The organism is Pseudaestuariivita sp., from assembly GCF_052825805.1.
On sequence record NZ_JBRBVB010000009.1, the window covers coordinates 55,875 to 113,545 of the forward strand.

Annotated in this window: 40 protein-coding genes and 3 tRNA genes (2 of these 43 cut by a window edge); 21 read left to right on the top strand and 22 right to left on the bottom strand. The window is 64.9% G+C overall.

Annotated elements, in window-relative coordinates; translation table 11 throughout:
- Nucleotides 1-777, top strand: partial view of a hypothetical protein gene (locus ACU0B3_RS10795; protein WP_446260863.1) — the 3' portion only. Its footprint begins 774 nt before the window's first position; 777 of the gene's 1,551 nt are visible here — the last part of the coding sequence; its start codon lies beyond the left edge, outside the window; it ends in the stop codon at nucleotides 775-777.
- 100 nt (nucleotides 778-877) lie between these two features.
- Nucleotides 878-1,768 (top strand): fructose bisphosphate aldolase, encoded by an 891-nt coding sequence (locus ACU0B3_RS10800; protein ID WP_446260864.1) that lies wholly within the window; start codon nucleotides 878-880, stop codon nucleotides 1,766-1,768.
- 21 nt (nucleotides 1,769-1,789) lie between these two features.
- Here the strand turns inward: ACU0B3_RS10800 and ACU0B3_RS10805 are convergent, their stop codons facing one another.
- Genes ACU0B3_RS10805 through ACU0B3_RS10815 form a run of 3 tightly spaced genes read right to left on the bottom strand, consistent with a single transcriptional unit; the run spans nucleotide 1,790 to nucleotide 4,868 of the window.
- Entirely contained in the window at nucleotides 1,790-3,592 is a 1,803-nt protein-coding gene (locus ACU0B3_RS10805; protein WP_446260865.1) for an ABC-F family ATP-binding cassette domain-containing protein, read from the bottom strand.
- Nucleotides 3,593-3,631: 39 nt separating this feature from the next.
- A complete protein-coding gene (locus ACU0B3_RS10810; RefSeq protein ID WP_446260866.1) occupies nucleotides 3,632-4,384 on the bottom strand; it encodes a GNAT family N-acetyltransferase in 753 nt (250 codons plus the stop codon).
- 22 nt (nucleotides 4,385-4,406) lie between these two features.
- A complete protein-coding gene (locus ACU0B3_RS10815) occupies nucleotides 4,407-4,868 on the bottom strand; it encodes an outer membrane protein assembly factor BamE (RefSeq protein WP_446260867.1) in 462 nt (153 codons plus the stop codon).
- Nucleotides 4,869-4,952: 84 nt separating this feature from the next.
- On the opposite strand from ACU0B3_RS10815, the gene ACU0B3_RS10820 reads away from it, so the two are divergent.
- The 7 genes from ACU0B3_RS10820 to ACU0B3_RS10850 all read left to right on the top strand — a co-directional run bounded on the left by ACU0B3_RS10820 (nucleotide 4,953) and on the right by ACU0B3_RS10850 (nucleotide 9,441).
- Complete coding sequence (locus tag ACU0B3_RS10820) at nucleotides 4,953-5,510, top strand: YceD family protein (protein ID WP_446260868.1); 558 nt, start codon at nucleotides 4,953-4,955, stop codon at nucleotides 5,508-5,510.
- A gap of 184 nt (nucleotides 5,511-5,694) precedes the next feature.
- Nucleotides 5,695-5,901, top strand: a complete 207-nt coding sequence (gene rpmF, locus ACU0B3_RS10825) for a 50S ribosomal protein L32 (protein ID WP_446260869.1) — start codon at nucleotides 5,695-5,697, stop codon at nucleotides 5,899-5,901.
- 25 nt (nucleotides 5,902-5,926) lie between these two features.
- A complete protein-coding gene (gene plsX / locus ACU0B3_RS10830) occupies nucleotides 5,927-7,036 on the top strand; it encodes a phosphate acyltransferase PlsX (protein ID WP_446260870.1) in 1,110 nt (369 codons plus the stop codon).
- Nucleotides 7,033-8,004, top strand: coding sequence for a beta-ketoacyl-ACP synthase III (locus ACU0B3_RS10835; protein ID WP_446260871.1), 972 nt, complete (start codon nucleotides 7,033-7,035; stop codon nucleotides 8,002-8,004). The genes plsX and ACU0B3_RS10835 overlap by 4 nt, the downstream gene beginning before the upstream one ends.
- A gap of 124 nt (nucleotides 8,005-8,128) precedes the next feature.
- Nucleotides 8,129-8,431, top strand: a complete 303-nt coding sequence (gene ihfA / locus ACU0B3_RS10840) for an integration host factor subunit alpha (RefSeq protein WP_446260872.1) — start codon at nucleotides 8,129-8,131, stop codon at nucleotides 8,429-8,431.
- Nucleotides 8,432-8,435: 4 nt separating this feature from the next.
- Complete coding sequence (locus ACU0B3_RS10845) at nucleotides 8,436-9,272, top strand: MerR family transcriptional regulator (protein WP_446260873.1); 837 nt, start codon at nucleotides 8,436-8,438, stop codon at nucleotides 9,270-9,272.
- 92 nt (nucleotides 9,273-9,364) lie between these two features.
- Nucleotides 9,365-9,441: transfer RNA gene (locus tag ACU0B3_RS10850), tRNA-Pro, on the top strand.
- 164 nt (nucleotides 9,442-9,605) lie between these two features.
- Here ACU0B3_RS10850 and ACU0B3_RS10855 read toward each other — a convergent pair.
- The 4 genes from ACU0B3_RS10855 to ACU0B3_RS10870 all read right to left on the bottom strand — a co-directional run bounded on the left by ACU0B3_RS10855 (nucleotide 9,606) and on the right by ACU0B3_RS10870 (nucleotide 23,618).
- Nucleotides 9,606-17,474 carry a Hint domain-containing protein gene (locus ACU0B3_RS10855; protein ID WP_446260874.1) on the bottom strand — a complete coding sequence of 2,623 codons (7,869 nt, stop codon included), beginning with the start codon at nucleotides 17,472-17,474 and terminating at the stop codon, nucleotides 9,606-9,608.
- 694 nt (nucleotides 17,475-18,168) lie between these two features.
- Nucleotides 18,169-21,069 carry a Hint domain-containing protein gene (locus ACU0B3_RS10860; RefSeq protein WP_446260875.1) on the bottom strand — a complete coding sequence of 967 codons (2,901 nt, stop codon included), beginning with the start codon at nucleotides 21,067-21,069 and terminating at the stop codon, nucleotides 18,169-18,171.
- A gap of 930 nt (nucleotides 21,070-21,999) precedes the next feature.
- A tRNA-Leu gene (locus ACU0B3_RS10865) sits at nucleotides 22,000-22,085 on the bottom strand.
- Between the two features lie 93 nt (nucleotides 22,086-22,178).
- The gene (locus ACU0B3_RS10870) at nucleotides 22,179-23,618 is read right to left on the bottom strand and encodes an aldehyde dehydrogenase family protein (protein ID WP_446260876.1); all 1,440 of its coding nucleotides are present in this window, start codon (nucleotides 23,616-23,618) and stop codon (nucleotides 22,179-22,181) included.
- Nucleotides 23,619-23,880: 262 nt separating this feature from the next.
- Between ACU0B3_RS10870 and ACU0B3_RS10875 the strand changes: the two genes are divergently transcribed.
- Nucleotides 23,881-26,205: a DUF1989 domain-containing protein gene (locus ACU0B3_RS10875; protein ID WP_446260877.1), complete on the top strand. Its 2,325-nt coding sequence runs from the start codon at nucleotides 23,881-23,883 to the stop codon at nucleotides 26,203-26,205.
- Nucleotides 26,206-26,401: 196 nt separating this feature from the next.
- Here ACU0B3_RS10875 and ACU0B3_RS10880 read toward each other — a convergent pair whose 3' ends face one another.
- Complete coding sequence (locus ACU0B3_RS10880) at nucleotides 26,402-27,430, bottom strand: AbrB family transcriptional regulator (RefSeq protein WP_446260878.1); 1,029 nt, start codon at nucleotides 27,428-27,430, stop codon at nucleotides 26,402-26,404.
- A gap of 350 nt (nucleotides 27,431-27,780) precedes the next feature.
- Between ACU0B3_RS10880 and ACU0B3_RS10885 the strand changes: the two genes are divergently transcribed.
- The gene (locus ACU0B3_RS10885; protein WP_446260879.1) at nucleotides 27,781-28,986 is read left to right on the top strand and encodes a calcium-binding protein; all 1,206 of its coding nucleotides are present in this window, start codon (nucleotides 27,781-27,783) and stop codon (nucleotides 28,984-28,986) included.
- A 64-nt stretch (nucleotides 28,987-29,050) separates the two neighbouring features.
- Here the strand turns inward: ACU0B3_RS10885 and gph are convergent, their stop codons facing one another.
- Nucleotides 29,051-29,692, bottom strand: coding sequence for a phosphoglycolate phosphatase (gene gph, locus ACU0B3_RS10890; protein WP_446260880.1), 642 nt, complete (start codon nucleotides 29,690-29,692; stop codon nucleotides 29,051-29,053).
- Between the two features lie 108 nt (nucleotides 29,693-29,800).
- Here gph and ACU0B3_RS10895 point away from each other — a divergent pair, with 108 nt between their 5' ends.
- Nucleotides 29,801-30,796, top strand: coding sequence for a sterol desaturase family protein (locus ACU0B3_RS10895; RefSeq protein WP_446260881.1), 996 nt, complete (start codon nucleotides 29,801-29,803; stop codon nucleotides 30,794-30,796).
- A gap of 89 nt (nucleotides 30,797-30,885) precedes the next feature.
- Here ACU0B3_RS10895 and ACU0B3_RS10900 read toward each other — a convergent pair whose 3' ends face one another.
- Both ACU0B3_RS10900 and ACU0B3_RS10905 read right to left on the bottom strand, forming a co-directional pair.
- Nucleotides 30,886-31,533 carry an aquaporin gene (locus ACU0B3_RS10900; protein ID WP_446260882.1) on the bottom strand — a complete coding sequence of 216 codons (648 nt, stop codon included), beginning with the start codon at nucleotides 31,531-31,533 and terminating at the stop codon, nucleotides 30,886-30,888.
- Nucleotides 31,534-31,603: 70 nt separating this feature from the next.
- A complete protein-coding gene (locus ACU0B3_RS10905) occupies nucleotides 31,604-33,109 on the bottom strand; it encodes a trimethylamine methyltransferase family protein (RefSeq protein ID WP_446260883.1) in 1,506 nt (501 codons plus the stop codon).
- 103 nt (nucleotides 33,110-33,212) lie between these two features.
- On the opposite strand from ACU0B3_RS10905, the gene ACU0B3_RS10910 reads away from it, so the two are divergent.
- A complete protein-coding gene (locus ACU0B3_RS10910) occupies nucleotides 33,213-35,645 on the top strand; it encodes a GcvT family protein (protein WP_446260884.1) in 2,433 nt (810 codons plus the stop codon).
- A gap of 47 nt (nucleotides 35,646-35,692) precedes the next feature.
- A tRNA-Gly gene (locus tag ACU0B3_RS10915) sits at nucleotides 35,693-35,766 on the top strand.
- A 120-nt stretch (nucleotides 35,767-35,886) separates the two neighbouring features.
- Here ACU0B3_RS10915 and ACU0B3_RS10920 read toward each other — a convergent pair.
- The 4 genes from ACU0B3_RS10920 to ACU0B3_RS10935 form a co-directional block, all read right to left on the bottom strand.
- Nucleotides 35,887-36,117 carry an acyl carrier protein gene (locus tag ACU0B3_RS10920; RefSeq protein ID WP_446260885.1) on the bottom strand — a complete coding sequence of 77 codons (231 nt, stop codon included), beginning with the start codon at nucleotides 36,115-36,117 and terminating at the stop codon, nucleotides 35,887-35,889.
- Between the two features lie 176 nt (nucleotides 36,118-36,293).
- A complete protein-coding gene (gene fabG, locus ACU0B3_RS10925; protein WP_446260886.1) occupies nucleotides 36,294-37,031 on the bottom strand; it encodes a 3-oxoacyl-[acyl-carrier-protein] reductase in 738 nt (245 codons plus the stop codon).
- 94 nt (nucleotides 37,032-37,125) lie between these two features.
- A complete protein-coding gene (gene fabD / locus ACU0B3_RS10930; RefSeq protein WP_446260887.1) occupies nucleotides 37,126-38,052 on the bottom strand; it encodes an ACP S-malonyltransferase in 927 nt (308 codons plus the stop codon).
- A 284-nt stretch (nucleotides 38,053-38,336) separates the two neighbouring features.
- Nucleotides 38,337-38,672: a hypothetical protein gene (locus tag ACU0B3_RS10935; RefSeq protein ID WP_446260888.1), complete on the bottom strand. Its 336-nt coding sequence runs from the start codon at nucleotides 38,670-38,672 to the stop codon at nucleotides 38,337-38,339.
- Nucleotides 38,673-38,981: 309 nt separating this feature from the next.
- On the opposite strand from ACU0B3_RS10935, the gene rpsF reads away from it, so the two are divergent.
- From rpsF to rplI, 3 genes are read left to right on the top strand one after another with little or no spacing between them, the layout of a single operon-like run.
- Entirely contained in the window at nucleotides 38,982-39,335 is a 354-nt protein-coding gene (rpsF, locus tag ACU0B3_RS10940) for a 30S ribosomal protein S6 (protein WP_446260889.1), read from the top strand.
- 15 nt (nucleotides 39,336-39,350) lie between these two features.
- Entirely contained in the window at nucleotides 39,351-39,578 is a 228-nt protein-coding gene (rpsR, locus tag ACU0B3_RS10945) for a 30S ribosomal protein S18 (RefSeq protein ID WP_005982441.1), read from the top strand.
- Between the two features lie 12 nt (nucleotides 39,579-39,590).
- Nucleotides 39,591-40,220 (top strand): 50S ribosomal protein L9, encoded by a 630-nt coding sequence (gene rplI / locus ACU0B3_RS10950; RefSeq protein ID WP_446260890.1) that lies wholly within the window; start codon nucleotides 39,591-39,593, stop codon nucleotides 40,218-40,220.
- Nucleotides 40,221-40,690: 470 nt separating this feature from the next.
- Here rplI and ACU0B3_RS10955 read toward each other — a convergent pair whose 3' ends face one another.
- Nucleotides 40,691-42,661, bottom strand: a complete 1,971-nt coding sequence (locus ACU0B3_RS10955) for a calcium-binding protein (RefSeq protein WP_446260891.1) — start codon at nucleotides 42,659-42,661, stop codon at nucleotides 40,691-40,693.
- A 277-nt stretch (nucleotides 42,662-42,938) separates the two neighbouring features.
- Here ACU0B3_RS10955 and ACU0B3_RS10960 point away from each other — a divergent pair, with 277 nt between their 5' ends.
- Nucleotides 42,939-45,221, top strand: a complete 2,283-nt coding sequence (locus ACU0B3_RS10960; protein WP_446260892.1) for a hypothetical protein — start codon at nucleotides 42,939-42,941, stop codon at nucleotides 45,219-45,221.
- A gap of 542 nt (nucleotides 45,222-45,763) precedes the next feature.
- Here the strand turns inward: ACU0B3_RS10960 and ACU0B3_RS10965 are convergent.
- The 3 genes from ACU0B3_RS10965 to ACU0B3_RS10975 all read right to left on the bottom strand — a co-directional run bounded on the left by ACU0B3_RS10965 (nucleotide 45,764) and on the right by ACU0B3_RS10975 (nucleotide 50,288).
- Entirely contained in the window at nucleotides 45,764-48,118 is a 2,355-nt protein-coding gene (locus ACU0B3_RS10965; RefSeq protein ID WP_446260893.1) for a TRAP transporter large permease, read from the bottom strand.
- A gap of 17 nt (nucleotides 48,119-48,135) precedes the next feature.
- Nucleotides 48,136-49,050 (bottom strand): TRAP transporter small permease subunit, encoded by a 915-nt coding sequence (locus ACU0B3_RS10970; protein WP_446260894.1) that lies wholly within the window; start codon nucleotides 49,048-49,050, stop codon nucleotides 48,136-48,138.
- 155 nt (nucleotides 49,051-49,205) lie between these two features.
- Entirely contained in the window at nucleotides 49,206-50,288 is a 1,083-nt protein-coding gene (locus ACU0B3_RS10975; protein ID WP_446260895.1) for a TRAP transporter substrate-binding protein, read from the bottom strand.
- A 421-nt stretch (nucleotides 50,289-50,709) separates the two neighbouring features.
- On the opposite strand from ACU0B3_RS10975, the gene ACU0B3_RS10980 reads away from it, so the two are divergent.
- Together ACU0B3_RS10980 and ACU0B3_RS10985 are read left to right on the top strand one after the other, a co-directional pair.
- A complete protein-coding gene (locus ACU0B3_RS10980) occupies nucleotides 50,710-52,203 on the top strand; it encodes a cache domain-containing protein (RefSeq protein WP_446260896.1) in 1,494 nt (497 codons plus the stop codon).
- Nucleotides 52,200-52,850, top strand: coding sequence for a response regulator transcription factor (locus ACU0B3_RS10985; RefSeq protein WP_446260897.1), 651 nt, complete (start codon nucleotides 52,200-52,202; stop codon nucleotides 52,848-52,850). The genes ACU0B3_RS10980 and ACU0B3_RS10985 overlap by 4 nt, the downstream gene beginning before the upstream one ends.
- A 3-nt stretch (nucleotides 52,851-52,853) precedes the next feature.
- Here the strand turns inward: ACU0B3_RS10985 and ACU0B3_RS10990 are convergent, their stop codons facing one another.
- Nucleotides 52,854-53,243: a hypothetical protein gene (locus ACU0B3_RS10990; protein WP_446260898.1), complete on the bottom strand. Its 390-nt coding sequence runs from the start codon at nucleotides 53,241-53,243 to the stop codon at nucleotides 52,854-52,856.
- Between the two features lie 360 nt (nucleotides 53,244-53,603).
- Between ACU0B3_RS10990 and ACU0B3_RS10995 the strand changes: the two genes are divergently transcribed.
- Complete coding sequence (locus tag ACU0B3_RS10995; RefSeq protein WP_446260899.1) at nucleotides 53,604-55,361, top strand: acetolactate synthase 3 large subunit; 1,758 nt, start codon at nucleotides 53,604-53,606, stop codon at nucleotides 55,359-55,361.
- 92 nt (nucleotides 55,362-55,453) lie between these two features.
- Here the strand turns inward: ACU0B3_RS10995 and ACU0B3_RS11000 are convergent, their stop codons facing one another.
- Both ACU0B3_RS11000 and ACU0B3_RS11005 read right to left on the bottom strand, forming a co-directional pair.
- Nucleotides 55,454-57,505 carry an ATP-binding protein gene (locus tag ACU0B3_RS11000; protein WP_446260900.1) on the bottom strand — a complete coding sequence of 684 codons (2,052 nt, stop codon included), beginning with the start codon at nucleotides 57,503-57,505 and terminating at the stop codon, nucleotides 55,454-55,456.
- Nucleotides 57,506-57,658: 153 nt separating this feature from the next.
- Nucleotides 57,659-57,671 carry the 3' portion of a hypothetical protein gene (locus ACU0B3_RS11005; RefSeq protein WP_446260901.1) on the bottom strand. The gene runs 482 nt beyond the window's last position, so 13 of the gene's 495 nt are visible here — the last part of the coding sequence; its start codon lies beyond the right edge, outside the window; its stop codon occupies nucleotides 57,659-57,661.

Below are 57,671 nucleotides of genomic sequence, written 5' to 3' on the forward strand. Positions count from 1 at the left end.
TTCCTCAATGGCGACACAAGCCTCTCGCTCACGCTTTCCCCGCCCGACCCGACGTTCGTCGACTTCGAGGAGATCGAGCAGTCGCCCCTCGACATGATCGAGGCGTACCACCCGCTTTTGACGACCGAGCCGATCCCGGCGATCCGGCTCGTCAGCCAGAACGTGCTCGCGCAAGTGGTCAGCAGCGATCTCTCGCAGCTCTCGGACGGGCAACTCGCCGGCCTGGCGCGCGCGCTGCTCAGCGGCCTCGGGGTGCCGCGCAACCTCGCGCGGGCCACCGAAACCACCGTCGAGCTCTTGCGGCGTGACCCGACGGCCGCGCCCGGCATCGTCGCGGACCTAGCAAACGCCTGGATCACCCAGGACCCGAATTCGGCGCTGACCTTTGCCCGCCATGCGGCAGCCCAGGGCTCGACCGCCGCGGTGGGCGTGCTCGACCGGCTGGAATCGGGGCTGGCGCTCGACGCGATCCTCGTCCAGCAGGGCGGCAGCGGCACCCCCGTGGTCCCCGAAAGCCTCGCCCAGCTGCGCGACATGGCGCTGGCACACCACACCGGCCTCGGCGCCGACCGCAGCTACGAGCTTGCGCTTGTCTACGCGCTTGTCCTCAATGCCGCGCATGACAGCACCGGCGGCGCGCTGATGCGGAGCCTCTATGACCGGTTCGGACGCGATCCGGCCTGGCCAGCCTTCCGCGCGCGCGCCGAAAACACCGCGCTCGACCTCTGGACGTCCAACGCCCTCGGCTCCGCCCTTGGTGCAGCAAAGCAGCGCTAGGCCCACGATCTGCGCGCGTTAGCGCAATCAACATTGAATGCCCGGGCCGCCATGGCCTAGGCACTTCCCAGGGGCGCAAAACGAGCAAAGGACAGGACACATGTCGCAAGCAGACATGGCCAAACAGGCCGAATTCGGACAGGGCTTCATCGCCGCACTCGACCAATCGGGCGGCTCGACGCCCAAGGCGCTCAAACTCTACGGCATCGACGAAGACGCCTACAGCTCCGAAGCCGAAATGTTCGACCTGATCCACGCCATGCGCGCCCGGATCGTGAAATCCCCCGCCTTCACCGGCGACAAGGTCATGGGCGCGATTCTCTTCGAGATGACCATGGACCGCGAAATCGACGGCACGCCGTCCGCGCAATACCTTTGGGAAAAGCGCGGCGTGGTCCCGTTCCTCAAGGTCGACAAGGGCCTCGAAGACGCGGTGGACGGCGTACAGCTGATGAAGCCGATGCCCACCCTCGACGACGTCTGCAAACGCGCTGTCTCGCACGGCGTCTTCGGCACCAAGATGCGCTCCGTCGTAAGCGCCGCCCATGCCGGCATGATCGACAAGAACGTCGCGCAACAATTTGAAATCGGTCAGCAAATCCTCTCACACGGTCTGGTGCCGATCCTCGAGCCCGAAGTGACCATCTCAATCGCGGACAAGGCAGAGGCCGAAGACATGCTCAAAGCGTCGATTCTGCGCTCGCTCGAGACCCTGCCGAACGACCAGCGCATCATGCTCAAACTGACGCTGCCTGAAAATGCCAATCACTACAAAGAGTTGATCGACCATCCTCAAGTGATGCGCGTCGTGGCCCTCTCCGGTGGCTACGCCCGCGAGGAGGCCAACGCCCGCCTGACCAAAAACGCCGGCATGATCGCCAGCTTCTCCCGCGCGTTGACCCAAGGGCTCTCTGCGCAGCAATCCGACGCCGAATTCGACGCGACGCTGGCCGAAACCATCGACGCGACCTACCAGGCTTCGATCACCTGAAGTACGGCAAGTAAACACCTGTCAGGCTGACGCTTTTTCCTCGAGCGTCAGCCATTCCTCCTCAGACGCCGACAGCTTTTCCTGCCTCAGGCTCAGCGCCTCGGTGGCTTTCTTGAACTTGACCGGCTCGCGCGTAAAAAGCTCCGCGTCCGACAGCAGCTCTTCGAGCTTGCCGATCTCCGCTTCCAGCCGCTCGATCTCTGCAGGCAATTCTTCGAGCCGGTGCTTTTCGGTGAACGTAAGCCCCGTCTCGACCTTCGTGCTCTGCGTGAGCTTCTTTTCCTTGGCCTTTGGTTTCGCGACCTTTTCCGGCTTTTCGTCCCCGCGCTGGCTCAGCATATCCGACCACCCGCCGGCATATGCGATCGCGCCACCGTGACCGTCCATCACCACCGTCGAGGTCGCCACGCGGTCGATGAAATCCCGGTCGTGGCTGACCAGCAGAACGGTGCCATCGTATTGGCCCAGCAGGTCCTGCAACAAGTCCAGCGTTTCGACGTCGAGATCGTTGGTCGGCTCGTCCAGCACCAAGAGGTTGGATTCGCGTGCCATCAGCTTGGCCAGCAGGAGCCGCGCCTTTTCACCCCCAGACAGCGAACGCACCGGCGCCCGGGCTTGCCGCTCGTCAAAGAGAAACTCCTTGAGGTAACCCACCACGTGTTTCGGCGTGCCGCGCACCATCACCTGATCGGCTTTGCCGGACACGCCGATCTCGCGGTCGCCCGCCAGCGTATCCCAGAGCGTTGCCTCCGGGTCGAGCTGCGCACGGGCCTGGTCAAAGACGGCGATCTCGAGGTTCGTGCCGAGTTTCACCTGGCCCTCGTCTGGTTCAAGATCACCCGTCAATATCTTGATCAGCGTGGTTTTTCCCGCGCCGTTGGGTCCGACGAAGGCCACACAGTCCCCGCGCTGCACGCGGATCGAGAAGGGCTTGAGGATCGTCCGATCGCCAAAGCTCTTGGTGATCTTGTCCGCCTCGATCACCCGCTTGCCCGACTTTGGCCCCGCATCCAGCGCCATCGCCGCAGTGCCCTGCCGCCGGATCATCGCGGCGCGTTCGGCCCTGAGATCCTGCAGCGCGCGCACGCGGCCCATGTTGCGCTTGCGCCGCGCGCTGATCCCCTCGACCGCCCAGCGTCCCTCGGATTTGATCAGCCGGTCCATCTTGTGGCGTGCCATGTCCTCGTCGGCCCAGACCTTGTCCCGCCACGCCTCGAAGGCGGCAAAGCCCTTGTCCTGCCGCCGCACAACGCCGCGGTCGATCCAATGCGAGACCCGCGTGAGCGCCGTCAGAAACGCCCGGTCGTGCGAGATCAGCACAAAACTTGATGCAGTGGATGAAAGCTCGCCTTCAAGCCACTGAATAGCTTGGATATCAAGGTGGTTGGTCGGCTCGTCGAGCAGCATCAGATCAGGCGTGTCCGCGAGCAGGCGCGCAAGCGCCGCCCGCCGCCGTTCGCCGCCGCTGGCCGTCTCAACGGGGCGCGCAGGATCGAACGCGAGCCCTTCACCGGCGCGCTCCACCTTGTAGAGCTCGCCCGGGTCGAGACCGGCCGAGGCAAAATCGCCCAGCGTTGCAAACCCCTCCATCGAGGGGTCCTGCTCCATGTAGCCGACGCTGATGCCGGGCGGCACGACACGCAGCCCGGTGTCCGCTTCAACAAGGCCCGCCATGACCTTGAGAAGAGTGGATTTTCCTGACCCGTTGCGCCCCACCAGCGCGATCCGCTCGTGGCGATGCACCACCAGTGAGACGCCGTCGAACACAGGCTCCCCGCCAAAGGTGAGCGACATATCGTTGAGCTGAAGCAAAGGTGCGGCCATGCTGCGGAGCTAGCGCCGCGCGCCGCCAACCTCAAGCCCCTAGGCGTCCTCGGCCAGCGCGCGCAGCGCTCGCTTGCGTGCCTCAGGGATGCGCGCGATCTCGACCCCGGTAAAGACGTGCAGCGTGTTCATGTAGGGATCGACCACCGCGTGATCGCTCACCCAGCCCCCCATCGCCAGATACGTGCGCAGGAGCGGCGGCATATCGCGCAAGGCCGAGGCGCGATCCCAACGTGAGCTATGCCGCGCAAGCCTCTCGACTTGCTTGGACTTTTGACCAGGCAGCCAAACCATCGGAGCGAGGTGCCTCTCCGCCAGCAACCCAAAGGTCGCGGCATAAGGCGCAGGCTCCGTCCCGGCAAAGGATGTGCAGCCAAAAAGCAGCTTGACGTCTGCCGCATCCACAAACCGGGTCAAGGCCGCCCAGGCGACACGCAAGACGTCGGAATTGCGCACGTTCGGGTCGATGCAAAACCGCCCAAGTTCCACCAGCGGACCGGGAAAGGCGAATAACCGTGTCAGATCATAGTATTGCGCGGAGTAGCTGTGATCGATGTCGCGACCGGCGGGCAACACCAGAAGACGGTAGCAGCACACCAGCTGCCCGGTTTCCTGATCTTCGATCAGGACATGCACGCAGCTGTCGTCAAAGGTGTCGCTGTCGAGCTGTCCAGCGTTGCCCACCATGCCGCCGCTGCGCGAAAAGACGCGGTAGCGCAGTGCCTGCGCCGCGCGCAAATCGTCTTCGCTGGAGGCTTCGCGGGCCCGATACCGGCCCCGCACCAAAGTCATGCTGCCGCCTGTAGCTGTGCCGTCAGCGGCCGCCAAGCAGATCACCGGCGTTGAATCTGCCAATGTTGCCAAGCAGTTTGCGGACAAAGCTCACGTCGGCCGTGTTGTTCTTGGTGATCCGGCGCGCCAGCGGCACAACCTGACCGTCCTCGAGGCCGAACCGTTCGATGTTCGTGACCACGCCCGCCGCGTCAAAGCTGATCGCGAGCACCTGCCGCTCGATCACCTCAGGTTTACGGTAGGCAAACGTGCGCACGCGCGAGCGCACATAATAATAGCCGGATTGGTTGAGCACCCCCGCGGTCGAGGGCGTGCCGACGATGTCCGCCACCGTGTCACGGGTGTCGAGACCCGGCACGATCAGGCTCAACTCGTCTTCGGGAGGGATGTAGCCGTGGTTGCGAAACTGCGCGGTGCAGGCGGCGGTCGCCAGGACCAACGCCACCACTATCCCGCCGCGAAGCGCTTTGAATGTGCCCGGCATCGCTGCCCTCTTGTTTTGGCGCTGCCCGCCTTTAGGTTCGGCTTACTAAAGCACGCGCTGTCAATCAAGCCAAGGACACCGACCATGCCGACCTCCCTGCCCGATCCGCTGGTCGATCCGGCCTTTGTATTGCGCGTGGCGAACCTCGCCCACCGCAAGCCAACGCAGTTTGCCGTGCTGCCGCAGCCCGAAACGGTGGAGGCGCTCAAGGCGTCGCTCCGGCTGAGCGCGCTGCGCAAGGTTTCGCTCAAAGGCGCGGTGGAGCCGGTCGGGTCCAAGGATTTCCGTCTGCGCGCGACGCTCGGCGCGACCGTAGTGCAGCCCTGCGTGCTCACGCTCGAGCCGGTCACGACGCGCCTCGATGTGCCGGTCGAGCGCATGTACCTGTCCCGTTTCACCCTGCCCGAGGGGGAGGAGGCCGAGATGCCGGAGGACGACACGCTCGAACCCCTGCCCGAAGAGATCGACCTGATCGCGGTCCTCCACGAGGCGCTCTCGCTCCACCTGCCGAGCTACCCGCGCAGCACCGCTGCCGAGGCCGGCGAGCTTGTCTTTACCGAGCCGGGCAAGGCGGCGATGACCGACGCCGACGCGCGCCCCTTTGCCGGGCTGGCCGGGCTCAAGGACAAGCTCCAGAACTGAGCGCGTCCGCGCGGCGGGATTCAGCGCCTTTTCACCGCCAACCGGCAAATAGCGCTTGCCCCGCAGGCCCGTTCTGTCCTAACAGCCGCGGACACGCGTAATTCCGACGCCGCGCCCCCGCGCGCGAGCGAGAACACCGGGCAAGCCCATCGGCGGCGAGCCCCTCGAAAGATAGGTTTAGGACATGGCCGTCCAGCAGAACAAAGTCTCGAAATCGCGCCGCAACAATCGCCGCGCGCACGACGCCCTGGTCGCAGCGAACCCGAACGAGTGCGAGAACTGCGGCGAGATGAAACGCCCTCACCATGTGTGCCCCGCCTGCGGTCACTACCGTGAGCGCGAAGTCGTGGCGATGGTCGACGAGATCGACCTGGACGAAGACGCGGCATAACGGCCCGCGTCGGGCGTGACCTCCCATGACACAGCCGCCCCACCCGCATGAGTCGGTGAACGGGCGCACCGTTTTGTCGATTGACGCGATGGGCGGCGATGCCGGCCCATCCGTTGTCATTGCGGGCATGGCGCAATCGGCCGCGCGCAACGACGACCTGCACTTTATCCTGCACGGACCCGAGGACGAGCTGCAGCAACTCGTCGACCGGCGCAAGCAGCTGGCCGGACGGGTAGAGATTCGCAACGCCGCCGGCATCGTGCGCATGGACGACAAGCCGAGCCAGGTCGTGCGCTCCGGCAAGGACACCTCGATGTGGTCGACCGTTGACGCGGTGCGCGCCGGCGACGCGACCGTCGCCGTCTCCTGCGGCAACACCGGTGCGCTCATGGCCATGTCGATGCTGCGCCTGCGCAAGCTGCCCGGGGTGAACCGCCCGGCCATCGCCGTGCTCTGGCCCTCGCGCAATCCCGCCGGGTTCAACATCATGCTCGACGTCGGCGCGGATGTGAAAGCGGATCCGTCGGACCTCTTGCAATATGCGCTGATGGGCGTCAGCTACGCGCGCAACGGCATGGACATCGCCCGTCCGCGGCTGGGCCTTCTGAACGTCGGCACCGAAGAGAACAAAGGCCGCGCCGAGCTCAAAGAGGCGCACGAGCTCATCGCCGCCGAGGCCGCGCGCAGCAACTACGACTACGTCGGCTTTGCCGAAGGCAGCGACATCCCGGGCGACCGCGTTGACGTGATCGTCACCGACGGCTTCACCGGCAACATCGCGCTCAAAACGGGCGAAGGCACCGCGTCGCTGATCGGAGACTTCCTGCGCGAGGCGTTCAAATTCTCGCCCCTGTCGCGCCTCGCCTCCCTTTTGGCCCTGACGTCGCTGCGCCGCCTGAAGAAACGCATCGACCCCCGCCGCGTGAACGGCGGCGTGTTCCTCGGGCTCAACGGCACCGTCGTCAAATCACACGGCGGCGCCGACGCCACAGGGGTCTCCGCCGCAATCAAGCTGGCCTACCAGCTGGCGCAAAACGGCTTTAACGAGCGGCTCGCAGCCCGCGTCGCCTCCGCCACGGCGCAAATCGACACACAGGACAAAACCCCCGGCAGCGAAGGTGAGCAGAGCACATGACACGACGCGCCGTGGTCCGCGGGGTCGGCCACTACCTTCCTGAAAAAGTCATCGAGAACAGCCACTTCGAGAGCACTCTTGAGACGACGGATGAATGGATTCGCGCCCGCACGGGAATCGAGCGCCGGCACTTTGCCGCGGAGGGCGAAACGACCTCCGACCTTGCAACTCACGCCGCTAACGCCGCTCTTGCCCACGCCGGGCTGACGGCGGAGGACATCGACGCCATCGTGGTGGCGACCTCGACCGCCGACCTCACCTTCCCGTCCGCTGCAACCATGGTGCAGGCCAAACTCGGCATGACGCGCGGCTTTGCCTTCGACGTGCAGGCGGTCTGCGCGGGCTTTGTCTACGCGCTCAGCAACGCCAACGCGCTCATCGTCTCGGGCCAAGCGGACCGCGTGCTGGTGATCGGCGCGGAGACGTTCTCGCGCATCATGGACTGGACCGATCGGACGACCTGCGTGCTCTTTGGCGACGGCGCGGGCGCGGTGCTGCTCGAGGCACAGGACGGCGCCGGCACCTCCGCGGACCGCGGCATCCTCGCCACCGACCTCAACTCCGACGGACGCTTCAAGGACCTCCTCTACGTCGACGGGGGCGTCTCGACTCAGACCACCGGCGTTCTGCGGATGGAGGGGAACCAGGTCTTCCGCCACGCCGTGGCCAAGCTTGCCGCGACAGCGGAAACCGCACTCGACAAGGCCGGGCTGACTGCGTCGGACGTCGACTGGATCGTGCCGCACCAAGCCAACATCCGCATCATCCAGGGCACCGCCAAAAAGATGGGGCTGCCGATGGAAAAGGTCGTCGTGACCGTGCAGGATCACGGCAACACCTCCGCCGCGTCGATCCCGCTGGCCATGTCGGTCGGCGTGGCAAATGGCCAGATCAAGCCCGGCGATCTCATCGTGACCGAGGCAATCGGGGGCGGGCTGGCCTGGGGCGCGGTGGTGCTGCGCTGGTAAGCCCACGGGCTTGCTGCATGCGCAGCAATGCGCCGTCTCAAGACGTGTTTCCAAGCCCTTGATATTGACTCGAAAAAGCCTTCCGACCTAACTTGCCGCATCACGAGCCGGTGGGAGTGCGAGGATGTCGGGCAAAACGTTGACGCGAATGGACTTGAGCGAGGCGGTTTTTCGCGAGGTCGGGCTCTCCCGCAACGAAAGCGCGGACCTCGTCGAGGCGGTGCTGGGCCACATGTCCGGTGCGCTCGTCAGCGGCGAACAGGTCAAGATTTCGTCGTTCGGCACCTTCAGCGTCCGCGACAAGGCCGCCCGCGTCGGCCGCAACCCCAAGACCGGTGAGGAAGTGCCGATCAACCCGCGCCGCGTCCTGACCTTCCGGCCCTCGCATCTGATGAAAGATCGCGTCGCCGCCGGCAACAAGCGCTGACGCCGTGGCCAAATCCGCCGACGCCTTTCGCACGATCAGCGAAGTGGCCGAGACGCTCGGCACGCCGGCGCATGTTCTGCGGTTCTGGGAAAGCAAGTTCACTCAAGTCAAACCGGTCAAGCGCGCGGGCGGGCGGCGGTACTACCGGCCTGCAGACGTGGCGCTTTTGCTTGGCATTCGCCGGCTGCTGCACGACGACGGGATGACCATCAAAGGCGTGCAGAAAATCCTGCGCGAAAAGGGCGTCAAACACGTGGTTGGTCTGACCGAGGACGAGCTCTTCGAGGACGACGCGCCGGTTGCATCGCCCGTCGCCGAGGCGCCCATCGCGGTCGACGTGAAGACTGAAACGGCGAAGGTCCTGCCGTTCAAGAAAGAGCCTGAGCCGGCCCCGGCAGAGGCCATGGCCGATCCTGCGCCCGCCGAGCCCGAGCTTCCCGGTTTCCTGACGCAATCCCTGTCGGACAGGTCGGAGGAGGCGCCGGACTCGGAGCCGGAGAGCGAGACTGCCGCGTCTGCGCCGGCAACGGCTGAACCAGCAGGCGCCCTGCCCTCTTTCCTGACGCAGCCTGCGCAAGATCCTGTGCCGGCAGAGCCTGAACCGCCTGTTGCCGAAAGCTTGCCAAGTTTTCTGACCGCGCCGAAGAGCCCTGAGCCTGCAGAACCGGAAGAGACCGATGCCGTCGCGCCAGCGGCTATGCCGGCGCTCGATGTGCCATCGATTGCGGCGGGGCCAAAACTGCTGGGCCGCAGTTGGTCTGCGGAGATCAAGGATCACGATGGGGCGCGGGACGCAGCGGGCAAACTCGAGGCGTGGCTTGGCCGCGTGACGTCCGGCTGAAGGTCGCTGGGGCCTTGGGGTGCCGGACGAAGCGGAGCGCGCAAAAAGGCGCTTGCTCCTGAGGCCAATTGAGGTACACCGCAATCATTAGTCGGGCTATGGCGCAGCCTGGTAGCGCGTCCGTCTGGGGGACGGAAGGTCGCAGGTTCGAGTCCTGCTAGCCCGACCAAATCATCCGACTTTACCTTCTTTCACAGACTACACGTGTTGGCTGCACTTGTGCGGCCATTTTTGCGTGTCTGAACGCAAAAGACCTCCGCGCCCCTTGCGGGATGCGGAGGCTTTGTCTTGGTCTTGGATCGCGCCGCCCAGTTCAGGCGGCGCGGGGTATCGTTAGGAGGCGAGCAGCACCTTGGCCTGGTGGGCCGTGAGCGTTGCGCGCGCCGCCGGGTAGACCTCGGCCGCATCGCCAGTCTCGAGCTCCGGGAAGAGCGCGATGATCTCGGCGCGGGCCTCCGATCCGATGGCGCCCAGCGTCAGGTCACCCGGCTGGAAGCTCTCGGTCCAGCAGCCGTCGGACATGACCACCTCGTGGGCCTCGAACATGAAGTGGATGTAGCTCACACCCTCTTCTGCCGCGACCTCGTCCACACCGTCGAGGACGGTCAGGAACTTGGCCGGCACGAGCACTTCATCCTCGCCGAACCACAGCTCGGTGCGGGCGCCGCCGATCAGCACGCGGTGCTGCGGGGAGACCAGCATGTCCCGCTCCGGCAGGCCGTCGCCAAGGGCGCCTGCCTTGATGCGGATCGGATTGAGCGCGGGCTGTGCGGCCAACTCGGACCCGACGATGTCGCGGCGTCCGGCCCAGACGACGGTCTGGTAGCCGTTGTCGCGGGTCAGCACGCGGGTGCCAGGCTGGACCTCTTCGACGGGCATCTCGCCTTGCGCGGTCTTGATGCGCGTGCCCGGCGTGAAGCACGGGATGGAGGTGCCGACGAATTGCTCGATCTCCGAGAAGGTGAACGTGCCGATGACGCCCCCTGCCCCGTCGAGAATGTTCGCCGAGCCCGAGAAGCTGTCGCCGTCCGCGTCCTGGGTGAACGTGGTGATTTCCACGTTCTGGCCAGAGACGTCGAGCACGTCCACGTCCGAGCCTTCGGTCGAGCCGTCGAGTACGTCGCCGTCGGTTGCGCCGACGATCGTGTCGTTGCCCGAGCCGCCGACCACGGTGTCGGCATCCGCGCCGCCCTCGAGCAGGTCGTTGCCGTCGCCGCCGTAGAGCTCGTCGGTGCCGTCCTCGCCAGCGAGGAAGTCGCCGCCCTCTTCACCGTAGATGGTGTCGTTGCCGGCGCCGCCCTCGATGTTGTCATCGTGGCTGATGCCGAACTCCATCTCGGACACTTCGACGTGCCGCGGCAGGTCACCCGAGGGGATGTTGCTCGAGTAGATTATCTCGATCTTAGAGATCGCGCCGTTGATGGTGACGCCAAGCGCGTTGGAGGCTTCACCGCCCGACGCCTGGTAGTCCTCGGTCGCCGTCGCGGTATTGGTCGACGGGTCGACAGTCAGGTTGCCACCGGCGTTGAGCGTGACGGGGATGGCGTTGCCGGCCTCGTCGTAGGCGAGGATCTGGACAGAGTCCTGCCAGAAGTCCTCGTTGTCGTCGTCCGGTGTCGACGGGTCGTCGAAGTTGGCGTCGATGTCGGCCACCGAGAAGGTGACAAACGTCGCCGGCGTGTCAAAGCAGATGGTCTGCGTGACCGGTCCGTTGTCGCCGTCTGTGATCAGGTCGACCCCGCCCGAACCATTGTGGACCGCACTCTCGTAGGTCTGGCCGCCGCTTGTGAATGGGCCGTTGTCGACGGAGCTGTCAACGGTGACTGATTCGTATTGCTGCGAGCCGCCGGTGAACGGGTCGCCCTGGCTGTGCGTGCCGTCGAATCCGCCCCAGCCCACGGTCGGCGAGAAGTCGGTCGACGTGGTGTTGTCGCCGTCGTCGCCGTAGATGAGGTCGTTGCCTTCACCGCCAGAGATGTCGTCGGCGTTTTCACCACCAAAGATGGTGTCCTCGCCGTCGTCACCCATGATGGTGTCGTTGCCTTCCTCACCGTCGAGCTTGTCGTCGCCGGTGCCGCCGCTGATGCGGTCGTCGTCGATGCCGCCGAGGATGATGTCATCGTCCGCGCCGCCTTCGAGGGTGTCCTCGCCCGCGCCGCCGTAGATGCTGTCGTTGCCCTCGTCGCCGCGGATGCTGTCGGCACCTGCACCGCCGTCGAGCTTGTCGGCGCCATGGCCGCCGGTGATGAGGTCGTCGCCCTCCTCGCCAAAGACCTTGTCGTCGTCGGCCATGCCGTGCAGCGAGTCGTTGCCGGTCCCGCCGTAGACGAGGTCCGCGTCGTCGCCCGCAAACACCACGTCGTTCCCGCCTTCGGCGTAGATCGTGTCGGTGTCGTTGGTGGTCAGCGGGTCGGTGTCGTCCGGCATGTCGATGACGCTTTGCGCCCCGGTCGACGAGCTGCCGCCACCGATCAGGTCGTCACCGTCGCCAGCCTTGATCAAGTCGCGGCCTTCACCGCCCTGGATCGTGTCGGCACCTGCACCTGCGGTGATGGTGTCGTCGTCCCACCCGCCGTCAAGCTGGTTGTCGCCGCCGGTGGTGAAGATGACGTCTGCATCGTCGCCGGTCCAGATCGTGTCGTTGCCCGAGCCGGAGGTCACCGTGTCGAGGTCGTTCGACGGGTCGGCGTCGATGTTGGACACCGGGTTCGTCGGATCGCCCTGGTCGGGAGCGCCATTGCCATCGCTGCTGTCGACGAAGTTGTTGCCTTCGCCCACATTGATGTCGTCGTTGCCGTCCCCGCCGATGACTGTGTCGTCGCCTGCGCCGGTGTCGACCCAGTCGTCACCTCCGCCCGTGTCGACGTTTTCATCGCCGCTCGAGCCGGTGACCGAGTCGTTGCCGTCGCCGAGGACGATGTTCTCGATCTCGGAGAAATGCGTGGTGTTGTTGCCATCGGTGACAGTGCCGGTTTCGGGCCCGGAGAACGTGACCGTGATGTCGTCGCCCAGCGCCGAGAGATCCAGCGTGTCGCCGTTGGTCTCGCCGCCCTCGCCGCCAACGACGGTGTCGTTGTCGAGCTGGCCGGTGACCACGATCAGGTCGTCGCCGTCTTCACCCATGATCGAGTCGTCGCCGGCGCCGGCGTTGATGGTGTCGTCGCCGCCACCCGCTTCGACGACATCGTCGTCGTTGCCGGCCTGGTTGTCACCCGCGTCGATCATGTCGCCTTCGGGATCGCCGTCGTAAGCGCCATCGATCAGGTTGCCCGAACCATCGCCCGAGACGATGAAGTTGAGCGGCTGGCCGGAGTGCAGTGTGACGTTGTCGTCGGTGTCGATCCGGTTGGGGTCAGCCCCGCCCGAGGTCGGGATCGGGTCAATTGCGGTGACCGTCAGTTCCGTGATGTCCGGCAACTGGTGGCCGTCGAGCGGGATCATGTAGACCAGCGATTGGCCGCCGTCCCCCGTCATCTCGACGCTCAGGACGGGCGTGTCGTTGGTCGACGACGCACCCTCGTTGTAATCGAAGTTCGCGTAGGTCTCGTGGATCTGGTCGACCGTATAGAGAACCCCGTCAATCGTGACGGTTGCCCCCGCGCCGAAGAGCGCGCCGGTGTACTCGAACGCCAGCGGCTCATCGACCTCGACAAGGTCTCCGCCTGCGGTCGTCAGGTTTGCACCATCCGCCGGAAGGCCACCTGCCAGTTCGATCGCGTCGTAGACATTCAGCGTGTTGGTTGCCGAACCGAGCGTGACGGTGTTGTTGTCGTCGATCGTCTCGACCGGGTGCGCCGAGTTGCTGTGAATTTGCGCGACGTCGATCTCGGTGATCAGCGACAGGTCCGTGGCCGAGTCGTACGGGATCACGTAGGTGATCGACGGCTCGGTGCCGGTTGCGTCGTCGAGCGTGACGGTGACCGACTTGAGCGGATGGGTCGACCCGTCTGCTTGGGTATAAACCGCCTCGGTCGCCTGCACGGTCGAGACGGTGTAGGTCACCCCGTCGATGGTGGCCGTGTCGCCGGTCTGGACCTGCGTGTTGTCCTGCAGGTTGAAGGTGACGGGTTCATCGACCTCCACCAGTTCGCCATCGGCAACCGTCAGGTTGTCGCCGTCGATCGGCGCGCCGCCGGACAGCTGGATCAGGTCGTAGATCACCAGGTCGCCCGAGCTCGGCGGGGTCCAGGGTTGGCCGTCCACCACGAACTTTTCGATCTCCGCAAAGGACATCGACGTTCCGTCGAGGAAAGAGACCGTGCCGTCGTAGCCGTTGCCGTTGCTGTCCGGGCCGGTGATGTTCACCGACTGGACGTTGTCGACATAAAGCGTGTCGAGGTCGTTCGGCGCGTTCGGGTCGTTCAGGTCGTCCGTGCCGCCGTCGACGGTGTCGCCGCTGCCACCATAGATGTGGTCCTCGCCGGAGCCGCCTTGGACGCTGTCGTCGCCTTCGCCGCCTTTCAGCGTGTCGCTGCCGTCGCCGCCTTCGAGCGTGTCGTCGCCATCACCACCGAGGATGCTGTCGTCGTCGTCGCCGCCGCTGAGGCTGTCGTTGCCAACGCCGCCGTCGATGGTGTCGTTGCCGCCACCCATGTAGACGGTGTCGTTGCCACCCTCGCCAAAGACTTGGTCACCCGAGCCGTCTTCCTGGCCTTCGTAGAAGGTGTCGTGGCCTTCGCCCCCTTTCATGGTGTCGGCGCCCTCGTCGCCGACAAGGCTGTCGTCGCCTGCGCCACCGTCGAGGAAGTCATCGCCGGTCTCGCCATCGACGCTGTCATTGCCGGCGCCGCCGTAAACGCTGTCGTTGCCTTCCATGCCGAAGAGCGTGTCGTTCCCGTCTTCGCCGTAGACCTCGTCATTGCCCTGCCCGGCATAGACATAGTCGTCGCCCGCACCGGCCTTGATGACGTCGTCATTCGAGCCGTCCAGCGCGTCGTTGTTGTCCACACGGTCGTTTTCCGGGTCGCCCGTATAGCTGAGCCCGATGCTGTCGTTGCCGGTGGTGCCGGACACGATGTAATCGCTCGGCGGCGCTGCGGCTGCCGGAATTCCCATCGCCTCGAGCTCTTCGGGGCTGTCTACGCGATCAGGGGTCACGCCCACGAGCGTGATCGACTCGCCGTTCGGGAAGGTCAGGATCGCGTCGCCGGTGCCGTCGCCGTTGGTGTCGGTCACCGTTACGTCGTCGGTGTCAACCGGCGAACCGGTGCCATCGGTCATGCCCGAGACATCGAGCTGGTCTTGCGGTGTATAAGTGCCGTCGCCATTGTCGCGCGGCGCCTGGAAGCCATGCACGACGTCGATGCCCGAGCCATCCGCGAGCTTGACGATCTGGAGCGACTTCTGGCTGAGCTCGATGACTTCGATCTCGCTGAACGTCGTGGTGTTCGCGCCGTCGGTGATCGTGCCGGCCTCGGCGTCCGCGGAGGTCAGGTCGACAACGGCTGGGTCTGGCGAATCCGAGTTGATCAGGATCGTGTCGCCGGCGGTCTCGCCGGTCTCGCCGCCGACGATCGTGTTGGACCCGCTGCTGGTGTCGACAACGATCTGGTCGTCGCCGCTCTCACCGTAGAGCGAATCGTCGCCCGATCCCGACCCGGAGAACAGGTAGTCGTCACCCTCGCCGCCGTAGACGGCGTTGTCGCCCGCGCCTGCGTTGACATAGTCGTCACCGGCGCCGGCTTGGACGACATCGTCGTTCGAGCCGTCGGCCGCGTCGTTATTGTCGACCTCATCGCCTTCTGGGTCGCGGTCGTACGCCGAGTTGATGGTGTCGTCACCGGAGGTGCCAGACACGATGTAGTCAGGAGCAGGCTTGGTCGACAGCGTCACCGAGTCGTTGTCGTCAACGAGGCTCGATTTGAACACCTTCGCATTGGCGCCCGTGCTGAGCGTCGTGATCGAGGTGATGTTCTCGAGCGTCTGTCCATCCGGCGGGATCATGAACTGGAGGGTGCCAGCCTGGCTTCCCACGGAGACGATGATGAGCTCGACCGGCGTGGTGGTGCCGCCATCGTCGTGTTCGACGTTGGTTTTGGCTGCATTCAGCTGGTTGACCGTGTACTGGACGCCGCCGATCTCGACGGTGTCGCCCACGGCCAGCTCGCCCGGGCTCGCAGCTTCGAATTTGAGCGTGTCATTGACCGAAACCAGCTGACCGCTGTCGGTGGTCATGACCGAGTTGTCGGCCGGCATGCCGCCGGTGAACTGGATCGCGTCGTAGACGTTCACGACCGTCCCGCCAGCATCAAGCGTCACGTTGTCGTTGTCGTCGAACCCGGCAGCGGCAACCGACTTTGCCGGGCCGATCGTGTTGATCGAGATCGACGTGATCTCGGGCATCGGGGTCGCATCCGCCGGGACAAGGTACGTCAGCTGCGAGCCGTCCGCGGCTTCGAGCAGGATCGTGCCGAAGTCGAAGTCCTTCTCCGTGCCGCCCGAGTGCGTCACGTCGTTCATACCAAGGTGCAGCTCGACTACGGTATACTCGATGCCGTCGATGGTCGTCGTCTCGCCACCGGTGAGCGCCTGCTCCTTGGAGGTCGACGTGGTGGTAAATTTGATCGGCTCGTCGACCTCGACCAGCTCACCACCCGAAGTCGTCAGGGTCGCGCCGGCTGTCGGCACACCGCCCTGGATCTCGATCGCGTCATAGAGCAGGAACTCGCGGCCACCGCCGCCACCCTCGGTGCCGCCGACAATCGTGACGCTGTCCTGCCCGTCAAAGACGTCAGTGTTGTAGGTCGAGGTTGCATCATAGTCGTCGACGCCAAAGAAGTTGATCTCGGTGATGTCCTCGATCGTCTTGCCGTCTTGCGGGATCAGGTAGTCCAGTTCGAGCTGGTTGCCTTTGGTCCCGCCTTGCTCAACCAATTTGAGACCCAACGACTTGTCGTTGGTCGTCTGCGTGCCGGAGCCGTTATCGTGGGTGTATGTCGACCCGGCCGCGTAGACGTTGGTCACCGTGAATGTGACGCCATCGATAACCGCGGTGTCGCCGATGTTCATCTCACCAGCCGTCTGGTTGGTGAAGGTGATCGGCTCGTCGACCTCGATCAGGTCGCCGTTTGCCTTGGTGAACGTTGCGCCCGTGGTCGGGGTGCCGTTCATCTGGATCAGGTCGTAGACGACCGTGGTGCCACCGCTTTCGCCGCCGGAGCCGCCGCCTTCGCCACCGCCACCCGGTGGGTTCCAGGCCTGGCCATCGACCATGAAGTTCTCGATTTCGGAGAAAGCCAGTTCTGTCTGGTCGAGGAAGGTCACGACACCGTTGTAGCCGTTGCCGTTGCTGTCGGCGCCGGTGATCGTGATGTTGTCGACGTTGTCGACGTAGAGCGTGTCCTGGTCGGTGTCGTTGGGGTCTGTGGCAAAGCCGAGGTTGCCGTCCACGACATCGCCGCTGCCGCCGTAGATGTGGTCGTCGCCGGCGCCGCCGTTGAGGGTGTCCGCGCCAGCGCCACCGATCAGCGTGTCGTTGCCGGTGTCGCCGCCGATGGAGTCGTCGCCGTCACCGCCCATGAGGCTGTCATCGCCCGACCCGCCGACGATCGTGTCGTTGCCGATGCCGCCGTCGACGGTGTCGTTCCCAAAGCCGGAGCTGATGTTGTCGTTGCCGCCGCCACCGTGGACGCTGTCGTCGTTCGACCCGTCGGAGTGGTCGTTGTTGTCAATCTTGTCGCCTTCGCCGTCGGCGTAGTTGTTCTCGGCGCTGATGACGTTGTCATCATCCGTGCCCGAGACGACATAGTCGCTCGTGTTCGAGTTGGTCCCGACGCCGGTGTCGGCCCAGTTCACGGCTTGCGTCTGGTTCAGATCGCCGTTGTCTGCTGCAATCGTGACCTGAGACACGTTGCCGTAGGTGGCTTGCGTGTCCTGGAAGATCAGGAGTTGGAAAGTCTCGTTGGTTGTATGGTCGCGTACGTCGATGACGAGGGCGGGGATTCCCGTGACGGACGAGTTGCCGTTGTCATAGACAACGTCCACGAGCAGGTCGGAAATCTGCTCCGGATCGACACGGTTGCCGTTGTGCAGGATGCTCGTGTTGAGCGTGATCGTACCAGAGGGGTCCAGCGTATCAGCTGTGTGCTGGTCCGTCCAAAGACCGCCCGACGGGTCGGAGAACCCGTTGTAGTTAAGCTGCGATCCGACCGCGATGCTGGCGCCGTCGGAAAGGGTGATAAACTTGCTCGAAAAGTCGGTCATTTTGGTGAACCTTTACAGATTGATCTGAGGGAGCGTCGGCCGGGTTGCGGGTTCTAGCGCGCCCGGCGCACCCTCCGCTCCCCAGGTCTGGGTCAATAAGACACGCGCCTCACCGAAGAGGGCCGACGCCCGTCCGGTCTGTAGCTTTGCCTGTGTTTTGCGCTGCAAGCACATGTCTCGTTCCTTTCACACGTGTCCGCCCGAGAGCGCAGTCCCACGCACCAGGCACCAGTTGGCGCCGCTTGAACGGATGGACACGAGGGTGGTTATGCCTGCCAATCCCGGCCTTCATTGGGGCCGATCTGGACATTTTGGTGAAAGGACGCAGGAAAGTGCCGTGCAATTTAGGCAAAGCTTGCATGAGCCCGATGTACCATCCAAAGCAAAGGCACAGAGCCGTAAATATCTGTTACTGAATGACATTTCTTGGTTCCGGCTAGCGCCGGACTGGACAGCCGCTTGGCTACATATGGCGATGACATGCGCATTCCGGCACAAAATTAGGGCGGGCGCGCCGCAATTGCGTCTTATTGCCTAAGCCTTGTTTAAGACCGGGCCAAATGCGGCATCGCCGGCAAAAAGGCCAGCGTTGCCAAGGCAAAAGGGGGCGAAGCCTGCGGCTCCGCCCCCTTTAATTTCGCACGCGCTCCCCTTCGTGCGAGATGTGTGTAGCTTAGTTGGCTGTCCCTCGGCGCTAATGTGTCAACAGCGCTGCCTCGTGCCGTTTGAGGGCGCGCCGCGCGGCGGTATAGTCCTTGAGACCGTCCTGCGTTTCCAGCTCGGGGAAGAGCTCGAAGATCTCGTTGCGCTGCGCGTTGCCCATACCCTTGAGCGTGTAGTCGCCTGGCTGGAAGCTCTCGGTCCACACGCCGTTCGACAGCACGACTTCGTGGCGGTCGAACATGAAGTGGATGTAGCTCACTCCCAGCGTGTCGACCTCGTCCACACCGTCGAGACCCGTCAGGTGCTTGGCCGCGACCAGGACTTCGGTCTCTTCGAAGAAGAGCGCGGTCTTGTCATTGGCCACCAGCATCCGGTGGTTCGGGCTCACGACGATGTCGTGCTCGGGCATGTTCGGGCCAAGGCTGCCGGCCTGCACCAGGATCGGACGCAGGTGCGGGTCGCGCGCCAGCTCGTGCCCGGTCAGATCGCGCCGTCCCATCCAGCGGATTTCCTGCAGGCCGTTGTCCCGGGTGATGATCCGGTCGCCTTCACGCAGGTCCTCTACGAGGCGCTCGCCCAGGGGCGTTGCGATCACGGTGCCCGGCGTAAAGCAGGGGATCACGTTCTCGATCTCGGTGAAGACGAGGCGGCCGGTGTCGACGCCATCGGCATCGAAGAAGGTCACAAAGCCGTCTTCGCCGTCATCGGAGGTGAAGGTGATGTCGAGGCGTCCGCCGGCCGGAGCTGTGCCCGTCAGATCGAGCGTGTCGACGTCATCTCCGCCGCCGCCGCCGTCGATCACGTCGCCCGCGTTGCCGCCCACGAAGAGGTCGCGATCCTCGAAGCCATTGAGCGTGTCCGCGCCCTGGCCGCCGATGATCGTGTCGTTGCCCTCGCCGCCGCCGATGGAGTCGTCGTCGATGCCGCCGTCCAGCAGGTCGTCGCCGCGCCCGCCGCCGATGGTGTCATCGTCGTCGCCGGTCGTGATCGTGTCGTTGCCGTTGCCGCCCCAGACATCGTCCCGGTCGTTGTCCGGGTTGATGTCGTCGTCGGCGGTGCCGGCAATGCCGTCCGGGCCCTCGTCCAGTTGCTCGAGCGCGGGATCGGTTGTCTCGATGCCGGCGATGATGATGTCGTCGCCGTCGCCGCTCTCGATCGTGTCGCTGCCGTGGCCGCCGGTGATCTCGTCGTCGCCCGCGCCTCCAAAGGCGAGGTCGTCGTCGATGCCGAGGTCGATCGTGTCGTTGCCCTGGCCTCCGTCCACTGTATCCCCATCATCCCCGGTCAGGATCAGGTCGTTGCCGTTGGCGCCAAACACGCTGTCGCGCCCGTCGTCGGTATTGGTGTCGACGGTGCGGTTGGCCGCTGCCAGGATCGGGTCACCCACGTCGGTGTCGTCGAGGAACGTGTCCACGCCGGCGATGATCGTGTCGTCGCCCTGCCCGCCGTCGATCGTGTCCGCGCCCTGCGCATCGACGATGCTGTCGTTGCCCTGGTTGCCGAACACCTGGTCGTCATCGACGCCGGCAAAGATCGTGTCGTCGCCCTGGCGGCCAGTGATGACGTCGTCATCGTCGCCCGTGCTGATGAGGTCCGCGCCCGACGTGCCTTCGACCGTGTCGAGGTCGTCAAAGGGATCGGGATCCTCGTCGAGACCGGCAAACGCGTCCACGCCCCCGCCCATCGGGGTCAGGATGTCGGTGTCGATCAGGCCGTCGCTGGGAGGCTCGTCCGTCACCGTCACGGTGATCGTGCCCGTATCGGTCGCGTTGTTGCCGTCGGTGATCGTGTAGACGATCGTCGCGTCGCCAACGAACCCGTCCGCGGGCGTGAAGCTGAGCGAGCCGTCGCCATTGTCCACCACGGCTCCATCGCCGGTGGTCGCGCCGGTGATCGAGAGCGTATCGCCGTCCGGGTCGGTGTCATTGCCGAGCGGGAAGATCACAATCGTGCTGCCGTCCGAGGTCTCGGTGTCGTCGTTGGCCACCGGGGGACGGTTGCCCGGACCCGGGTCCGTGACATTGACCGCCACTGTGGCCGACGCGGTACCACCATTGCCGTCGCTGATTGTGTAGCTAATCGACGTGGCGCCGACGAACCCGGAATTGGCCTGGAACGTAACTGTTTGCGGCACGCCGGGTCCATTGTCGTTGATCACAACCGTGCCGTCTGTGGAAGTCGCCGACGTGATCAAGAGCGTGTCGCCGTCCGGGTCGCTGTCGTTGGTCAGCACGTCGATCTCGACCGGGGTGACCAGTTCGGTTTCAGCCGAGTCGTTCGTCGCCACGGGAGGCTCGTTCACGTCCGCCTCGATGGTCGAAAAGCACACGTCCGAGATCAGCAGGACCTGATTGCCCTCGCCGCCGTTGTTATAGTCGACCTCGATCGACGCAACAGGGCCAGCGATCGACACAAGCGCGGAGTTTGCTTCGTTGTTGAAGAAGCTCTCGCCCGAGCCGGTCAGCGTGTCGCCCGATTGCGAGACGGCGCCGCCGGCGGTCAGGGTGACCGGGATCGGGTTTCCGTCCGCGTCGAATGCGCGGATCGTAACGATGTCGCTGTAGGGTGTGGACGACGGGCCGCCAAAGCGGTCGTCGAAGGCGCCGCCGTCGATGTCGTTCAGGCGGAACGAGACGTTTTGCACTTCGTCGGCAAAGGCCGCGTCGGTCGAGGCAAAGCTGAAGGTGGTGGTCGCGGTGTCATCGACGCCGCCCTCACCGCCGAAGCCCTTGATCTCGAGCGAGGAATTCGGGTCGAAGCCCTCGCCGGGCGCGACGTACACCTCTTCCTCGACGGTGATGCCAAAGGCATGCTCGTCTTCCTGGTTGAAACCCACGGTCACGGCGATGCCGCCGGTGTCCACGGTGCCGGGCGTGAACGGCCCGGCGGCGTAGGGTCCAAATTGCCCCCAGCTCAAATTCAGATCAGCCATAGCTTCGATCCTCTCTCTCCAACGGGGCACGCCCCAGGCCGCAATGGGCCGTGGCGGCGACGCGGCCACCAGTGACAAAACGGTGCGGTGATCGGTCCACGAGACGGGTGGAAGACTGCGCTTCAAGCGCGGTCCGCCACATCAAGGCCGAAGGGTCGGCCTGTCTCGCACCCCTCACACGGTGCACAATGATGTGGTGGTCGCCCCCGTGACCAGCAGACTTGCGAACCCTCCCAGCGGGTTCTTGTCCTTAGTGGTGCCACCAGATGTGCCGCGGACAAAGGGAAAAGTGGCAGGATCGTGGTGCGGTCGGGACGCGGGGGACCTCAAAGCTGCCTTGTTTTTGCCATGATTTTCAACGCATGGTTGCAAGATCGCGAACACTTCGCGATTTGCGTGAGAATTGCGGCGGCATTCGAGATTAACGAGATGTTAATGGCTCAAATTTTTGAAGATTGATCGCGATGTGGGGACATTGCCTGAAACGCGCTTTCGTTAACCATCCCGCCACTTTTCTGCCCAAGTCGGCGGGGCCGGTGTTCCCTATCGCGAAACAAAAACCCGCAGGCGCGGTTTCGTTTTCAGGCAGTGGTCAATCGGGGCCACGCCGCGGCGAATCACAAGGGTAATGCCGCAGGTTTGACACAAATCGCCGGGTGCTCGCCCTCGCCAGCTCCAGCGCGCAACGTCGAACCCTATAGCTGTTGGCTTAAATCGAAGCGCCCGCCTGACGTTTACGTCAGGCCGCGTCATGCCGAAGGCATGCCTCCGGCATGACCCGCCCCCGTCAAACCGGAGGTTTGCCTCCGGCAAAACGGGCGGCGCGGTTGCGCCACCCCCCGGGCCGGCGCGTGGATCGCCGTTTCAAATGTATCCGTTCAAAGATCGCCCGCTACACACGCACTCGAAAGCTTCAAACTGAGGAAAGTGTGGTACCCAAGGCCGGACTCGAACCGGCACGCCCGCAAAGGCGGGGGATTTTGAATCCCCTGCGTCTACCATTCCGCCACTTGGGCACGGGCGCCTCAGCGCCGTGTAGGGTGGGTGTAGGCAAGCGCGCGGGTGATGTCACGCGCAAAACCCACCCACCCGAAGCAAATGAGACCGCTTTACTCTACCGGCCAGCCGCCGATGGCGCGGACCTCGACGAACTCGTCGAGCCCCCAGTGACCGCCCTCGCGGCCATTGCCCGATTGTTTCATCCCGCCGAAAGGAGAGCCCGCGCCGCGCGCCTTGCCGTTCATGTCCACCATGCCCGAGCGCACTGCGCGCGCCACGCGGCGGGCCTTGGCGGGGTCGGTGGTCTGAACATAGTTCGTCAGGCCGTAGTCTGTGTCGTTGGCGATCTCGATCGCTTCGTCCTCGGTGTCGAACGGCATCATCGAAAGGACCGGGCCGAAGATCTCTTCGCGCATCACGGTCATGTCGTTCGTGCAATCCGCAAAGACGGTCGGCTTGACGTAGAAGCCGCGGTTGAGGCCTTCCGGGCGCCCCACCCCACCGGTCACAAGCCGCGCGCCCTCGTCGATGCCTTTCTGGATCAGGTCCTGGACCTTCCCGAACTGCATTTCCGACACCAGAGGGCCGATGTGGCGGCCCTCCTCTGAGGCGGCGTTGACCTTGGTTGCCTCGGCAGCGGCCTTGGCCTCCTCCACCGCTTGGTCATAGCGCGAGCGCTCGACCAGCATCCGGGTCGGCGCGTTGCAGGACTGGCCGGTGTTGTTGAAGCATCGGATGATCCCTTGCTTGACTGCCTTGGGATCGGCGTCGGCAAAGACGATGTTCGCGCCCTTCCCGCCCAGCTCGAGCGCAACGCGCTTGATCGTTTCGGCAGCTGCAATCGTGATCGCCTTGCCGGCCCGCGTAGAGCCGGTGAAGCTGACCATATCGACGTCTTTGTGCGCCGAAAGCTGGCTGCCTACGCCCGGCCCGTCGCCGTTGAGCATATTGTAGACGCCCGCCGGCACACCCGCCTCGTGCATGATCTCGGTAAAGAGGATGCCCGACAGAGGCGATTGCTCCGAAGGTTTCAGCACCATCGTGCAGCCCGTGGCGAGCGCCGGGATCACCTTGAGCGTGATCTGGTTCATCGGCCAGTTCCAGGGCGTGATGAGCGCGCAGACGCCGATGGGTTCCTTGATGATGTGGGTGTCTTCCTCGCCAGGGCGCAGGGGGCCTTCGAACGCGTAGGCGTCGAAGGCGTCGAGGAACCCCTCGAGGTGGTAGGTCCCGGTGCCGGATTGCTGGACCTTTGCCATGTCGATCGGAGCGCCCATCTCGGCGCTGATCGCCTCGGCCATCGCATCGGAGTGTTTGCGGTAGACGCTGAGGATGCTCTCCATCAACTCGCGCCGCTCGGCGCGCGAGGAGAGACGCCATTTGGGGAACGCCGCCTTGGCCGCGGCGACGGCAGCGTCGGTGTCGGCCTGACCGCCCAGCGAGATCGTTTCGATCTGCTCTTCGGTTGAGGGGTCGATCACCGCAAACTCAGTGCCAGCCTGCGGCGCCACCCAGGCTCCGTTGATGTAAAAGTTGCGCGCGTTGTCCATGTGACCAAAGCCTTTCCTTGCCGCGGCTTCTGCCGCCTCTTGGTGTCGAGGTCTGACAGGTTTGCGCGGCGCTGTCATCGGCCCGCGATCAAAGCCTGCAAAGTTTCCGGTCGGCTACAGCAGGCAGGGCGGATCCGGGCGGGATTCCGAAAAAGCGCGCAATGGCGCTTGACGTTGCGTTCGACCTTTCACCCTATAGCGGATGTGACATGACATCTGACTCGACGGCCGCCGGACGGCGGTCGCGGCGAAGGGGGCCAAAGTGCTCAGTTCCATGCAGTCGCCCATCCTGCAGCGCAGGCGCTATGATGGGCTGGGCCGGACAGATGTCTGGCGCCGCGACCTCCAATACGGAGGGGTCACAACGATGGAGGTGCCGGCGGGCGCCACGATTGCCATCACAAATGTCGACGGGGGTGCGGGTGCCTGGCTGAGCGCTCTGGGCGCGGAGGCGCGCACGCCGGGGCTTGCGTGCCTCGATGTGCCGGAGGAGCTGGGCCAGCCGCTGCCGCGCGCGGGATGCGATATGCGCCAGCTCAGCGCGCGGGTCGCGGCGCGGGACGGCGATCTGGCGCGGGCGGTTGCGCTGCACCTTTTCGATGCCGAGACCGAGCCCGGCACGCAATTTGTCACGCGAACTGTCACGGATTGCCTGCTGGTGCTGGGACTGCCGCAGGTGGCGGGATTTCTCGAGACCGGCGGCGGCGCAGCGCTGACGCTGGAGGCGAAACCGCCCGCCGGGCTCGGCGCAGAGGCGCTGCTGCCGGACCCGCTTGGCCGGGTGGTGGACGAGTTCCGCGTGGACCGGGCGACGGCGCGCGCCTACGAGGTCAAGCAGGGCCAGTTCATCCAGATCCTCGATGTCGAGGGGCAGCAATGCTCGGACTTCATGGCGATGCGCGCGGCGAGCCTCGATGCGGGGCTCGAGCGGTACATCGACAGCACCGTCTCGCGCACGATGGTGCGGGGCGCCTATCCCCTCCCGGGGCTGCACGACAAGTTCTTTGACCAGGACATCCGCCCGCTGCTTGCCGTGCGGCAGGACACCGTCGGGCGGCACGACACCTTTGCGCTCGCCTGCACCGCGCGCGGGTACGAAGAGCGCGGCTTTCCCGGTCACATCAACTGCTCGGACAACATCAGCGACGCCTTTGAGCCCTATGGGATCCAGAGGCGGCGCGCCTGGCCAGCGATCAACTTCTTCTTCAACTCGTGGATCGACCCGAGCCATCCGCAGATCGCCGCGGACGAGGCGTGGTCGCGGCCGGGCGATTACGTCGCGATGGAGGCACTGACGGACCTCGTGTGCGTCTCGACCGCCTGCCCGGACGATGTGGACCCGATCAACGGCTGGAACCCGACGGATGTGCACGTGCGCATCTACGAGCAAGACACCGCGATACCGCACGCCGTTGCGTGGCGGGCCAATCCCAAGGACGCTGCCAAGATGACGGCCCATTCGCCTTTTCACCCCCGCACCTCGCAGCTGACCTCGCATTACGCCGTCGCGCGCGATCTGTGGATGCCGGTGGAGTACGGCGCCACAGGCGCGGTGGAGGAGTACTGGGCCTGCAAGAAGGCCGCGACGCTGATGGACATGTCGGGCCTGCGCAAGTTCGACGTGGTCGGGCCGGACGCGCAGGAGCTCTTGCAGCTGTGCCTGACGCGGGACGTGGGCAAGCTGGCGGTGCACCGGGGCTTTTACGCGCTGATGTGCGACGCGCGCGGGTCGGTACTCGACGACGGTACGCTCTTTCGGCTCGAGGAGACGGCGTTCCGCTGGTGTTGCGGGTCCGAGAATTCGGCGCTGCACTTGCGCGAACAGGCGGAGGCGCGCGGTCTCAAGGCGCGTGTGCTGTCACCCGGCGCGCGGATGGCCAACCTCGCGCTGCAGGGGCCAAAGTCGCGCGATATCCTGCGGGAGGTGGTCTTTACCCAGCCCTCACGTCCGAGCCTCGTTGCGCTCAAGTGGTTCGGCTTCACCATCGCGCGGCTCCATAACCGGGACGGGCCGATGTTCATGCTCTGCCGTTCGGGCTTTACCGGGGAGCTGGGCTACGAGGTGTTCTGTGACGCGGCGGATGCGCTCACGATCTGGGACGCATTGATGGCGGCAGGTGCGCCGCACGGGATGGTGCCGATGGGAGGCGCTGCGCTCGACATGCTCAGGATCGAGGCCGGGCTGATGATCGCCGGCGCCGAGTTCGGCCCGGACGCCGACGCGATGGAGGCGGGCCTGGGCTTTGCGGTGAACTTCAAAAAGCCCGACTTCCTCGGCAAGGCGGCGCTGGAACGCAACGCGGCGGCGCCCCGGCGCGCGCTGGTGGGGCTCAAATTCCCGAGCGACGAGGCGCCGGTGCATGGCGATCCGGTGTTTGTCGGGCGCGAGCAAGTGGGGGTGGTGACTTCGGCTTGCCCCTCGCCACAGCTGGGCCACGCGATCGCGATGGCGCGGGTGGCGGTCGAGGACGCGGCGCTCGGGACAGTGCTCGAGGTCGGCAAGCTCGACGGCCATATGAAGCGCCTGCCCTGCGAGGTGGTTGGCCTGCCCTTCCTCGATCCCAATCGGGAAAAGGCGCGGGCTTAGGGGCGTGTACTGAAACAATTCGGTTTGATGATCGCTCAATTCAAAAGCACCCGCCTGACAGGCACTGTCAGGCCGCGCCGTCCCGCCCCCGTCAAACCGTAGGTTTGCCTCCGGCAAAACGGGCGGCGCGATTGCGCCACCCCGCGGGACGGCGCGTGCTCATCCGTGTCAAATCGGCACGCAAAAATCGGTCGACTCAGTCCCTTCCCCGCGGCGCAAAGACCCGCGCCATAAGCGGCGCGCCGAGGATGACCACGAAGATGCGCAGCATGTGATGCGCCACCACAAAGGCGACATCCGCGCCAACGATCAGCGCCAGCACCGTTAGCTCGGCCTGCCCGCCGGGCGCGAGCGCCAGAAGCGCCTCCATCCCCGGGGCGAGGCCGAAACCGTAGACCGCCTCGACCGCCAGAAACGTCAGCACCAGCAGGATCGCGCAGAACCCCAGGCCGGCAATGAGGTCGCGGCGCACTTCCTCCATCGTGATCCCGGCGTATTTGGTGCCGATGGTCATCCCGATAAAAAACTGCGCCGCCCAGATCGCCTCCGCCGGGGGACGGAAGGTCAAGAGCCCGGTCGACGCCGCGGCGCCGGCAAGGATCAAAGGCCCGAGAATCGACGCGCCGAATAGGCCGACGCGGGCGGCGATCTTCCACCCGGCGATGGCGCAGACCACCATGATCGCCAACTGCACCAGAGGGATGTCCGCCGTCGGCGCGCCGGGCGGCTGGCTGAGGTCGGCGCTCCAGATCAGCTTGAGCGCAAACGGCAGCACCGAGACGATCACCAGCACGCGCGTGGCGTGGATCAGCGAAAGCTGGCGGACATTGGCGCCCGCCTCCTCGCCGAAAAGGATCATGTCCTGCAGCCCGCCCGGCATCGTCGCGTAGTAGGCCGTTGGAAAGTCGTACCCGCAGAGGCGCTGGAAATACGGCACGCCGGCAAGCCCGATCGCCCCCACCATCACCGGCACCAGCAGCAGCGTCGGCCACATCGTAGGCAGCGTCACCAGCACCGCCGGCGTGAGCGTGGCCCCCACCGCCACGCCGAGGATCGTGCGCATCGTGGTGTTGAGCGGCGCAATCCCGTCCATCGGCACGCCCGCGAGCGCTGCGGCGAGGCAGGAAAAGATCGGGCCCAGCAGCCACGGCAGTGGCAGCGCCGCAAGGTGAAAGAGCCACACGCCCACCCCGGCGACGACAAAGGCCAGGACCACGGGTTTCAAACCGGGGACCTTGCGGCGGAGAATGTAGGCGAGGGTATCGGCACGAGATCAGCGGTATACAAATGAATACCGCTTGACCAGAGCGCAGGTGCGCCGCCCGGCGCTTTTGAGCGGCAGGTTGCGCTGGACGGACCAGGGCCGCGGCTCTGCCGCAAAGGCTCCGCAGCTTTTCCGCGACTTTGCAAAAAACACGCCTCAATTGCGCGCTACGCCGGTCCAAAGGTTCCGCGTATCGCCGGTGCTTTCCCGTGGTGTGACGGGCGCGACGCCGCGCCTCACCCGCCTGAACCGGCCGCGATGGCCCCCGACACCGGCTTGCGTTTCAAGCCCCCGACTGACCGGAGACACCCATGTCCGTCCTTCTTGTGATTGGCCTTTTGAGCCTCGGCGTCTTTGCCGCCGCATTCGATTTCTCTGGCGACGGAGACGACGACAACGACACCGACTCGGGCGACGGCTTTGCCCAGGACAACGACGACCTGACGGACGGCGGCGACCTGCTGGACGGCGAAGAGGGAGAGGGCGGTTCCGGCGGCTCTGCCGGAGACGACGCGGGTGACGACACAGGCTCGGGCAACGACGACGGCGGAAACGACGCGGGCGGGAACGATGACGCTGGCGACGATGATGATGACGAAGGTGTTTTTGACACCAACGTGATCGAAGTTGGCGACCGCGAGAACATCTTTGGCACCGATGGCGATGACATGATCGTCTTCGACGAAGACGGCGAAGGCATGCGTGCAACCGGCGAGGAAGGCGACGACACGATCAGGGTCGCGGGCGACGGCTTTGCCGACGGCGAAGAGGGCGATGACCTGTTCGTCACGAACGGGGTCGGTGAAACGTTCATCGCCAACGGCGGCGACGGCAACGATACCTTTGTCCTTGGCGGCTCCGGCGGGCTCGAGGCGCGCGGCAACGACGGCGACGACCTGTTCGAGCTGGACGAAACAGCCGATGGATTTGAAATTGACGGCCACGACGGCAACGACACGATCAACTCTGAGGGCAGGAACTCGACCATCTTGGGATTTGGCGGCGATGATGTGATCAACGTCACGAATACCGAATTTCTTGCCTCCGGCGGGGATGGCGACGATACCATCACTTCGTTCGACAGTGGCACGCGACTGAACGGCGGGCCGGATGAGAACCTCTACCGCATCATCGCCGACGCATCGCGTGACGGATCGGTGGACAACGCGATCTTTAACGGCGGCGGAACGGACACATACGAAGTGAACCTGTTCGTCAACGACGAGGACGGACCGGCAGAGAACAACGACGCGGGCACCGTGATGCGGCTGACCGGCTACGCGTTCGGCACAGACCAGATCGTGATCCAGGAAGAACTTTTGAATACCGAAGGCCAGGCCACCGGCCTGCGGATCACCGGCGACATCGTGGTGCAGCAGGTTGCAGACGACCTGCAGGACAGCGAAGTGCTCGTAACCTATGCCAACGACGACGGCAGCCGCGAATTTACCATGCGCATTCTCGTCGAGGGTACGCTAGGCGAAGAGTTCGGGCTCGACGACATCGTCGTGACCTGACGCATGTAGGCTTGCGAATACAAGGACCGGTGCGGCCTGCGGAGCGGCGCCGGTCCTTGGCGTGTCAGGTGAGGCCAGCGACCAGCGCGGGCACGGCGCTCCAATCGTCGAAGGCGGCGGTGTGCGGGATCGCGGAGACCTCTGATTTGCGGTAGCCGTGGGTGAAGAGAAGGAACGGCACCCCCGCCCTTCGCGCGGTTTCGGCGTCCACCTCGCTGTCGCCCACATAGATGCACGGCCCGGCACCCAGCGCGTCGAACGCTGCCCGCAACGGCGCGGGATCGGGCTTGCGCTGCGGCAGGCTGTCCCCGCCCAGCACCACCTTGAAATGCGGCGCGAGGCCGAGGTGCGCAAGCACCGCGTAGGTCGGAGCCTTGGGCTTGTTCGTGCAGATGCCCAGCCGGTGCGCGGTGCCAAGCTGCGCCAGCACCTCGACCACACCCGGGTAGGGATGCGTCAGATCGAAAGCGCTCTCGTAGCGCGCCAAAAACGCAGTGAGCAGATCGGCTTCGGCCTCTGCAGGCAGGTCCCGTGCGCCGCACATCTTAGCGATTAAGACGGGCGCGCCATTGCCGATAAAGCTCTTGGTCTCCGCAAGGCTCAAAGGTGCGCGTCCGGCCTCGTCCAGCAGGCGGTTGGCAATCCCCTGGATGTCCGGCGCGCTGTCGATCAGCGTGCCATCGAGGTCAAAGACGATCCGCGCCATAATACTGGCCCCCCCGTGCATACGAAGCGCGCAAAGTGAACGTACCAGCGGCGAGGTCAAGCGACGTGCGGGCTATGCGCACGGGCAAAAGCGCTCTAGGCTCACACGATGAGTGAAACTCCTGACCCCCGCGAGCCCGCCCTCCCCGGCTGGAGTCACACACCGCGCGTGCCCTTGCAGGTCTCGCCGGTGTTCCGCCGCCCGTTCAAACCGTGGGACATCGTGGCATGGTTCTGGTCGCGATGGTTCTGGGTGTCCGAAAAGCTGCTGCTCGTGGGACTCGCCTTTGTGACCTGGGCGTTCCTGACACCCTCGCTCGAGAGCATGGCGACGCTGGAGCTGTGGTGGATCGGCGCGATCTACGCGCGCAACCTGGTGCTCTTCACCGCGGTCGCGGGCGGTCTGCACCTCTACCTGCACCGCTGGAAGAAGCAGGGCGACCGTCTCAAATTCGACCCGCGCCCGCTCATGCGCAAAGGCAAGCAATTCACCTGGGGCGGGCAGGTGCGCGACAACATGGCCTGGTCGCTCGGCTCGGGTGTGACGGTCTGGACGGGGTACGAGGTGCTGCTCTTCTGGGCGATGGCCAACGGCTGGATCCCGGCGCTCACGTGGGAGATGGCGCCGGTCTGGTTCGTGCTCGTCTTCTTTCTCGTGCCGATCTGGGAGAGCTTTTACTTCTACTGGATCCACCGCCTGCTGCACTGGCCGCCGCTCTATCGGCGTGTGCACGCGCTGCACCACCGCAACATCAACATCGGGCCCTGGTCTGGACTTTCGATGCACCCGGTCGAACATGTGCTGTTTCTTGGTTCGGCGATGATCCACTGGATCGTGCCCGCCGGCCCGGTGCACATCATCTACCACTTGCAGTACCTGACGCTGACGGCGGCCACGACCCATTCCGGGTTCGAGGCGCTGGTGGTGCGCGACAAGGCGCGGCTGGCGCTCGGGACCTTTCACCACCAGATGCACCACCGATATTTCGAGTGCAATTACGGCTCGCTCGAGGTGCCGTGGGACAAGGTGTTCGGCTCGTTCCATGACGGGACGCTGGAGGCGGATGCGGCGATGAAGGAACGCCGGAAGCGTATCATGGGTTAGGCGCGCCGCCGCGTCTGATCGCGCGACCGCGCTTCCTCTCCTGCGTAAGGTGGGCACTGCCCACCCTACCTTCCGCGCCACACCGACGGTCAGTCGTGCAACAACCAGCCGAACACCCAGGTGGCAATCGCCGCCGCGACCAGCTGCACCGCGATGAAGACGGCCACATGCGCGGGGTCGATCCCGGCAAAGGTGTCCGAGAAGGCGCGCGCGATCGTCACCGCAGGGTTTGCGAAAGATGTCGAAGAGGTGAACCAGTAGGCCGCCGTGATGTAGAGCCCGACAGTCACGGGCACCATCTCCGCCCGCGCCTTGAGCGTGCCAAGGATCGTGCCGATGAGACCAAAGGTGGCGACGAACTCGCCCGTCCATTGCCCGATCCCCCAGCGCGCCGTGGTCGAGGCGTCAAAGAGAGGGTGATCGAACATCACATGCGCCGCCCAGACGCCCGCGATCCCGCCGACGATCTGCGCCAGCACATAAAGCCCGCCGAGCCGCGCCGAGATCTCCTTTCGCAGCCAAAAGCACAGCGTCACCGCCGGGTTGAAATGCGCGCCCGACAGAGGGCCAAAGACGGTGATGAGCACCACGAGGATGGCACCCGTCGGGATCGTGTTGCCAAGGAGCGCGATGGCGACGTTCCCGCCCGCCAGCTGCTCGGCCATGATGCCCGAACCCACCACCGTTGCGAGCAGAAAGAAGGTGCCGAGCCCCTCGGCCGCCAATTGCCTTTGCATGTTCGCTCCCGTCCCGTTCCGTACGCGCGGGAATAACGCGCGGCGAATGACACTTCTGTGACAAACGGGCTCAGGGTGCGAGATCAAACGTCGCGTGCATCTGTGCCTGCGTCTCTTCCGACAGGTAGGTCGGGTGATGGGCGGCCAGAAGCTCCCGAGCGCGCGCCTTGGCCCTCGCCCACGCGTCCTGCGCCCCTTCGGCCTCCCAGGCATCCGGCGCGAGGCGGTCGGCCAATGCAGGGTAGAGGTAGTCCCGCTCCATCGCCGCCAGCGTCTGATCGGTGCCGAGGAAATGCCCCTCGCCCAGCACCGCGCTGCGAATGGCGTCCAGCCCCAAGGTGTCCTCCGTCACCTCGATCCCCCGCAACATCCGCAGGACCGCGCCATGCATCTCGTGATCGAGCACAAAGGCCTCGAAACTCGCGCCCAGCAGCGACGCCGTCATGCCCGCGCTCTCGTAAATCAGGTTGCCCCCTGCCAGCGCCGCCGCGCTCGCGGTCAAAGCCTTCTCCATCCCGTGTTGCGCGTCGATGGCCTTGGCGTCGGTCATGGAGGCTGCCACACCCGAGGGCAGTCCCAGCCAGTTCGAAAGCTGCGCGGAGGCTGCGTTGAGGAGCGCGGTCTCCCCGCCCCCGCCTGAAAAAGCGCCCGTTCGCAGGTCGATCACCAACGGCCAGTTCGAGAAGACCATCGGATGGCCCGGCTTGATCACATGCACCATCACGAGGCTCGCCAACGTCTCCGCCAGCGACTGCACAAGGAATCCCGCCAAGGTCGCCGGAGCCGTCGCCCCCGACTGCGCGGCTGTGATGCAGGAGACCGGGACGTTGTGCGCCAGACACCCATAGACCACGTCCACCGCATCCTCGGCAAACCGCAGCGGCGAGATCACCGGGCTGATGTGCGCCTTGAGGAAGGGGCGCGCGCGAAAGGCCCCCTCCCCGCCCGCCACAATGTCGAGCATCTCCACGATCGGATCGATGTGATCGGCGATAGTAAAGGAGGTCGCCACAGGCTTGGTCGTGTGGGTGACCAGCGCGTGCACCGTGTTGAGATCAAGCGCGTAGTTGTCCGGCATATCGGTCGCCACGCAGCAGCGGGTGAACCAGGAAATCGTGTCGAGCGTGTCCTGCAGCCGCGTGAAATCACGCAGGTCCTGCAAGGTCGAGGGGCGGTAAAGCCCGGTCTCCAGATCCAGCGTCTGCACCGCCGCCCCGCCCGTGCCGAAATGCACCGCGTCGCCGCCCACCTCTATGGACCTCGCCGGATCGCGGCCATGCAGGACAAAGCGTTTGGCGGCCTTGTCAATCGCCTCCTCGACCAAAGCGCGGGGATAGAGCACCCGGCCAGTCTCGGCCTCCGACGCGCCCGCGGCCACAAGGTCTCGGCGCAAACGGTCCGGCACCTCGCCCATGCCGAGCGTCTCGAGAAGCTCCAAAGCCCCCTCGTAGATCGCCCTGAGGTCCGGCTCGGACAGAGGCGTGTACTGCCCGCCCCGCTGCCCCGGAGGACAGGGATGCGGGGGACCAGCGGCGCGGTGATCGAGCCGTCCCTTGCGCCCGCCACTGCGTCTCACGGCGCTTCTTTCGGGAAATCGAAAAAGGAATTTCCGCTTTGTATGCTTGACGTTACGCGATTCATGCTTCCCAACTGAACGCAAGTCGGATGAGGAGGCAAGGATGAAAACGCAGACGCGCGTGGCGGTCATCGGGGGCGGGATCGCGGGATGTTCGACGCTCTACCATCTGACGCAGGAAGGGTGGAGCGACGTTGTCCTGCTCGAGCGGGACGAGCTGACGTCGGGCACCACCTGGCACTCGGCGGCGCAGGTCACGAACTTTGGCATGACCCAGACGATGGTCGGGCTGAAAACACACTCGATCCAGCTCTATCAGGAGCTCGCGAACGATCCCGACTACCCGATCAACTACCACCACGGCGACGGCGGCATCCGGCTTGCGAACACCGAAGCGCAGATGGACGGATACCGCCACTTTGCCTCGATGGCGCGCGGGATGGGGGTCGAGTTCGAGGTGATCGACGCCGCCGAATGTGCGCGGCGGCACCCGCTGATCTCGACGGACAACCTCGTCGGCGGGCTCTGGGACCCGATGGACGGCGACATCGACCCCGCGCAGCTGTGCCAGGCGCTGGCCCGCCGCGCGCGAAAAGCCGGCGCGGAGGTCTATCGCAACACGCCGGTCACGGCGCTGCGCCAACGCAAGGACATGAGCTGGGAGGTGGAGACGCCGAACGGCACGATCCACGCTGAGATCGTGGTGAACGCGGGCGGGTACCGCGTGAACGAGATCGCGGCGATGATGGGCGTGCGCCACCCGGTCATGTCGATGGAGCATCAATACTTTGTCACCGACGACATGCCGCAAGTGCGGGACGCCGGGCACCGGATGCCGCTCCTGCGCTGTCCGATCAGCGACTATTATTGCCGGCAAGAGCGGGACGGGCTGCTGGTCGGGTTCTACGAGCAGGACTGCCGGACCTGGGGGATGGACGGGATCGACCCCAAGTTCACCAACGACCTCTGCCCCGATGATCTCGACCGGATCACGGATGTTCTCGAAGGCGCCTTTGCGCGCATGCCCGCGCTGATGGAGGTGGGGATCAAGACGGTGGTGAACGGGCCGATCACCTACTCGCTCGACGGCGCGCCTTTGGTGGGTCCGATCCCGGGCAAGCGCAACGCCTTCTGCATCATCGGGCTCCGTGCCGGCGTGGGTGAAGGGGGCGGTCACGGCTGGCTTCTTGCCCAGCAGATCGTGCACGGCGAGGCGGTCTACGACACCTGGGGGCTCGATCCGCGCCGCTTCACCGGGCACGATTCGGTGGAGCTGACAGCGCTGAAAGCCATCGAGGAATACCAGAACGAGTTCCGCTTCCACTTCCCCCACGAGCACCGCCCGGCGGGCCGTCCGTTCAAGACGACGCCTTTGACTGCTCTGCTCGAAGCTGAAGGCGCGGTGATGACGCAAGTCAGCGGGTGGGAGCGGCTCGACTACATGCGCCCTGCCCCGGATTTTGTCGAAGCGCACAGCTTTCGCCGCACCGATTTGCACGAGGTGATCGCCGCCGAGGTACAGGCGCTGCATAGCGGGGTTGGTCTCACGGAGGTCAGCGGTTTCACCCGGATCGAGGTGACTGGCGCGGATGCGACGGCCTTCCTGAACCGGATGACCTGCTCGCGGATTCCGAGCAAGGTCGGGAGGGTCGCGCTTGTCTACCTTCTGAATGGTCAGGGGCGGATCAAATGCGAGGCGACGCTGACCCGGTTAGAAGACCGAGATGGCGCTCCGCGCTATTGGTACGGGTCGGCGGCGGCTGCCGAAGGGCACGACTTTGACTGGCTTTCTCAGCACATCGCGCCTGGGGAGGACGTGCGCCTGACACCTCTGACCGAGACTCACACGACGCTGGTGCTCGCCGGTCCCAAGGCGCGGGAGGTGCTCTCGGCAACGGCGCGGGGCGACTGGTCGGCAGAGGCGTTCCCGTGGCTTTCGGCGCGTCCTGCGACAGTCGGGATCGCCGATGCGCTGGTGATGTCGGTCAGCTTTTCAGGCGAGCTGGCCTACGAGATCCACGTGCGCAACGCGCAGCTCGTGCCGGCCTACCGCGCGCTCCGGGCTACGGGCGCGGCGCACGGGCTGACGCTCTTTGGCGCGCGCGCGGTGGAGTCGATGCGGCTTGAAAAGAGTTTCCTGCACTGGAAGGCGGATTTGCTGACTGAGTTCACCCCGTTCGAGACCGGGCTGGACCGCTTCGTACGGATGGAAAAGCCTGACTTTGTTGGCAAACCCGCGCTCGAAGCGCGAACTGGCGCAAACCCGGCGAAACGCCTCGTGACGCTCTCAATCGCCTGCACCGACCGCGAAGCGCAGCCGGGCGCGACGGTGCAGGTCGGCAGCGAGGTCGTCGGCACGGTCACCTCGGCCGCCTTTGGTCACCGCACCGGCCTCAACCTCGCGCTGGCTTTCATCGACGCAGAGCAGGCCCGGATCGGCACGCCTCTCACGCTCGATCTCATCGGCGACATCATCCCGGCAGAGGTGATCGCGCCCAACCCCTTCGATCCCGGCATGACGCGTCCGCGGGGATGAGCCGAGGCTTGCACCCGCCCCGCGCCGGGGCTATCACGCCCCTCGCGGCGGGTATGGTGAAAAGGTATCACGCGAGCTTCCCAAGCTTAAGTTACGGGTTCGATTCCCGTTACCCGCTCCAGCTTTGCCATCGCATAGCTCAGCCTCGCACAGCAGCGCCCTTCGCAGCAAAAAAGGCGATGCACAGCGCACCGCCTTTCGGGAAGTCTGTCGCCCGCCGGTTTGCGGGAGCGGTGTCGCCTCAGGCTTTTTGGATAAAGCTGACTGCGTCGCCGAAGGTCTGGATCGTCTCGGCGGCGTCATCGGGGATCTCGATGCCGAACTCTTCTTCGAAGGCCATCACCAGCTCGACGGTGTCGAGGCTGTCTGCGCCCAAATCGTCGATGAAGGAAGCCTGGTCGGTCACCTTGGCTTCGTCCACGCCCAGGTGCTCAACGACAATTTTCTTCACGCGGTCGGCGACGTCGCTCATATGTCTTTCCTCGTTCTAGGTGGGCGCTTGGCCCGGTCTGGCCGCGGCTTGGCCGCGGGGTGTTCTCTCTGGCCCGGATGGGCGTGGCGGCGAGGGCGCCCTCACCGTGGATCGCGCCGCCTATAGCATAGGGAGCGCGCTTGGCAAACGGAAACGCAAGGCGCGCCCCGCGGTAGCTACAACATGGCCATGCCGCCATTCACATGCAAGGTTGTGCCGGTGACGTAGCCGGCCTCGGGGCTGGCGAGATAGAGCACGGCGCTGGCGATCTCCGCAGGGGCGCCCATGCGGCCGGCGGGGATTTGGCCGAGGATGGCGCCTTTCTGGTCCTCCGTCAGCTTGTCCGTCATCGCCGTCTCGATAAAGCCCGGCGCGACTGCGTTTACGGTGATGCCGCGGCTGGCGACCTCGTAGGCGAGGGATTTCGACATGCCGACCATGCCGGCCTTGGAGGCAGCGTAGTTGCCCTGTCCGGGGTTGCCCGTGGCGCCCACCACCGAGGAGATGTTGACGATCCGTCCCCAGCGCGCCTTCATCATGCCGCGCAGGACGCCCTTGCAGAGCTTCATCGTGGCGGTGAGGTTCACGTCGATCACGGACTGCCATTCCTCGTCCGACATCCGCATGAAGAGGTTGTCGCGCGTGATTCCGGCGTTGTTCACGAGGATGTCGACGGCGCCCATCGCCTCGATGGCTTGTTTCGGGAGGGCCGCGACGGCGTCCGCATCGCTGAGGTTGCAAGGCAGCACGTGCGCGCGCGCGCCCAGCTCGGCGGCGAGCGCCTCGAGCGGGTCCGTGCGCGTGCCCGAAAGGCCGACAGTAGCGCCGGCGCCGTGCAGGGCACGGGCGATGTCGGCGCCGATCCCGCCTGAGGCGCCGGTGACGAGGGCGGATTTCCCGGAAAGGTCGAACATGTGAGGCTCCGTGTGTGGTCGGGGATGGGTGCGAGCACCCATCCTACGGGGTGAGGCGCTGAGGGGTAGGATGGGTGGTTCCACCCATCCCGGTTCAGCTTGTGGCGGCGGTCACGTCTGCAGGCGTGCCGATCTGTTTGCAGGCGATGTTGCGGTCAATGCGGCGGATCATACCCGAGAGAGCCTTGCCCGCGCCGACCTCCCAGACTTCCGTGACGCCCTCGGCGGCCATCCACGCCACCGACTCGCGCCAGCGCACGGCGCCGGTCACTTGCTCTACCAGCAGCGAACGGATGGTTGCGGTGTCGGAGACCGCCTCGGCCACGACATTGGCCACCAGAGGCACCGCGGGGCGCTGCATGTCCACCTCTTCGAGGGCGCGGGCCATGACGCCGGCCGCCGGCTCCATCAGCGCGCAGTGGAAGGGGGCGGAGACCGGGAGCAGCATTGCCCGTTTCGCGCCCTTGGCTTTGGCGATTTCGACGGCACGCTCGACGGCGGCCTTGTGGCCGGAGACGACGACCTGGCTCGGGTCGTTGTCGTTGGCAGCCTGGCAGACGTCTCCCTCGGCGGCCTCTTCGGCGACGGCGCGCACGGTGTCGTAGTCGAGCCCGAGGAGCGCCGCCATCGCGCCGACGCCCACTGGCACGGCCTCCTGCATCGCCTGCCCGCGGGTGCGCAAGAGGCGCGCGGCGTCCGCAACGGTGAGCGTGCCGGCAGCGGCGAGCGCGGAATATTCCCCGAGCGAGTGCCCGGCGACAAAGGAGGCGGCTTCGACCGTGACCCCCTCGGCCTCGAGCGCGCGCAGCGCAGCGAGCGAGGTGGCCATGAGCGCGGGCTGGGCGTTCTGCGTGAGCGTGAGGGTTTCGATGTCACCCTCCCAGATCAGGCTGGAGAGCTTTTCGCCAAGCGCCTCGTCGACCTCGTCAAAGACGGCGCGCGCGGCGGGATAGGCGTCCGCCAGGTCCTTGCCCATGCCGATGGTCTGGGCGCCCTGCCCCGGAAACACAAAAGCCTTCACGCGGCTCTCCCCTCTTGGTGCTCACTCGTTGGCCGCGTGTCTTAGACGGGAGCGGGCGTGCGAACAAGGGAAAGGGCGATTGGGGTGGGTTTGGAGGCGAGTGGGAGACTGGAGGACTCTAAGGAGTGTCGCTCCCGAAATCCACGATCTAAGTGATGACAGCAGGTTTCAAATACACCAATCGTTCACGCGCCGCCCCAGGGGGGCGGGTCGGCGCGGCCTGACGTGGCCGTCAGGCGGACGCTTTGAACTAAGCAGCGTAAGAAGGTGGAGACGCGCAGGCGTCAGCTCTTCCGCACGGTCAGGCTCAGCGCACCGGCGATGGTGAAAAAGCAGGTCAGGCCCAGCTTGATGACCGCCAGCTCGGCGGTCCAGTCGACGCCCGGAAACGCCCAGAGGCCCAGCGCCGCGACCATCAGGGCAACCCCGACGATGCGCGCCATCCAGCGCACGAACTGCGCGGTCTGGGTCAGCTCGGGGGCCGGCTGCGGGCGCAGCGACTCGTCCCCGCGGTAGCTCTCGAACAAAGCCTTCTGGCTCAGCACGGCACGGGTTATCGGCTTTTTGGTCATCGCGGTCCCCGTGGCAGCTGTGCCCGAAGGCAGGGTGGCAGTCGTCATGGAAGTCATGGCAGTCATGGCAAGCACTCCCGTCATCTCGCTCGTTTACCTAGATTGGCGCCAATCCGGGCACATCGCGGGCAGCAACCCGGCTTTCGTCGGGTTCTTTGACGGTTTTTCACCGGCGCGCTTGCGGCAAAACTGTGGCCGGGCCTCTCCCGGACTTCTAAACGCTTGCACCCATGGGCGGCACGTGTAGAAGGCCCCTACCCTTTGCCGCAGACTTTTGACCGCGCGGCCTCTCGTGCATGGGACGCAAAGGGGATGCCCCGTGCTTTGAAACGCGCCTTGATAACGAATGGAGTTCACATGCCACTCTATGAGCATGTCTTTATCTCCCGCCAGGACCTGTCGAACACGCAGGCCGAAGGTTTGATCGAACACTTCGGCGCCGTGCTGGGCGACAATGGCGGAAAGCTCGTCGATCACGAGTACTGGGGCGTCAAGACGATGGCCTACAAGATCAACAAGAACCGCAAGGGCCACTACGCCTACCTGCGCACCGACGCGCCGGCAGGCGCCGTGCAGGAGATGGAGCGCCTGATGCGCCTGCATGACGATGTGATGCGCGTTCTGACGATCAAGGTCGACGAGCACGCCGAGGGCCCGTCCGTCCAGATGCAGAAACGTGACGAGCGCGACGGGCGCCGCGAGCGCCGTTAAGAGGAGACAAGACAGATGGCTGCAAAACCGTTTTTCCGCCGCCGCAAGGTCTGCCCCTTCTCGGGCGACAATGCACCCAAGATCGACTACAAGGACACGCGCCTGCTGCAACGGTATATCTCCGAGCGCGGCAAGATCGTGCCCTCCCGCATCACCGCCGTCTCGGCGAAAAAGCAGCGTGAGCTGGCCCGTGCAATCAAACGCGCGCGCTTTCTGGCTCTGCTGCCCTACGCCGTGAAATAAGGAGCCATTGCAATGCAAGTGATCCTTCTGGAACGCGTGGCCAAGCTGGGCCAGATGGGCGACGTCGTCGACGTCAAGCCCGGCTACGCGCGCAACTACCTTCTGCCGCAGAAAAAGGCGCTGACCGCGTCGGAGATGAACATCTCCGATTTCGAGGCGCGCAAGGCGCAGCTCGAGGCGCGCAACCTCGAGACCCGCAAAGAGGCAGGGGCGATGGCCGATCGTCTGGGCGGTCAGCAGTTCGTCATCATCCGGCAGGCGTCGGACGGCGGCAACCTCTACGGCTCGGTCACCACGCGCGATGCGGCGGATGCCGCGACCGCAGAGGGCTACTCGATCGACCGCAAGCAGGCGATCATCGAGCAACCGATCAAGGAGCTGGGCCTGCACACCGTGCTGATCACCCTACACCCCGAGGTCGATTGCGAGATCACGCTGAACGTCGCGCGCTCGCCCGAAGAGGCCGAGCTGCAAGCCTCCGGCAAGTCCATCCAGGAACTCGCCGCCGAGGAAGAGGCGCAGGCTGAATTCGAGATCGCCGAACTCTTCGACGACATCGGCTCCGCCGCATCGGACGACGAAGAGCTGGCACCGGCCGCCGAAGAGGCCGCCGAGGGCGAAGAGACTAAAGACGAAGCCTGATTTAGGGTATCAGTAAGATTATGAAAGGCCGCTCCTTTTCGGGCGGCCTTTTTGCTTTTGAGGCATAAAACCCTCCTAGCTTGGTGCCGGTGTGCATCTAGCTTGTGCAACAAGACTCGGTCGTTCACGCGCCGACCCGAGGGGTGGCGCAATCGCGCCGCCCCATGGGGGCGGGTCGGCGCGGCCTGACAGTGCCTGTCAGGCGGGCGCTTTGGTTTAAGCGGAAGTTCCTAAAGGCAAACATGGCGGGTACTTTGCAATTTGACGCAGCCGGTCTTGCCTTTGACTTTGCTAAACTCGGCAAACCTACACGAGCGTCCAGGCTTGGCAGCCTGCGATCTCCATCGGCACTTTTCTCCTCGCTACGGCATACCGTAGGTCCGCGCGCTCCATCCGAACCTTCCCTTTAATAACAAACAAAAGGGCCGCCCACGGGGGAGCGGCCCTTTCAAAAGGTCTCTGAGCAAACCTTAGAAGATCATCGGGTGATCGTGGTTGAAGCCTTCGCCGACCATGGCCTCGGCCTCTTCCAGCGCGATCGACAGGAGCAGGACGTCGCCCACATCCTTGTCGGTCGACGCGTTCTTGAACGACAAGAGCGTGTCCTTGACGCCGTCACCGTTGAAGTCGTCGAACTGGACCTCCGCCAGGTACGTCTTCTCCTTGGCGGCAAACGACAGCTTGTCTTCCTTCTGGTTGAAGTCCGTCACGGTCGTCAGGTCGATGTACGAACCTTCATCCTTGTTCCAGCAGAAGTCGAAGTGGTCCGCGCCGGCGCCACCCGTCAGGACGTCCTCGCCGGTGCCGTTCGCCTTGCCCAGCTGGACCAGGCGGTCGGCGCCGTTGCCACCCTTCATGGTGTCATTGCCCAGCCCGCCGACCATCAGGTCGTTGCCGGTGCCGCCATCCATGTAATCGTTGCCGGTGCCACCGAACATCTTGTCGTTGCCGGCGCCGCCTGCGAGCTTGTCGTTGCCGGCGTTGCCGCAGACGAGGTCCGCACCGTTGCCGCCATGCACGGCGTCGTCGCCATTGCCGCCAAAGAGCTTGTCCCGGCCACCGTTGCCGTAGATCACGTCCTGGCCGACCCCGCCGTGCGCGGTGTCGTTGCCCGCGCCGCCATAGATCTTGTCAGCGCCGTTGCTGCCCTTGATCTTGTCGTTGCCGTTGCCGCCATCGAGCGTGTCGTTGCCGTGACCGCCGTTGATCGCGTCGTTGCCGTCGCCGCCATACGCCTGGTCGTCGCCGGAGCCGCCTTCTAGCGCGTCGTTGCCGGCCTCGCCGCCGAGGGTGTCGTTGTCGGCACCGCCGCGCAGGGTGTCGTTGCCGTTGGCGCCCGACAGGTAGTCCTGTCCGTCCGCACCGTGCACGAGGTCGTTGCCGTCACCGCCGTACATCCAGTCGATGCCGTCGTTGCCGAACATCTTGTCGTTGCCGCCCTGGCCGTAAAAGATGTCGTTGCCCTCGTTGCCGATCAGCGTGTCATCGCCCTCGCCGCCCGAGAGCTTGTCGTTGCCCTCGCCGCCCTTGACGGTGTCGTCGCCGGCATCGCCATAAAGCCAGTCGTCGCCGTCGCCGCCAAAGACCCAGTCGTTGCTGCCGAGCGCCTTGATCGTGTCGTTGCCGGCCGCGCCTTGCAGGCGGTCCTCTTCGGGCGTGCCTTCGATCGAGAACGGCGTCTTGCCCTTGCCGGAGGCATGGTAGACGGCACCGTTGCCCTTGTAATCCTCAGGCGCCTTCCACTCGATCGTCTCGGGGCAGTTGCCGTCCGGGCAATCGTCCTTGCCACCGTAGATCGGGACGATCTCGGTGATGACCGGGTTCTTGAGGTCCGCGCCATTAAAGCCGTAGCCGGCGCCCACCTTGGGTGCGACGAGCGAGACAGAGATCGTCTCGGTGGTATCGAACTGCGCCTGGAACCAGGCGTCCTGATCGCTGGGATTGTTCGGCTCGGTGCCGGTGGCGATGATGACCTCGCCCTCGTTCACACTGACTTTGAGCGACGAATCCTTGTCGAGCGCGACGGCAGTGAAGTCGTTGCGGTCCAGAATGACCTGCTCGGCACCGCTGTTCTCGTCGATGTCGGTAAAGGTGGCCTTACCCGCCAATTCGACCGGCTTGCCGGTCTCTTGATCCATGAAGTCAAAGCGCAGCTTGACGCTCTCGCCTTCCATATGGTCGTTGCGGTCGCCGTTGATCAGGAAAACCTGGTTCTCGACCGGGTTCGTCAGATCGACGCGCAGATTTTCGTTGGACAGCTTCTCCACCGTGACCTTGACCGCGACGATCGTGCCGTCGGGCAACTTGGCGGCATTGTCATAGATGACCGAGTCGCCGGCCTTGGCGTGACCGTCCTTGCCGGTCTGCGATCCCTCGCGTACGCTTTTAGGATGCAACAGCAGGTTTGTGCTCGATGGTGCTGCACTGTTGTTTTGTGTCATGTAACCTTATCCCCAGGTTCAAACATCAAGCCCCCGCCCAGATGCTTTGAACATGACGAACCGTATTAACCACGAATCCGGCGCCAAAAGGGCGGGATCACGTTGTTTTTTGACACTTGGAAAACTTTGCGCGCGTTTCGGCACAGAAGTCGTCTCAATCAGGCTTACGTTCCGTTAAAGAACCCCGGTTCCGCCCCATTTCGACCCCAATCTTAGTTAATTTCGCAATCGACGACTGCTGCTGCGTGGGGGCGCATCATGGCCTGGGGAAACAGACATGTCCGACAACGCAAACGCCCAACCGGGTGACGAAAAAGAAATGCAATCCAACATTCAAGAGCCGGCGCCCGAGCCCAAGCCCGCTCCTGAAGAAGAAAAGCAAACGCGCGAAGAGCGCCTGAAAGAGCGCGACGAACGTCGGGCCGAGCGCGATGCCGAGCGCGAAGCCAAAGACAAAGCACGCGCCGAGGAAGACGCAAAGCGCGACGCTGAAAAAGCTGCCGAAGACGAAGCCAAGGCCAAGGAAAAGGCCGAGCGCGACGCACAGCGCGAGTCCGACAAGGAAAACCGCGCCGAAGACCGCACCGAGCGTGACCGCGCCGCGGACGAAGAGCGCTCCGAGCGTCTCGCCGAGCGCGACGATCGCCGTGCAGAAAAAGACGCTGCCAAAGCTGAAAAGGACAAGCTGAAAGAAGAAGAGAAGGCCAAGAAGGAAGCCGAAGAGAAGGCGCAAGACGAAGCGGACGCCAAAGCCGAAGCCGAGCAAGACGAAGCAGACGCAAAAGCTAAAGCCGAGAAAGAAGCGCAAGACCAGGCTGACGACGAAGCCCGCGAGAAAGAGCGTCAGGAACGCCTCGCCGCACGCGACGAAGAGCGTGCCCAGCGCGAAAAAGAGCGCGCCGAGGAAGACGCAAAGCGCGACGCTGAGAAAGCAGCAGAGGCAAAGGCCAAAGCAGACGCCAAAGCCAAGGAAGAAGCTGAAAAGCAAGCTCAAGAGGAAGCCGAAGCAAAAGCCAAGGCCGAAGCTGAAGCCAAAGAGCAAGCCGAGAAAGAGGCCGAAGCCAAGGCACGCGCCGAGGAAAAAGCCAAGCGCGACGCTGAAAAGAAAGCCGAAGCCGACGCAAAAGCCAAAGCTCAAGCTGAAAAGCAAGCTCGCCTTGAGCAGGAAGCCAAGGAGCGTGAAGAAGCAGCTGCCAAGCGTGAAGCCGAGCTGAAAGCCGAAGCCGAGGCGCGCGAAAAAGCGCAAGCCGAAGCCGAAGCCAAGCGCAAGGCCGAGCAAGAAGCCAAGCAAAAAGCACGTGAAGAAGAGAAAGCCAAGGAAGCGGCTGCCGAAGAAGAGCGCAAGCTTGCCGAAGGCGGGACCTTCAACGGCACCGATGGCAATGACGAGATCAAAGGCGGTCTCGGCAATGACAAGATCATCGGCGGCGCTGGCGACGACAAGCTCTGGGGCAACGACGGTGCCGACAAGCTGCTTGGCGGCGCAGGTGCTGACGTCCTCTACGGCGGCGCGGACAACGACAACCTGATCGGCGGCATGGGCGCAGACGAGCTCTATGGCGAAGACGGTGCTGACAAGCTCGTTGGCGGCAACGGCGCAGACGTGCTCGACGGCGGCAAAGGTGCCGACAAGATGTACGGTGGCTCCGGCACGGACAAGATGTCCGGCGGTGACGGCAACGACGTGGCTTACGGCGGCGCAGACGCGGACACCATGTACGGCGGCGCAGGCGACGACGCGATGCACGGCGGCTCCGGCAACGACAACGTCCAGGGCAACGAGGGCAACGACACGCTCAGCGGCAATTCCGGTGACGACGCCCTGTCCGGCGGCGAAGGCAACGACCTGATCAACGCAGGCTCGGGTGCCGACAAGGTCGACGGCGGCGAAGGCAATGACGTCATCAACGGCGGCTCCGGCGCGGACTACATCGAAGGTGGCGCTGGTGACGACGTGATCCGCGGTGGCTCGAACTCCGACAAGATCTCCGGTGGTGAAGGCAACGACAAGATCTGGGGCGGCAGCACTGCCGACAAGATCGACGGCGGCGCCGGCAACGACCTGGTCAACGGCGGCAGCGGGCACGACGTGCTCTATGGCGGCGCGGGCGACGACAAGATGTCGGGTGGTCGTGGCAACGACGTCATGGACGGCGGCATGGGCAGCGATGTCATCCACGCCGGCAGCGGCAACGACAAGATCGTGACCATGGGCACGGGTGACGGGTCCGGCAAGGACATGCTCACCGGCGGCCGCGGCGCTGACACGTTTGTCTTTGACTTCAACAAGGACGAAGGCGCGCGCATCGACGTGGCTCAGATCACCGACTTCAACGAGAACGCCGACGAGCTTGTATTCATGGGCGACCAGAAGATGGTGATGGGCAAGATCGCTCAGTACGACTTCAACGGTGACGGCGATGTCGACACGGTCTTCCACCTGATCAACGGCGAGACGCAGAAGGACGCGGGCACCGTGGTCCTGCTGGGCGTCGAACTGGACGGCACCGACGAGTTCGTCGGCCAAGCCTTCCACGACGACAACCCGTTCACGTTCTAAGTTGACCAACAAACGAGTTTCAAAGGGCCGCCTTCGGGTGGCCCTTTTGGTGTTTGGGGTGGCGCTTCGAAAAGGCTCGTGCCGCGTGACGGGGGCTTATCTCACTGAAACACGATCCGGTCGCGCCAAGTCATTGGAGGATCGTACATCAATCCTTCGCCGCGCTTGGTCACGGATCTCTCAAGCCACAGAGCCAGCTGTATGAGGTTCGGCGCCACCCAGGGTAAGGTGGGCAGTGCCGAAACGAGTGTTGCCCGTGGTGCCGCAAGACCCGCGTGGCTCTGGCTCAACTCGGCTGCGCTATGCCTTGCCCACCCTACGGCGCGCGACCAGCCCCGTAAGGTGGGCGGTGCCGAACCATCGGAACGGACGTGACCAACGAAAACCGCGGCGACAGCTCAAAACGCGCCCGCCGTGCCATGCCCACCCTACCCCGCGCCCAGGCTCCGTAAGGTGGGCACTGCCGAAAGACAGAGCCACCCCGCACCCCCATACGCAAAAGGGCCACCCGAAGGCGGCCCTTTCGCAAACTCTCACCAAATTCAGTTCGGGATCAGGTTTGGCACGATCGTCACGATCCCCGGGAAGGACCACAGCAAGGCCAGCCCCGCCACCTGGATCAACACAAACGGAATGATCCCGCGGTAGATGTGGCCGGTTGTGACCTCCGGCGGCGCCACGCCGCGCAGGTAAAAGAGCGCAAACCCGAAGGGCGGCGTCAGGAACGACGTCTGCAGGTTCACCGCGATCATGATCGTCACCCACTTGGGATCGAACGTGCCGCCATAGATCACCGGCCCCACAATCGGGATCACGATGTAGATGATCTCCAAAAAGTCGAGCACGAACCCGAGGATAAAGAGCACGAGCATCACGATCAGGAACACCTGGAACTCGCTGTCGAACGACTTCAGGAACTGCTGGATGTAGTGCTCCCCACCGAACGAGATCACCACGAGGTTGAGGATCTGCGAGCCGATCAGGATGGTGAAGACCATCGAGGTCACCTTGGCCGTCTCCCGCACTACAGGAGTCAGAATGCCGTTGGAGTAAAGAATCCAGCACGAGAACAGCAGCCCGAAGAACGCGTAGAGAAACGCGCCGTAGGCGGCGAGGAAGCCCAGCCAGTTCTCGAGCGCGACCTCCTCCTGGTTCACCCGCAGGTCAAAGTTCACGCCGATCAGGATGCAGATGATGACCGCCAGCGTGGACCAGATGATGATCTTGGGAGACCGGTCAAGGTCCCTCAGCTTGCGATAGGCCGCCAGCATGATCGCGCCCGCCGCGCCAAGCGCCGCAGCCGGCGTCGGGTTGGTGATCCCGCCGAGGATCGAGCCGAGCACGGCCACGATCAGCACCAGCGGCGGGAAGACGACGCGGATCAGCTCGTTCTGCGCGCAACGCCCCATCGCCACCGCCGTGCCGTAGAGCGCCAGCGCAAAGGGCAGCGCCATGATCAGCACGTAAAGGCCCGGGCTCGTGGTCGGCCCGACGATCACCAGGTCAAAGAGCACCGCCAGCGCGAGGCCAAAGCCACCGACCATCAGCGGACGCGGGTCCGACGTCGGCGAGACGCCGCGGCCAAAGGCCAGCACCAGACCCAACAGGATGATCAGCACGGCCGTGCCGGTCCCGATCGGCGCCGCATCCGCGATGCGTTGCAGGCGCACCTCTTCCTGCTGCTCAGGCGTCAGGCGTTCGGCCTGCTGCACACCGCCGGCACTGTCGATGGCCTGCTGCTCGGCGACTGCCGCGTCCCAGGCCTCCTGCCCGTGCAACTCGATCATCGAGGCGGCACATTGCTCCGAGACGTTCGTGCGCAGGGACGCGCTCTGCCCGGCGTCCGAGAAGCTCGACACGGTCACGGTTTGCGAGCCGACCATGTTCAGCTGACCCAGCGCAATGGTGCCGACGATCAGCAGCGCAGGCACGCCGAGGAACCAGGTGAATGCCTCGTTGCGGGTGATGACTTCCGAGTTGGTGGACTCCATCTCCACTGCCGGCGCCTTTTCGGGATTGAGCAGCGCGTAGCCAAAGGCGTAGAGCGCGTAGAGCACAGCCAGCATGATCCCCGGCAAGAGCGCCGCCTGAAAGAGCGTGCCAACTGACACAACCGCAGGCTCGCCAAGGAACGTCAGCGCGTCCGAACAGCCCGCGGACTGTGCCCGCTCTTCCTGCGCGGCCGAGTAGAGGTCACCGGCCAGCGTCCCGAGCAGCACGATCACGATGGACGGCGGGATGATCTGCCCCAGCGTGCCGGAGGCCGCGATGACCCCCGTCGCAATCTCGGGCGAGTAATTGTTGCGCAGCATGGTGGGTAGCGCGAGCAGGCCCATGGTCACCACGGTTGCGCCCACGATGCCCGTCGAGGCGGCCAGGAACGCGCCCACGACCACGATCGAGACCGCGAGACCGCCCGGCAGCGGGCCAAAGACACGCGCCATGGTGGTGAGCAGATCGTTGGCGATCTTGGACCGCTCGAGCGTGATGCCCATCAGGACGAACATCAGCACCGCCAGCAGCGTCTCGATGGACTGTCCGGCGAGCACGCGCTCGTTGATGCGGTTCACGATGAACGACACGTTGCGGTCGAGCGCGGTCTCCCAACCGCTCACGAACACCGGCTCGGCGATGCGCGGCAGGTCCGGGTATCGAAACACCGAGATGTCGTCCGGGCGCACACCCGTCGCCACGATGTCCTTGAACGCCTGCGTGGAGGTGTCGATGGCCTGGTGGATCAAGAGCCCCGCGCTGTCGAGCGCGGCGATGATCGCGAACGAGATCACCCCCGCCCCGCCGATGGCGAAGGCCACCGGAAATCCCGACAGGATCCCGCCAAAGAGGCACAGGAATACGATGATGAGGCCGATCTCGACGCCGTCTAGTCCGAAAAGCATGTCCCTGGTCCCTGCCCTTAATGCGTGCCTTCGTAGGCTTCTTCGCCGTCGCCGAGGCTGTCTTTGTCGAGGTACTTGCCCGCGCTCTCCTCACCTTCGACGAACTCGAGGTACGAGCGGTAGAAAAAGGCGATGGCGTGCAGGAAGACGAGGCCCGCAAAGAGCACCAGCAGCACCTTGAAGAGGAAGTAGGCGTTAAACCCGTTTGGGCTGAACCCGATGGTCTCCACGTTCCAGCGCAGCGCGCGCGCCTTGGTCAAGAGGCGGTCGAGCCCGTCCGAAGCGGACGGCTTCGGCACGATCAGGTGCCGCCAGAGAAAGTACCAGCCGTACATCCAGATCAGGATCGCGCACGGCGCCATCAGAAAGAGCGAGCCGAACATGTCGATCGCCCGCTTGGTGCGATACGAGACCGCCGAATAGACGAGGTCCACCCGCACATGCGCCCCCTGCACAAAGGCATAGGTGCAGCAGAGGCAGACGATGATGGCGTTGTAGAGCTTGAGCTCTTCGGCCCACCAGCTGACGTCGAACGTCATGGTCTTGCCGAGGCCGATGGAGATCTCCGCCACCGCAAAGATGCGCTGCAAGAGGACGATCATCACCTGCTGGAGGACCATGATCAGGCCCGCCCAGACAAAGATACGGCCCACCGTGTTGGCGACCGCCTCGAGGCCCACCGTCACCTTCCAAAGGAACTGGCGGGAATAGAACATCCCGATCGCCGTCACCGTCAGGAAAGCCGTGAAACAGACGAAAAAGAATTCGACCGAGCCGCCGTAATATACGAGGCGCTGCACCGACTGCTTGTCTTCGGTCGTGTTGCCCCAGGTCACCCAGTCGAGCCACAACACCGGATGCGTGAGCGCATAGGCAAAGTTGTAGAACGCGAGCCCAATGTTGGAAAAGAACCAGACAAGTGCGTCCAGCATGATGCCTCCCCCCGTGTGGTGTGCTGCCCCCTGACCCGCGGCGCGGCGCTGCTCCGGCCAGTCAGCGGTGGTGGTGGCAAGGTCTCATGCCTCGCGCGCCACCTTGAGAACCGGGCGCCACGAGGGCGCCCGGTCCAATGGTTGGTCTGGCCCGCTTAGCCGCGAACGCGGTCGCGCTGCGTGCGGTAGGCCGATTCCGAGTTGGTGATCCAGCCCGAGCTGTCGTCCATCGACGCAAAGTAGTCGTCGTTGATCTTCTTGAAGAGCTCGTCGCCCATGAACTCGCCGTAGACGGCTTTGGACGCTTCGAACATCGCGCTCCAGACCGAATCCGGGAACTCGAGGACCTGAACGCCGCCAGCCTGCAGACGCGCCAGCGCCGAGCCGTTGTTGTTCATGTACTGCGACAGGTTCCAGACGTTCGCGTAAGCCGAGGCCGACTCGATCATCGCCTGGTGCGCCGGGCTGAGGTCGTTGAAGACGTCGAGGTTCGTGGCCACCGACAGACCCGCCGCCGGCTCGTGCATGCCGGAGGTGTAGTAGAACTTGGTGATCTCCTGGAAGCCGGCTTTCTCGTCCGCCCAGGGACCGATCCACTCGGTGCCGTCGATCGCGCCGGAGGCCAGCGCCTGGTAAACTTCTGCGCCCGGAAGGTTCTGGACCGATGCGCCCATCTCGCCCAGCACGCGGCCGCCGAGGCCGGGCATGCGGAACTTGAGGCCGTTGAAGTCTTCGGGACCGGTGATCTCCTTGCGGAACCAGCCGCCGGCCTGCGTGCCGGTGTTGCCCGCCAGGAACGATTTGAGGCCGAAGATTTCGCCCAGCTCGTCGTGCAGCGCACGGCCGTTGCCGTGGTAGTACCAGTTGTTCAGCTCTTGCGCGGTCATGCCGAAGGGCACGCCCGTGAAGAAGGCAAAGCCCGGGTGCTGGTTGATGAAGTAGTAGTCCGCCGCGTGGTACATGTCGGCCTGACCCGAGGTCACGGCGTCGAACACTTCGAACGCGCCGACGAGTTCGCCAGCTGCTTTGACTTCGACCGTCAGCGTGCCGTCGGACATCGCGTTGATCGTGTCAGCGGTCTTCATCGCCGCGTCGAACACGCCTGCGAGGCCGCGGCCCCACGAGGTCACCATCGTCAGCGTGCGGTGGCCGGCGGCATATGCCGGTGCGGCCAGAGCGGTGGTGGCAGCTGCGCCGCCACCAATTGCGGATGTTTTCAGAAAAGAACGACGATCCATGAGGTATCCTCCCGATTTATCGATGCGCGGCGGTCTCCCTCACCGCGCGGATCGTTTCAGTGGGCGCACCATAGGCACATCCCGCGCAAGGCTGAATACCCATGACTACGTAGAGCCACTACGGAGCGCCGGCGGGGCAGGCTCAGGGGCGCGCGAGAAACAGAAGCACAGCCGGAGCGCGCATTTCTTTGCAGATCGAAGGCAAGGCACTGATAGATCGCAACTTTATGTCGCCCGGGCGCTGAAAAGGTTAACGCGCGTGTCAGGTTCCGTCACCCGGCAACGTTGGTCTGTGGCAAGCAAGTACGGCGCGCGGTATACTTTTGAACACCGCCCGGGACACTTGATCCACCGCCCAAAGCCGCAAATCAGCCCCGACGAATCACTTTGATTCGCCGCTGATTCCCCCGTACCAAACGGCATGGCCCAAACCCGCGCCGATACACGAAGCCTTGCCCGCTTCCTGCCGCGTCTGAACTACGGACAGAAGCTGTCGCTCGTGGCGGCCCTGCCCGTCGTGCTTGCCGTCGCCGGGATCGCCGTGTTCGTCGCGCTGCAATCGCGCGCCACCGCCGAGCGCGAGATCAAGCAGCTCGAGACGCGCCTTCTGGAGGCCAAAAAGGAAGAGCTGCGCAACTACGTCACGCAGGCGCGCAACGGCTTCTACTTCATCTACGGCAACGCGCCCTTTGACGATCAGAGGGCCAAGGACCAGGTGGCGCAGATCCTCGCCGCGATGATCTATGGCGAGGACGGATTCTTCTTTGTCTACGACTACGACGGCACCAACCTCGTCTCCCCGCGCCAGACGGACATGATCGGGCGCGACTGGTCTGGCCTGACCGACAGCGCCGGCACACCCATCGTCGACAGCTTCATCGACCTCGCGCGACAGGGGTCGGGCTATCACGAGCACCTCTGGCCCAAGCCCTCGACCGGGGAGGAAGCGCGCATGATCACCTTTGTGCTGGGCCTGCAGGACTGGCGGTGGGCGGTCGGCACCGGGGTCTTCATCGACGACGTGCTCGCCTCCGTCGCGGCCGCGCGGGCGGACGTCGAGGCCGGCGTGCGCCAGACGTTCCTGACCATCGGCGCGATCACCCTCGCCGCGCTCCTGCTTGTCTTTACCTCCGGCATGTTCATCACGGTGCGCGAGCGGCGGCTGGCCGACACCAAGCTCAAGGCGCTCACCCAGCGCGTGTTCGACGCGCAGGAGGAAGAGCGCGGCCGCGTCGCGCGCGAGTTGCACGACGGGATCAGCCAGTCACTTGTCGGGGTGCGTTACGCCCTCGACGCCACCCGGCGGCGCCTGCACAGCGGCGACAACCGCGCCGAAGGCTCGCTCGACAAGGGCATCGACCAGCTCGCCGGCGCCATCAACGAGGTCCGCCGGATCAGCCGCGACCTGCGCCCCGGCGTGCTCGATGACCTCGGCCTCGGCCCGGCACTCAAGGCGCTCACCGACGACTTTGCCAGCCGGACCGGGATCGAGACCGATTTCAGCACCGTCGTCTTCCGCAACCGCCTCGACCCCGATGCCAAGATCGCGCTCTACCGCATCGCGCAGGAGGCGCTCACCAACATCGAACGCCACGCCCGCGCCACGCACTGCACCGTCGACCTGCGCGGCCACCGCCGCGGCGCGACCTTGCGCATTTCCGACAACGGGGTCGGCCTGCCCGCGGGACGCGCGCCCAGCGGTCCCGGCCTCGGCCTCAGGAACATGCAGGAGCGGATGGAGCAGCAGGACGGCAGCCTGCGCATCCTCTCGACACGGCAAGGCACTGTGATCGAGGCGCAGGTCCCCCTCACCCACGTTCTGCCCCCCGAAGAGCCGGAGGCGCAGGATGCGCCATCCCGGCAGGACGCCTCGTCCCGGCAGGACGCCTCGTCCCGGCAGGAGCTTTCCGCATGATCGAGACAGCCGCCCGCACCCGCGTCGTCATTGTCGACGACCACCCGATGGTCGCCGAAGGGATCGAGGCCATCCTCGAGAGCTATGACGACATCACCGTGCTCGCCTCCCTCTCGGATGCGCGCTCCATCGTGGACCAGATCGACACGCTTGCGCCCGACGTCGTGCTGCTCGACCTCAACATGCCCGGCATGTCCGGCCTCGCGGCGACCGAGCTCCTCTTGGAAAAGCGCCCCGAGACGCACGTGCTCATCCTGTCGATGCACGACAGCCCCGAGTACATCTCGACTGCGATGAGCCACGGCGCCAAGGGGTATGTGCTCAAAGACGTGCCGACCGACGAGATCCACCGCGCGATCACGCAAGTCATGGCCGGGGAGACGTATCTCTGCACCGGCGCCAAGGGCTCCCTGACGCCCAGCCCGGGCGCAGCCGGCGCGCTCACCGGGCGCGAACAGACGATCCTGCTGCAGCTGGCGCAGGGCAAGTCGAACAAGGAGGTGGCCAACGCGCTCGACATCTCGGTGCGCACGGTCGAGACGCACCGCAAGAACATCAAGCGCAAGCTCGGCATCTCCTCCACCGCCGGCCTCACCCGCTACGCGCTCGAACACGGCGTGCTGCAGGGGTCCGGCTTGGCGCGCTAGACGCTATTCGGCAACCGCATCGAACCGCTTGCGCAGCACCGCCCCGGTGTCCGTCGCATAGGCGCGCGGTCCAATTTGGGTGACCGCGCTGCAGGTCGCGCCCGTCCGTGGCCCTTCTTCAAAGAAGATGCAGAGCGTGTCGTCGATCACCTGCCAGCGCCCGTCAAAGGCGCCGATTTGGCTCTGCACCCGCAAACCACCGTGGCTGTCGACTTTGACGGTCGCGTCAAACGCCTGCTCCTCGAGGTCGAAGACGCTGTAGGCAAAGGCACCGATGATCTCGTCCTGGCTGAGCACGCGTGGCGGCTCGGCGGAGGTCTTGATCGCTGCCGCCACTGCCAGTGCCCCGGTCATCGTACCGAACGCCAGGGCAATCTTGCGGTAGGTCGGCATCGTGGGTCCTCCTAAACATACAAACGCCTGTGAGCGCATATCTAAACCGTTCAGTTCAGTTATGTCCTGCGACATGCTTTGCAAGGGGCATGCCGGGGCATTTGCGCCGCCGCCTTCGATCCCAGACAGAAAGTTGCGCACACACGCATTTTCACGACACAAACGCAAATTAGGCGGTTGACCCCCCGGACAGCCCTGCCTAGTGTCCGCGGCAGTCCAAGAGGTCAGACGATGCAAATTCTTGTCGTACTTGTAGGAGAAAGGCGCATGGAGCCGTAACCGGCAACCATTCAGGTACCCATGCGCCCCCGACTGACCCTCGGGGGCTTTTTTGTGGCTGACGTTAAGATGGAGAGCACGATGACACGTCAGATGACCGGAGCGAAGATGGTGGTTCAGGCCCTGAAGGATCAGGGTGTCGACACGGTATTCGGGTATCCCGGTGGCGCCGTCCTTCCCATCTACGACGAGATTTTCCAGCAAAACGCGATCCGGCACATCCTCGTGCGGCACGAGCAGGGCGCGGTGCACATGGCCGAGGGCTATGCCCGCTCGACCGGCAAGCCGGGCGTGGTGCTGGTGACGTCCGGTCCGGGTGCGACCAACGCGGTGACGGGTCTGACGGACGCGCTGATGGATTCGATCCCGCTCGTGGTGCTGACCGGCCAGGTGCCGACCTTCATGATCGGCTCGGATGCCTTTCAGGAGGCGGACACCGTCGGCATCACCCGCCCCTGCACCAAGCACAATTGGCTGGTGAAGGAGACGGACGCGCTCTCGGGTGTGATCCACGAGGCGTTCCACGTGGCGACCCAAGGCCGTCCGGGCCCGGTGCTCATCGACATCCCCAAGGACGTGCAGTTCGCAAACGGCACCTACACCCCGCCGGCCAAGGCTGATCTTGGCCACTACCAGCCCCGCGTCAAAGGCGACATGGACACGATCACCGCGCTGGTCGAGGCCATCGAGACCGCCGAGCGGCCTGTGTTTTACACCGGCGGCGGAGTCATCAACTCCGGCACCGGCGCGAGCCAGCTCCTGCGCGAGCTGGTGGAGGCGACGGGCATCCCGATCACCTCCACCCTCATGGGTCTGGGCGCCTATCCGGCCTCGGGCAAGCACTGGCTCGGGATGCTGGGCATGCACGGGCTTTACGAGGCCAACCTCGCGATGCACGACTGCGATCTGATGATCAACATCGGCGCGCGGTTCGACGACCGGATCACGGGGCGCATCGACGCCTTTTCCCCGAAGTCGACCAAGGCGCATATCGACATCGACCCGTCCTCGATCAACAAGGTGGTCAAGACCGACCTGCCGATCGTGGGCGACGTGGGCCATGTGCTCGAGGACCTCTTACGGGTCTGGAAGGCGCGCGGGCGCAAGGTCAACCGCGAGGCGCTGTCCAAGTGGTGGGCGCGCATTGAGGAGTGGAAGGCCGTCGACTGCCTCAAGTTCAAACAGGAAGGCATGACGATCCGCCCGCAGCACGCGCTTGCGCGGCTCGAGGCGCTGACCAAGGACCGCAAGGACCGGTTCATCTGTACCGAAGTCGGCCAGCACCAGATGTGGGCGGCGCAGTACCTCGGGTTCGAGGACCCCAACCGCTGGATGACCTCCGGTGGCCTCGGCACGATGGGCTACGGCTTCCCCGCCTCCATCGGCGTGCAGATCGCGCACCCGGACGCGCTGGTGATCAACGTCGCCGGTGAGGCGTCGTGGCTGATGAACATGCAGGAGCTGGGAACTGCCGCGCAGTACCGCCTGCCGGTCAAGCAGTTCATCCTCAACAACGAGCGGCTCGGCATGGTCCGCCAGTGGCAGGAGCTCCTGCACGGTGAGCGCTACTCGCATTCGTGGTCGGACAGCCTGCCGGACTTCGTCAAACTGGCCGAGGCATTCGGCGCCAAGGGTATCCAGTGCGCGGACCCGGCGGACCTCGACGATGCGATCATGGAGATGCTGAACCACGAGGGGCCGGTCGTCTTTGACTGCCTCGTGGAAAAGCACGAAAACTGCTTCCCGATGATCCCGTCCGGCGCGCCGCACAACAAGATGCTCATGGGCGAGGCCTCGACCAAGGACGCCATCGGCGACACCGGCGCGGTTCTGGTCTGACACGAGGCGCCGCACTTTATGCGCAGGCATAAAGTGCATCGGCGCATCTGGGTCTTCGGCCAAGGCACTTTATGCGCCCGCATAAAGTGCGCTCAGCCCGGGCGGGCCACGTGGGATTTCAGGGCGGTGACCAGCTCTGCGCTTTGAATGGGTTTCGTGAGAAACCCATTCATGCCGGCCGCGTCACAGGCCCGCCGGTCGCTGTCGAAGGCGTTGCCCGTCAAGGCCACCACCGGCACCTTGCGCGCGGGGTGATCCTTGGGGCGGGCGCGCAGGGCGCGGGTGGCATCGAGGCCCGAAAGCACCGGCATCGAGAGGTCCATCAGCACCACGTCGAACCGGGACGCGCCGTCGAGCGCGGCGAGAGCTTCGGCGCCATTCTCGGCCAGCGTGACCTCGGCGCCCGCGCGTTTGAGCATGCCGCAGATGACGCGCTGGTTGGTGCGGTTGTCCTCGACCACGAGAATTGCCGAGCCCTGTAGCGGCTGTTCCCGGATCGCCGGAGCGGGCTCGGAAAGAACCGGCGCCGCGGGCAGCGGGAGCGACACCGTAAAGGTGCTGCCCTCGCCCGGCGCGCTGCGCAGCCGCATCGTGCCGCCCATCGCCTTGACCAGACCCGCCGACACCGCGAGCCCGAGGCCGCTGCCGTCATGGGCGCGGTCCATGCCGGTCTCGCCCTGCACGAAGGGGTCAAAGATGCGCCGCTGCAACCCCAGCGGAATGCCCGGGCCGGTGTCGGTGATCGCAAAGCTCCAGCGCTCCGCACCTGCAGGCTGGATCGAGAGGCGCACCGCGCCGCTCTCGGTGAACTTGACCGCGTTGCCGATGAGATGCGTCAGCACCTGCCGCAGCCGCGCGGCGTCGGCCATCACCCGCTGCGGCGCGATCTCGTGGGCGTCGAAGGCGAGCCCCTTGGCCGCCGCCGCCGGCGCCATGGCGCGGCAGACGTCCGAGACGAGCCCGGCCAGATCGACGGGACGCGGCGCGACTTGCAGATCGCCCGCCTCGATCCCGGAAATGTCCAAAAGGCCCGAAATCACGTCGGTCAGCGCAAGCGCCGAGGCGCGGATCGTGTCGACGCAGGCGCGCTGCTCGCCGGTGAGCGTGGTGCCGTGCAGGATGTCCGCCATGCCCACCACGCCGTTCATCGGTGTGCGCAGCTCGTGGCTCATGGTGGCGAGAAAGCGCGACTTGGCCTCGCTCGCGACATGGGCAGCATCGCGCGCGGCAGCCAGGTCCGCGTTCTGCTTTTGCAGCGTGGTCACGTCCGAATGCACGAGGATGAACCCGCCCGACGGGCGGCGCACAGCCTTACAAAGGTAGTGCCGGTCGCGCCCCGGCACCTTGAGCGAGATCGTCTCCCCCTGCATCAGGCGGCGCTCGATCTCGGCAAACGCCTCGGGCGGGGTCGCGTCCCCTCGCGCCATGAGCACCGCGATGTAATCAGCCAGCCGCTGGCCGGGGTAGATGTCATCCTCGCTGAGGTCAAAGAGCTCGCGATAGGCCGGGTTCACGATCTCGATGCGGTTCTGCGGATCGCCGAGCGTCTCCCCGCTGGTCACCAAGAGCCCCTCGCCCAGCCCGTCGAGCACCTCGACGAGCAGGCGGTTGGCGTTTTCGAGCTCCGCCCGGCGCACGCCGAGGGCCTGGCGCACCGCGCTCGAAGGCGGGGCAAGTTCCGCGAGCGCCGGCTCTTCCTCGGCGGCGAGCTCAAGCGCGCGCGACAGGTCCAGCGTCACCCCGCGCAGACCGGCAGGCGCGCCTGTGTCGTCAAAGCGCGGCGCAGCGGTGACCATGAGCACAGCGTCGCGCGGGCCGACCGATTTGACAAAGGTGTGGTTCGAGAACCCTAGCCCCGACCGGATCAGCGCGTTGTGACGCGCGTAACGGGGGCCTGAGAACTGGCGGTCCTGCGTGCCGGCCAGCATCTGCGCGCCGATGCGGCTGGCCGCCGGCGCGCCGTTGAGCCGCTCGAACCCGCCGGAGGTAAAGGAAAACCGCTGGTCGGTATTCGCCTCCCACAGGTAAAGCGGCAGCGCCTCGAACACCTGCGCCCAGGGCGCACGGTCCCGCGCCGGCTCGGACATCTGCCCTGCGTCCCGGGCCTTTTGACAGGCCGGAGGTTTGCGCCACATCTCTGACATGCGCGTGGCCTAGCAAGCCGGGCCTTAACAAATCGTGCAACCCTGCCAAGAATCTGCCTGCCGCTACGTCACCTATCGGGGAATGCACTGACCTTACAAACGACAAACGGAGCGCCGAAGCGCTCCGTCTGCGAGGGAGAGAGGTGTTCTGGCTCAGGCCGGGTGG

What these genes read in the sequence shown, in the direction of transcription:
- ACU0B3_RS10800 (WP_446260864.1), top strand. Translation starts at nt 878, where the DNA reads ATGTCGCAAGCAGACATGGCCAAACAGGCCGAATTCGGACAGGGCTTC.
- ACU0B3_RS10805 (WP_446260865.1), bottom strand. Translation starts at nt 3,592, where the DNA reads ATGGCCGCACCTTTGCTTCAGCTCAACGATATGTCGCTCACCTTTGGC.
- ACU0B3_RS10810 (WP_446260866.1), bottom strand. Translation starts at nt 4,384, where the DNA reads ATGACTTTGGTGCGGGGCCGGTATCGGGCCCGCGAAGCCTCCAGCGAA.
- ACU0B3_RS10815 (WP_446260867.1), bottom strand. Translation starts at nt 4,868, where the DNA reads ATGCCGGGCACATTCAAAGCGCTTCGCGGCGGGATAGTGGTGGCGTTG.
- ACU0B3_RS10820 (WP_446260868.1), top strand. Translation starts at nt 4,953, where the DNA reads ATGCCGACCTCCCTGCCCGATCCGCTGGTCGATCCGGCCTTTGTATTG.
- rpmF (WP_446260869.1), top strand. Translation starts at nt 5,695, where the DNA reads ATGGCCGTCCAGCAGAACAAAGTCTCGAAATCGCGCCGCAACAATCGC.
- plsX (WP_446260870.1), top strand. Translation starts at nt 5,927, where the DNA reads ATGACACAGCCGCCCCACCCGCATGAGTCGGTGAACGGGCGCACCGTT.
- ACU0B3_RS10835 (WP_446260871.1), top strand. Translation starts at nt 7,033, where the DNA reads ATGACACGACGCGCCGTGGTCCGCGGGGTCGGCCACTACCTTCCTGAA.
- ihfA (WP_446260872.1), top strand. Translation starts at nt 8,129, where the DNA reads ATGTCGGGCAAAACGTTGACGCGAATGGACTTGAGCGAGGCGGTTTTT.
- ACU0B3_RS10855 (WP_446260874.1), bottom strand. Translation starts at nt 17,474, where the DNA reads ATGACCGACTTTTCGAGCAAGTTTATCACCCTTTCCGACGGCGCCAGC.
- ACU0B3_RS10860 (WP_446260875.1), bottom strand. Translation starts at nt 21,069, where the DNA reads ATGGCTGATCTGAATTTGAGCTGGGGGCAATTTGGACCCTACGCCGCC.
- ACU0B3_RS10870 (WP_446260876.1), bottom strand. Translation starts at nt 23,618, where the DNA reads ATGGACAACGCGCGCAACTTTTACATCAACGGAGCCTGGGTGGCGCCG.
- ACU0B3_RS10885 (WP_446260879.1), top strand. Translation starts at nt 27,781, where the DNA reads ATGTCCGTCCTTCTTGTGATTGGCCTTTTGAGCCTCGGCGTCTTTGCC.
- gph (WP_446260880.1), bottom strand. Translation starts at nt 29,692, where the DNA reads ATGGCGCGGATCGTCTTTGACCTCGATGGCACGCTGATCGACAGCGCG.
- ACU0B3_RS10895 (WP_446260881.1), top strand. Translation starts at nt 29,801, where the DNA reads ATGAGTGAAACTCCTGACCCCCGCGAGCCCGCCCTCCCCGGCTGGAGT.
- ACU0B3_RS10900 (WP_446260882.1), bottom strand. Translation starts at nt 31,533, where the DNA reads ATGCAAAGGCAATTGGCGGCCGAGGGGCTCGGCACCTTCTTTCTGCTC.
- ACU0B3_RS10910 (WP_446260884.1), top strand. Translation starts at nt 33,213, where the DNA reads ATGAAAACGCAGACGCGCGTGGCGGTCATCGGGGGCGGGATCGCGGGA.
- ACU0B3_RS10920 (WP_446260885.1), bottom strand. Translation starts at nt 36,117, where the DNA reads ATGAGCGACGTCGCCGACCGCGTGAAGAAAATTGTCGTTGAGCACCTG.
- fabG (WP_446260886.1), bottom strand. Translation starts at nt 37,031, where the DNA reads ATGTTCGACCTTTCCGGGAAATCCGCCCTCGTCACCGGCGCCTCAGGC.
- ACU0B3_RS10935 (WP_446260888.1), bottom strand. Translation starts at nt 38,672, where the DNA reads ATGACGACTGCCACCCTGCCTTCGGGCACAGCTGCCACGGGGACCGCG.
- rpsF (WP_446260889.1), top strand. Translation starts at nt 38,982, where the DNA reads ATGCCACTCTATGAGCATGTCTTTATCTCCCGCCAGGACCTGTCGAAC.
- rpsR (WP_005982441.1), top strand. Translation starts at nt 39,351, where the DNA reads ATGGCTGCAAAACCGTTTTTCCGCCGCCGCAAGGTCTGCCCCTTCTCG.
- rplI (WP_446260890.1), top strand. Translation starts at nt 39,591, where the DNA reads ATGCAAGTGATCCTTCTGGAACGCGTGGCCAAGCTGGGCCAGATGGGC.
- ACU0B3_RS10955 (WP_446260891.1), bottom strand. Translation starts at nt 42,661, where the DNA reads ATGACACAAAACAACAGTGCAGCACCATCGAGCACAAACCTGCTGTTG.
- ACU0B3_RS10960 (WP_446260892.1), top strand. Translation starts at nt 42,939, where the DNA reads ATGTCCGACAACGCAAACGCCCAACCGGGTGACGAAAAAGAAATGCAA.
- ACU0B3_RS10965 (WP_446260893.1), bottom strand. Translation starts at nt 48,118, where the DNA reads ATGCTTTTCGGACTAGACGGCGTCGAGATCGGCCTCATCATCGTATTC.
- ACU0B3_RS10970 (WP_446260894.1), bottom strand. Translation starts at nt 49,050, where the DNA reads ATGCTGGACGCACTTGTCTGGTTCTTTTCCAACATTGGGCTCGCGTTC.
- ACU0B3_RS10975 (WP_446260895.1), bottom strand. Translation starts at nt 50,288, where the DNA reads ATGGATCGTCGTTCTTTTCTGAAAACATCCGCAATTGGTGGCGGCGCA.
- ACU0B3_RS10980 (WP_446260896.1), top strand. Translation starts at nt 50,710, where the DNA reads ATGGCCCAAACCCGCGCCGATACACGAAGCCTTGCCCGCTTCCTGCCG.
- ACU0B3_RS10985 (WP_446260897.1), top strand. Translation starts at nt 52,200, where the DNA reads ATGATCGAGACAGCCGCCCGCACCCGCGTCGTCATTGTCGACGACCAC.
- ACU0B3_RS10990 (WP_446260898.1), bottom strand. Translation starts at nt 53,243, where the DNA reads ATGCCGACCTACCGCAAGATTGCCCTGGCGTTCGGTACGATGACCGGG.
- ACU0B3_RS10995 (WP_446260899.1), top strand. Translation starts at nt 53,604, where the DNA reads ATGACACGTCAGATGACCGGAGCGAAGATGGTGGTTCAGGCCCTGAAG.
- ACU0B3_RS11000 (WP_446260900.1), bottom strand. Translation starts at nt 57,505, where the DNA reads ATGTCAGAGATGTGGCGCAAACCTCCGGCCTGTCAAAAGGCCCGGGAC.